Origin of the sequence: Actinomadura pelletieri DSM 43383 (genome assembly GCF_003634705.1) — a bacterium.
Classification (GTDB): domain Bacteria; phylum Actinomycetota; class Actinomycetes; order Streptosporangiales; family Streptosporangiaceae; genus Spirillospora; species Spirillospora pelletieri.
In genome coordinates this window covers 461372-519042 of record NZ_RBWU01000008.1, presented here as the reverse complement: position 1 = coordinate 519042, position 57671 = coordinate 461372, and the positions used below count along the sequence as shown (strand labels likewise).

Here is a 57671-nt window from a genome sequence, read left to right as displayed (position 1 = left end):
GTCGGACGGCAGCCGGGACAGCGCGGGGGCGATCCGGTCCAGGTGCATGGCGCCGGTCGCGCCGTACACGAGGCTGATCCCGAACAGCATGACGGCGGTGGAGACGACGGAGACGAGGAACAGTTTCAGCGCGGCCTCGGACGCCGTCCCGTCGTAGCGGCGCAGCGCGGACAGCGCGAACACCGGGAGGGACAGGGTCTCCAGCGCGACGAGGAGCAGGACGAGGTCGCGGGCGGCGACGAGGGCGAGCGCGCCGATGACGGCGGCGAGCAGCAGGAAGTGGTACTCCCCCACCGGCATCTTCGAGTCGGTGATCTCCTGGAGGGACAGCAGCACGACGACGACGGCGGCGCCGAGCACGATGCCCTGGAACAGGAGCGTGAAGTCGTCGGCGACATAGGAGCAGGAGCGGGGGCCGTCGCCGCGCAGGCCGGCCGGGACGCAGAACGTGGCGCGCCGGTCGCCGGTCGCGAGCGCGATGACGGCGAGCAGCGCGACGGCGAGGGAACCGCCGCTGAGCAGGGACAGGACGCGGCGGGGCGCGTCGAACGCGTCGGCGAGCAGCAAGCCGATCGCGGCGACGGCGAGGATCAGCGGCGGCGCGATCGCCGCGTAGTCGATGCTTTGGATCATCAGCCGCCTCCGAACAGGGCGCGGACGGGTCCGGTGGTCACGTCCAGCAGCGTCTTCGGCCACAGCCCGACCAGCAGCGTCAGCGCGATCAGCGGGACCCAGGCCGCGTACTCCTGCACGGACACGGCCGCCGCGGGGGCGCGTTCGGGGGCGGTGCCGTCGGACGGGCCGTGGGTGAGTTTGGACAGCATCCGCAGGAAGTACGCGGCGGTCAGCACCGCGCCGAGCGCCGCGACGGCCATGAACGTCACGAACGTCTCACGCGGCAGGTCGGCGTGCGGACGGTACGCGCCGAGCAGCGCCAGCATCTCCCCCCAGAACCCGGCGAGGCCGGGGAGACCGAGGGACGCGACGGACGCGAACGTCAGGATCGACGCCAGGCGCGGGGACGTGCCGAGCATCCCGCCGCCGAGGGCGTTCATGTCGGCGGTGCCCCAGCGTTCCTTCACGGCCCCGGCGAGGAAGAACAACAGGCTCGTGATCAGTCCGTGCGCGATGTTGCCGAACAGGGCGGCGTTGACGCCGACGGGGGTGAGGGTCGCGATGCCGAGCAGGACGAAGCCCATATGCCCCACGGACGAGTAGGCGATCATCCGTTTCAGGTCGCGTTGGGCGAGGCAGGCGAGGGCGCCGTAGACGATTCCGATGACGGCGAGGAGGCCGAGCCACGGCGCCCAGAACTCCGCGCCGTCCGGGGCGAGCGGCAGCGCCACCCGGACGAGCCCGTACGTGCCCATCTTCAACAGCACCCCGGCGAGCAGCACGGACCCGACGGTCGGGGCCTCGGTGTGCGCGTCGGGCAGCCAGGTGTGCAGCGGCCACATCGGCGCCTTCACCGCGAACCCGAGGCCCATCAGCGCGAACGCCGTGACCTGAAGGCCGTGCGACAGCCCGGACCCGTGCCGCGCGGCGAGCCGCGTCATGTCGAGCGTGCCCGCGTGCGCGCCGACGAGCAGCATCCCGGCGAGGAGCAGGCCGGAGCCGAGCAGCGTGTAAAGGATGAACTTGTGGGCGGCGGCACGGCGTCCGGCCCCGCCCCACAGCATGATCACCACGTACATGGGGATCAGGACGGTCTCGAAGAAGACGAAGAACAGCACGAGGTCGAGCGCGACGAACGTGCCGATCATCCCGATCTCCAGGACGAGCAGCAGCGCGGTCAGCAGCCGGATCCGGCCGCCCTCCGGCGGGTGGCGCAGCGTGTAGAGGAAGCACAGGAACGTCAGCAGCGCCGTCAGGACGACGAGCGGAAGGGAGATCCCGTCGACGCCGAGGTGGAAGCGCAGCCCGATCGCGGGCGCCCACGCACGGTCGACCTCCATCTGCATACGGGACGTGGCGCCGAAGTCGAACGCCGTCATCGCGGAGATCGCGACGAGCAGCGTCGCGCCGGACACGGCCGTCCCGAACGTCCGGACGGCGATGTCGGTGCGCAGGAACCGGTTCGCGGGCACGAGCATCGCCAGCGCCCCGGCCAGCGGGATCGCCATCATCAGCACGAAGATCACAGGAAGATCACCACCCCGGCGACGATGACGACGACTCCGGCGAGCAGTCCGGTCAGGTAGTTCTGCACGTTGCCGTTCTGCGGGAAGCGGATCCGCCCGGCGAGCCAGGTCGCGCCCTGCCCGGACCCGACCACGGCGCCGTCGACCTGGCGGCGGTCGAATGTCACGACGTACCGTGCCAGGGCCCGGATCGGCCGGACGATCACCAGCGCGTACAGCTCGTCCACGTAGAAGGCCCGCGCGAACACCGGACGGGCCCGTCCGAGCACGCGTGCGGGGTCGGCGGCCGGGTCACCGTTCCAGACGAGGAACGCGGCGCCCGCCCCGACCACGACCAGCAGGAAACTCACCGACGCGGCACCCACATGCGGGCGCAGTTCCGCCGCCCCGAGCCCGAAGAACCCGAGGATCGCGGCGGGGACGGCCAGGACCGCGACCGTCCAGGACATCAGCCTGGACGGGTCACGGATCTCGTACGAGCCGCGCGGCTCACCGAAGAACGTCATCAGCCACGCGCGCATCGCGTACGCCGCCGTCAACGCGACCGTCAGCAACAACCCCAGGTAGACCAGCCACGCGACCCCGCCCGGCAGGTTCACGACCTGCCCGTCCGGATCGACGTCCAGTGCGTACGAACCGGCCGGTGTCACGGCCGCCGACGCGACGGCCGATTCGCCGCCGTGGAGGGCGGCGTGTTGGGCGGCTTCGATGACGGAGTCCTTGCTGAACCAGCCGCTGAACGGTGGGACGCCCGCGAGCGCGGCGAGACCGACCGTCATCGACCAGAACGTGATGGGCATGCCGCGCCGGAGCCCGCCGTAGTGCGCGAGCATGTTCGAGCCCGCCACGACGATCACGCATCCGGCGGAGAGGAACAGCAGCGCCTTGAACGCGCCATGGGTGAGCAGGTGGAAGATCGCGGCGGTGTCGGCCCCGACCGCGAGCCCGGCGGCCATCACGGCGAGCTGGCTGATCGTCGAGTACGCCAGGACGCGTTTGAGGTCGTCCTGCGCCAGCGCCGCGAGCGCCGACCCCACCATGGAGACCACGGCGACGACGCCGAGGACGACCAGCGAGGTCGGGGCCTCGACGAACACCTCGTGCAGCCGCGCGACGACGTACACGCCGGCCGCGACCATCGTGGCCGCGTGGATGAGGGCGCTGATCGGGGTGGGGCCCGCCATCGCGTCCGGAAGCCAGGTGTGCAGCGGGAACTGGGCGCTCTTGCCCGCGACTCCGGTGAGGAGCAGCAGCGCCGTCGCCGTCGCCGTCGCGCCGGACAGCTCGTCGACGTTCCGCAGGATCTCGTCGATCTCGAACGTGCCCGCGCCGACGCCGAGCACCAGGACGCCGAGGAGGAACCCGACGTCACCGAGCCGCGTGACCAGGAACGCCTTGACCGCCGCCCGCGAGTTCGCCCGGTCCTCCCAGTGGTGGCCGATCAGGAAGTACGAGCAGATGCCCATGACCTCCCAGCCCGCGTACAGGACGAGGAGGTCGCCGGAGTAGACGACCAGCAGCATCGCGGCCGTGAACAGCGACACGAACGCCGCGTAGGACGAGTACCGCCGGTCGCCTTTCAGGTAAGCGACCGAGTACACGTGGACGGCGAGCGCGACGCAGCAGACCATGAGGCCGACGAAGGCGGACAGCCAGTCCACCTGCAAACCGACCTCGATCGGCACCGAACCGGTCTCGATCAGCGTGAGCGAACCGGTCCGTTCGTCCACGTCCTGCCACGCGACGAACGCGACGATCGCGGCGAGGACGAGCGACACCGCGATCGGCAGGCACGCGATCAGCGCGGGGCCGTTGCGGAGCGGCGGCGTGCCGGCGCCGGGACGGCCGCCGAGGACGCGGGTCAGGGACGGCCCGAGCAACATCCCCGCGAAAGCGCTGAGGAACGGCAGCAGGATGACCAGCGAGGCGAGCCAGATCACGGTGCCGCCTCCTCGACCGCCCCGGCCTTCTCACCGTCGGGCTCGGGTTGCGGACCGGCCTCCAGGGCCGCCGGACGGGTCGAGTCCTCCGCCAGGGCGCGGAGCCGGTCGACGTCCACCATCCGCCGGTTCCGGTACACCAGCAGGACGATCGCCAGACCGAGCCCGATCTCCGCCGCCGCGATCACGATGGTGAACAGCGTGAGGACCTGCCCGCCGTGCAACCGGTCCCGGTACCAGATGTCGAACGTGACGAGGTTGAGGTTCACCGCGTTCAACATCAGCTCGACCGACATCAGGACGAGGATGGCGTTGCGGCGCGCCAGCACCCCGTACACGCCGACGGAGAACAGCAGCGCGGCGACGATCGTCGGGTAGGCGAGATGCATCAGCCGCCGCCTTCCTCGTCCGGCCTGGCCTCGGCCTCCGACCGGGTCCCGGTTTCACCCCGCGCCTCGGTTTCACCCCGCGCCTCGGCTCTCGGCCGCGCCCCGGCTCCTGGCCGTCCTGGCCGGGCCCCGGGTACGGGACGCGCCCGGATGTCGGAGCGGGACAGCACGATGGCACCGATCAGCGACGCGAGCAGCAGCACCGACAGCACCTCGAACGGCAGCACCCAGGTCCGGAACACGGCGGCGCCGAGTTCCGCCGCGGACCCGCCGCCGTCCCGCAGCGGCATCCGCTCGTCCCTGAAGCCCATGACCATCACGGTGACCAGGACGGCGGCGGTGGCGACGGCGACGGCCGCCGCGGCCCACCGGTTCCCGGAGTCCAGGTCGGCGGACCGGCCGATCGGCGCCCGCGTCAGCATGATCCCGAACAGCAGCAGCACGACCACCGCGCCGACGTAGATCAGCACCTGTACCCAGGCGACGAACTCCGCGGTGAGGACGAGGTAGCCGCCCGCGAGCGCACCGAACGACACCACCAGCCACAGCGCCGCGTGGACGAGGTTGCGCGTGGTCACCACCAGGATCGCGGACCCGACGGCGACGACGCCGAGCAGCGTGAACACGACCTCCGGGCCGCTCATGTCCGCCCTCCGCGCGGGGGCCGGGCGCCGCGGGCGGCCGCCTTCTCCGCCGCGGCCACCTCCTTCGGCGGCTCGGCGGACGGGTCGTGCGCCTGCGGCGGCGGGACCGTCCACATCCACTCCCGCAGCCGTTCCTTCTCGTGCGTCAGCTCAGCGATGTCGTACTCGGCGTACTCGAACTCCGGCGACCAGAACAGCGCGTCGAACGGGCACGCCTCGATGCAGATCCCGCAGTACATGCAGAGCGCGAAGTCGATGGCGAAACGGTCGAGGACGTTGCGGGTGCGGGCCCGTCCACCGCCCTCGGCGGGCAGGGTCTCCTTGTGCGAGTCGATGTAGATGCACCAGTCGGGACACTCACGGGCGCACAGCATGCAGACGGTGCAGTTCTCCTCGAACAGCGCGATGACGCCCCTGCTGCGCGGGGGCAGGTCAGGCTGCACTTCTGGGTATTGACGCGTTATGGAACGCCGCGTCATCGTTCGCAACGTGACCGCCAGCCCCTTGGCCAGCCCGCCTCCTGGTAGCCGTCCCACGCGCCCCATGATTGCGCAGGATCGTCTCCGGGGGAACGCGGCGGGTGCCGCGTTCGTCGAACCATATGTGGAGCCCGTGGTCCGCGCCGGGTTCAGGGGGAGGGATAGCGGGTGAATCCGCACGGAGACCATCTCGGGCGCCGCGCCGCGCCTCATTCCATGGGGAACGTGTGGCGGCCGCCTTTCCCGCGGTCGCCGTTCCCTCCGATGTCCCCCGTTCCACCGCCTCCCGTGCCCGTGCCGGCGGCGGATACGGCACGCGGCATCCTGTGGGCGTCGGTGCCGCTCATCACCCTCGGGTACGGGACGCCGTTCTCGTTCCTCTACGCGGCCATCCGGCAGAAATCACCGGGTCTCGGTGTGGCCGCGGCCGGATACGGCACCGGGACCGCCACGGTCCTGATGCTGATGCAGTTCGACAATCCGGTGTTCTTCGTCCTCGCCGGATTCATCGCGATCATGCTGTGGATCGCGGGCAGCGCCCACGCGTTCGCCGTCCGGACGTCGGTGTTCCCGCGGGGCGTGCCGCGCAGCCGCCTCAACGAGCACGCCATCAAGGTCGCCAAGTACCGGCGGGAGCTGCGTGAGCAGGCCCGCGCGCTGGCCGCCGAGGACCCGGCGCTCGCCCGCGAGCTGCGGATCGGCCGTCCCGACATGCCCCGCACCTACGACGACGGCGGTCTCGTGGACGTCAATTCCGCGCCGCCGCAGGTCCTCGCCGCGCTGCCCGGCATGAAACCCGAGTTCGTGGAGCGCATCGTCGGCCGCCGCGAGGAGCACGGCGGTTTCGTGTCCGCCGAGGAGATGGCGGTGGACGCCGACCTGCCGCCGGACGTCCTCCCCGCGATGGCCGAGTTCACCATCTTCCTGAGGTGACGCCCGCCCAGGGCCCGGGGTCAGAGCCCGGGGTCAGAGGACGACCTTCAGCACGCCGGTGAGGGCGAGCTGCGCCAGCGACAGCGGCACCAGCCACGCCCAGGCGAGTTTCTGCAACTGGTCCTCGCGCATCCGCGGATAGCTGACCCGCAGCCAGATCACGCAGAACGCCAGCGCGCCGACCTTGATCATCGTCCAGAGCCAGCCGAGTTCGGTGTTGAGGAACGGGCCCTTCCAGCCGCCGAGGAACAGCACGGCCGTCAGCCCGCACAGCACGACGATCCCGGCGTACTCGGCCAGCAGGAACAGCGCGAACCGCAGCCCGCCGTACTCCGTGTACGGGCCGAAGATGATCTCGGAGTCGGCGACCGGCATGTCGAACGGCGGACGGCGCAGCTCGGCGAGGCCCGCGACGAAGAACACCACGGCGCCGACCGCCTGCCATGGCAGCCACCACCAGCGCCACTCCACCACGACGCCCTGGAGCGACAGGGTGCCCGCCGCCATCGCCACCGACGACGCCGCGAACACCATCGGCAGCTCGTACGACATCAGCTGCGCCGCGACCCGCATCCCGCCGAGCAGCGAGTACTTGTTCGCGCTCGCCCAGCCCGCCATGATCGCGCCGATGACGCCGACGCCCATCACGGCCAGCGCGAAGAAGATCCCGGGCCCGAGGTCGAGGGCGACCTGCCCGCCGGGCCCGATCGGGATCACTAGCAGGACCAGCAGGTACGGGACGAGCGCAACGCCGGGAGCCAGCTTGAACACCCACCGGTCGGCGTCGCGCGGGACCACGTCCTCCTTCTGCGCGAACTTCACACCGTCGGCGACGAGCTGCGCCCAGCCGTGGAAGCCGCCCGCGTACATGGGGCCGAGACGGCCCTGCATGTGGGCCATGACCTTGTGCTCGGCCTGCCCGACCAGCAGCGGCAGCAGCGCGAACGCGGCGGCGACCAGCGCCAGCTTGACGACGACCTCAAGCATTGGGACCCCAGTCATCCGGCACGCCCGGCGGGCGGACACGGCGGCGGCTCGGCGCGCCGTGCCCCGACTCGCCCGGTTCCTTGGCGCCCGGCCACGGCTTGGCGACGCGGGCGGCGAGCACGAAGTCCTTGCGGAGCGGGTGGCCTTCGAACCCGTCCGGGAGCAGCAGCGGGACGAGGTTCGGATGGCCCTCGAACAGCACGCCGAACATCTCGGACGTCTCCCGTTCGTGCCATTCGGCCCCCCGGTACACGCCGGTGGCCGTGGGCAGCACGGGCGCCCGCTTCGGAACGCGCGTCCGGATCAGCAGATGGTGGCGTCGTTCAAGCGAGTACACGTGGACGACGACGGCGAAGCCCTCGTCGAGTTCGTCCACCCCGGTCAGCCAGTCGAAGTAGCCGCAGGACAGGTCGTCGCGGGCGAAGGTCAGCGCGTCCACCCAGTGCTCGGGCGGCACCCCGACGGCGAGGCCGCCGAACGTCTCCTCCGTGGAGATCTCGTCGCCGAAACGGGCCGTCCACGCCTCGGTCAGGGCCTGCGCGGCCGGTTCGGCGCTCACCGGTCGCGTCCGATCTCGTCGTCGTGCCCGTCTTCGGCCCACCCCGGGATAATCGACGGATCGTGCTCGTCCCTGCCGCCGCGCTTCGGCGTCCGCTCGTCCTCGACAGGCCGCACGGGCAGGGTGACGTCCTCGGCCTCATGGACCACGGGCGTCTCCTGCATGGGCGCCTCGGCCGCCGCGTTCTCCCCGGCCGCCACGTTCTCCTCCGCGGGCGACTCGTCGGCGGGCGACTCGTCGGCGGGCGGTGGCGGCAACGGCCGGGTCTCGCCCGCGTCCGGGGGCGGCGGCTGGACGGGACGGCGCAGCACCGTGGCCGAGAGCGGACGCGGCGCGGGCGGCGGGGCCACCGGTTCGCCTCCCGCCCCGGTGTACCGGTCGCCGAGCGACTCACCGGCGATCTTGTCCTGGAGGCGGACGATGCCCTGCAGGAGCGCCTCGGGACGCGGCGGGCAGCCCGGCACGTACACGTCCACCGGGATGATCTGGTCGACGCCCTTCGTGACGCAGTACGAGTCCCAGTAGGGCCCGCCACAGTTGGAGCACGCGCCGAACGAGATGACGTACTTAGGCTCGGGCATCTGCTCGTACAGGCGACGGACGGCGGGCGCCATCTTGTCGCTGACGGTGCCGGAGACGACCATGAGGTCGGCCTGCCGGGGGCCGGGCGCGAACGGGATGACGCCGAGCCGGATGAAGTCGTGCCGGCTCATCGATGTCGCGATGAACTCGATGGCGCAGCAGGCCAGGCCAAAGTTGAAGACCCACAGCGAGTAGCGGCGGCCCCAGTTGAGCACGAACTTGACGGGCTTCGGCGCCAGCCGCGACAGCGGTCCCACGCTCGGCGGCGGTAGATCGATGGTGCCCACGAGAGCATTGTTACAGCCCCACGCGGTCTGGCCAGAGGCCCAGCCGGATCAATCTCAGCCGGATCAATCCCAACCGGGTCAGACCCAGGACAGCACGCCCTTCTTGCCCGCGTAGGCCAGCCCCGCGGCGAGGAACGCCAGGAAGACGAACATCTCGCCGAGCGTCGTGGCCCCGTAGCCGGGCGCAGAGAACACCGTCGCCCAGGGGAAGAGGAAGACCGCGTCCACGGCGAACACGACATACAGGTACGCGAAGACGTAGTACCGGACGTACGAGTGCGCCCAGTTCTCCCCGACCGGGTCGACGCCGCACTCGTAGGTCGTCAGTTTCTCGGCGGTGGGACGGTCCGGACGGAGCATCCGGTTGGCGGTGAGGCCACCGCCGACGATTCCGGCACCGACTAGGAGTAGTACGACAACAACGACATACGTATCGAAATAGTTATGCACCGAAACCTCCCCGCCTGCGTCAGACCAAGTATCCCCGTTCAACGGCGTCGGGGGGAGTGTGACCACGTTCCTCCACATCGGAGGCGCGCGATGTCACGGTTTTACTGCACACTAGGTTAGGCATTGGGGTCAGTTGACCTGGAAGGACGTGACCAGATGAGCAACCCTCCACCGCCACCGGGGTGGGAGAACCCGGGCGGTGCCTCCTGGCCGCCTCCACCGCCGCCCGCGGGACCGGGCGGGCCGGGCGTCCCCGGTGATCCGGGGGGCGTGGGAGGCCCGGGCGGACCACCTCCGCCCGGAGGTTTCGGTGGGCCCGGAACACCGCCGCCGTTCTTTCCGCCGCCGCCCGGCGCCCCGATGGGCCCGGGAGGACCGCCGCCGCGGCGCGGCGGCGGCGCGCTGATCGCGGCGCTGCTCGGCGGCGGCCTGGTGATCCTGGTCATCATCGGCGTCGTGGTGTTCGTGATCGCCGCGAACGGCGGCAAGACCCCGGAGGAGAAGCTGACCGCCGCGGCGACCAGCATGTCCGCGGCCCGCGCGGTCGAACTGAAGGGCACGCTCGGCGGCACCGGAACGCTGACCGGTGAGCTGAACGTCACCCGTGGCGGCCGCGCGACCGGGCCCGTCACCTGGAACGGCGACCGCGTCACCCTCCTGTCCACGGACGGCAAGCTGTTCGTGAAGGCCGGCCAGGCCTACTGGAAGCGGGAGATCTCCGGCAGCGACGAGGCGTTCTACCTCACCTCGGGTGAGCAGTGGGGCCGCCTGGACGCCGACGAACTCAACATCGACTTCAAGCAGCAGCTGTCCCCCACGGCGCTGGCGAGCGCGATCCGCTCCGCGCGGACGTCGCGGATCAAGCCGCTCGAGACGACCTGGCAGGGCAAGAAGGCGCTGAAGTTCAGCACGTTCTCGTCCACCGTCTACATCAGCGACGAGGACGACGCGGAGCTGCTGCGCTACGAGGCCACCACCCCGCGCGTGCGGGTGGACGTGACCCAGAAGAGCCCCGGCGACGCCTCGTCCCTCATCTCCCAGATGCGCACGAGCATCGGCGAGTTGAAGGACTCCTTCAACGGCTCCGCGCAGCCGAGGGTCGCCGAGTGGAAGCGCGGCGGCTGTAACGGCGACGCCGGCTGCACGGTCGAGGCGAAGATCCGTCCGCCGTACGACGTGGAGACGCCCGTCACGATCGACGTCCGGTTCCGGATCACCGCCGGCACGCTGACCGGCCGCGACCTCGGCGACTGCACGACCCGGATCACGATCAGCAGCTCCCTCCCCCAGTGGGCGAGCTGCCGGGTCACCAGCGCCGCCTGGCGGAGCTGGGCCAAGGGCACGGGCGGAACGTTCTACAAGCACGCCTCCTACAAGGTGATCGGCGCCACGCCCGAAGAGGTGTCGGCGATGCAGAACGGTCTCGACAGCGAGTAACCCGAGACACCGAAAGCCCGGCGATGCCGCCCCACAATGGGGGCGGCACCGCCGGGCCCCCTTATGCTCAAGGAGCGCCCTCCAGGGCCGACGGCGCCCCTTATGCCGCAGAGCATCCGTCGGCCTCCCCCCCGGGGAGGACGCCGTCGACATCCCCTGCCTGGTGCCTGACGGTCGGGTCCGATGCGCGGACCCCGGAAGTGAGCAGAGTGATCCCCAGTGAGCGCTGAACAGGACGGGCCGCCCCCGGCCCCCTCCCCAACACCGCCCGGCCTCCCGTTCCCGCCCTACCTCCAGCCCCCAGGCGCGGAACAAGGACGGAACACCGGCCCGGAACCAGGCGCGACCACAGGCCCATTCCCAACCACAGGCCCGGAGTCAGGTACAGGCCAAAGCTGGTCCACAGGCCCCGAGCCGAACACAGAACCGGGCCCATGGCCCGGCACCGGCCCAAGCCTGAGCACAGGCCCGAATCCGATCGTGGGCCCGGAACCGGAACCGGAACCGGAACCGGAACCGGAACCATGGTGGAGCGCTGGACCAAGCCCGACGCCAGAACCGACACCAGGCCCGATCCCAAGCGGAGGACCAGGCTCAAACGCCGAACCAGGCCTAACTCCGATCATGGGACCCGAACCGAACACAGGACCGGAACCGTGGTGGGGCGCTGGACCAGGCCCGACGCCAGAACCGACACCAGGCCTGAACACAGGCCCAATCCCAAGCGCAGGACCAGGCTCAAACGCCGAACCGAGCCTAAGCCCGAACACGGGACCCGAACCGAACACAGGACCAGGACCATCGTGGGGCGCCGGACCAGGCCCTGGCACAGGCCCGATCCCGAGCGCAGCACCGGAACCGGAAACAGGACTCGTCCCAAGCACAGGCCCACGTCCGAACGCGGAACCTGAACCGGGACCGTGGTGGGACGCTGGACCAAGCCCGACGCCAGAACCGACACCGGGCCTGAGCACAGGCCCGATCCCGAGCGCAGCCCCCGAACCGGGAACAGGACTCGTCCCAAGCACAGGGCCACGTCCGAACGCGGAACCTGAACCGGGAGCATGGTGGGGCGCTGGACCGGGCGCGGACACAGGTCCGGGTCCGAGCGTGGGGTCGGAACCGGGAGCGGGACCGTTTTTCGGCGGTGGACCACGGGCTAACGCAGCGCCCGGACCATACGCGGGGCCCGGACCGAACACGGGCCCGATGCCAGGTTCGAACAGGGGGACCGGGTCGAGTCTGGTTCCGAATGCGGGGTCGGGACTCGGGTCGGGGACGTGGTCCGCTTCGCGGAAGGGGCGGTTGGCGATCGCGGTGGGGGCGGCCGTCGTCACGGTGATCGCGGGGGCGGTGGTGGCCGTCATGGTGTCCGGGGGCGAGGAGCCGTCCGGGAAGCCGGTGTCGCCGACGCGGGTCGCCGCGCCGCCCGCGTGGTCCCTCAAGGCGGGCGAGTGGCTCACGTCCGGGAAGGGCATGCGCTACGACGGGACGATGACCGTGGGCGGCAGGCCCGTCCAGGCGCATCTGCGGGTCACCCCGGCGGGCTCGGCGACGGGCACGCTCACGGCGGGCGCGCTGAGAGCGGACGTCGTCGCCGTCGACGGCGTCACCTACGTCAAGGCGAGTCCGGTGTTCTGGCGCGACTACATCGGAGAGACCCGCCAGCCGGACTACTACGCCGGACGGTGGGCCAAGGCGCCCGCGTCCCTACCCGGGTTCGACATTCCGGGCGTTCTCGGCCCCAAGGCCATCGCCCAGGCCCTCACCAGGGCGTCGAAGAAGACGCCCACGGAGAACGTGAACGGCGTCCCGGCGTACCGGGTCGACACGGCGGGCGCCGATTACCTGCTGTCGAAGGCCGCGCCGCACCGGCTGCTGTCCGTGCGGCCCGCCGGGCGGACCTCGCCGAGGTTCGCGGCGGCGCCGGTGGTCGCGCCGGCGACGCTGTTCGCCGAGCTGCGTCCGCGCGTGGCCGGGCTCGGCGGCGCCGCCGACCCAGGGTTGCGGTTCCAACCCGGAACGTTGACGTTCCACAACTGTGACCGCAACACCAACGGCTGTACCGTGAGCGTCCCGGCCACACTGTCATCGCCTTCCGGCAAGGTGCCGGCCGGTGCGCGGGCGGCGTTGCGGGCCGCCATCACGTCCCGTGGCAGGCCGCTCGGGTCGTGCAGGACGTCGGAACAGGTTCCGTCCGGACGGGCGCTGACGCTGCGCTGCACGGTCACGAGCGGGCTGTGGCGCGGCTGGGTGCGCAGGGCCCTCGACAACCCCGGTTCCTACCCGTACGAGGCGACCGCGCACGTCATCGGGGAGGCGGTGGGCGCGCAGGACGTCCCGAAGCTGCTCTCCCTCGTCGACCGTGAGCGCCGCGCCGTCCTCCGGCCGAAGCCGAACACGCCGGGGCCGTCCGGGTCGTCGCGACCGGACGCCGCGCGGTCCGCGACCCCGTCCGGCCCGTAGAACGGACCGGCCCGGACGTGTGGGGCGGTGCCGTCCACGGAAAAACGGGCTGACTACACTCAAGATGTGAACCTCACGCCCCCGGGGAGCCACGGCTCCTCGACCATCCCTGCGCGTCGGCTGGTCAGACGGCTGCACGTCGACCTGTGCCGACAGCGCAGCTCCCTGTGTTCCGAGTGAACTGAGGACCCGTTCAGGTCGTACCACCGGATAGGACCTGCCCGAATCCACGAGACCCGCGTGAACCCCGCACCGAAGTGATACGTCTTGCTTTTGACGGGGTCACGACCTCCCTGGAAGCGGGACGTCACATGACGGGCGGAACGGCGGCCGCGGTCCATGCCTCCCATGACCGGCGGCCACCGAGCGACGGACGACGCGAGTACCACCCTGCCGTCGTCTCGGTGAGCAGTCCGTTCCCGATAACACCATCCGATCCCGGACATACCATGAAGGTAAGCCTAAGTAGCATCACGATCCTGGGTGCCTCCCCCAGGACGGGTGCTGCGCGTCGAGGAGGTCTTCCTCTGTGACCAAACAGGTCCAGCAGCTCGACCGCGTCATCATCCGTTTCGCCGGAGACTCCGGCGACGGCATGCAGCTGACCGGCGACCGCTTCACCCAGGAGACCGCGGCGTTCGGAAACGACCTGTCGACGTTGCCGAACTTCCCGGCCGAAATCCGCGCCCCCGCCGGGACCCTCCCCGGCGTGTCCAGCTTCCAACTGCACTTCGCCGACCACGACATCCTCACCCCGGGCGACGCGCCCAACGTCCTGGTCGCGATGAATCCCGCCGCCCTCAAGGCCAACCTCGGGGACCTCCCCCGCGGGGCGGACCTCATCGTCAACACCGACGAGTTCACCAAGCGCAACCTGGCGAAGGTCGGCTACGCGACCAACCCCGTCGAGGACGACTCGCTCGCCGAGTACCGCGTGTTCGCGCTGCCGCTCACCTCGATGACGGTCACGGCGCTCGCCGACTTCGACATCTCGAAGAAGGACGCCGAACGCGCGAAGAACATGTTCGCGCTCGGGCTTCTGTCCTGGCTGTACCACCGTCCCACCGAGGGGACGGTCTCCTTCCTGGAGAAGAAGTTCGCCTCGAAGCCCGAGATCATGAAGGCGAACCTCGCGGCGTTCCAGGCGGGCTGGTCCTACGGCGAGACGACCGAGGCGTTCTCGGTGCAGTACGAGATCAAGCCCGCCGAGCACGAGCCGGGCCTGTACCGCAACATCACCGGGAACCTCGCGCTGGCGTACGGGCTGGTCGCGGCCGGTGTACAGAGCGGGCTGCCGATCTTCCTCGGCTCGTACCCGATCACCCCGGCGTCCGACATCCTGCACGAGATCTCCAAGCACAAGAAGTTCGGGGTGCGAACGTTCCAGGCCGAGGACGAGATCGCCGCCGTGGGCGCCGCGCTCGGCGCCTCGTTCGGCGGGTCCCTCGGCGTCACCACGACGTCCGGTCCGGGGATCGCGCTGAAGAGCGAGACGATCGGCCTCGGCGTCGCGACCGAGCTTCCGCTGCTGGTCATCGACGTGCAGCGGGCCGGTCCCTCCACCGGTATGCCGACCAAGACCGAGCAGGCCGACCTGTTGCAGGCCATGTACGGCCGCAACGGCGAGGCGCCCGTCCCGGTCGTCGCGCCGCAGTCCCCGTCGGACTGCTTCGACGCGGCGCTGGAGGCGGCCCGTATCGCGGTGAAGTACCGCACGCCCGTCATCGTGCTGTCGGACGGCTACCTCGCCAACGGCTCCGAGCCGTGGCGGCTGCCGGACGTCGCCTCCCTCCCGAAGATCGAGCCGGGTTTCGCGGCGCCGTCCGACGAGGAGTTCCAGCCGTTCCGGCGCGACCCCGAGACGCTCGCCCGGCCGTGGGCCATCCCCGGCACCGAGGGTCTGGAGCACCGGATCGGCGGTCTGGAGAAGGCCGACGGCACCGGCAACATCTCCTACGATCCCGCCAACCACGACCACATGGTCCGGATCCGGCAGGCCAAGGTGGACGGGATCGCGAACGACATCGCCCCGCTCGCCGTGGACGACCCGTCCGGCACGGCACGTGTGCTCGTGCTCGGCTGGGGCGGCACGTACGGCGCGATCTCCGCGGCCGTCCGTCGCGTCCGCGCGGCCGGTCAGCAGGTCGCCCAGGCCCATCTGCGCCATCTCAACCCGTTCCCCGCGAACCTGCCCGAGGTGCTGCGCGCCTACGACAAGGTCGTCGTCCCGGAGATCAACCTCGGCCAGCTCGCGCTGCTGCTGCGGGGCCGGTTCCTCGTCGACGTGATCGGCTACAACCAGGTCCGCGGTCTGCCCTTCAAGGCCGAAGAGCTGCAGGGCGTCATCCAGGAAGTGATCGACAGTGAGTGACAACGGCTCGACGAACGGGAACGGCGCCGTGAACGGCGGTGCCGACGGGAACGGCAGGTCGCTGCTCTCGCTGGTCCCGAAGACCGACGTGAAGCAGACCCTGAAGGACTTCAAGACCGACCAGGAGGTGCGCTGGTGCCCCGGGTGCGGTGACTACGCGATCCTCGCGGCCGTCCAGTCGTTCCTGCCCGAACTGGGGCTGCGCCGCGAGAACATCACGTTCGTCTCCGGCATCGGCTGCTCGTCCCGGTTCCCGTACTACATGAACACCTACGGGTTCCACTCGATCCACGGCCGCGCGCCCGCGATCGCGACGGGGCTCGCGACGTCCCGTCCGGACCTGTCGGTGTGGGTGGTGACGGGGGACGGCGACGCGCTGTCCATCGGCGGCAACCACCTGATCCACGCGCTGCGCCGCAACGTCAACCTGAAGATCCTGCTGTTCAACAACCGCATCTACGGGCTGACGAAGGGCCAGTACTCCCCGACGTCGGAGTTCGGCAAGATCACCAAGTCGACGCCGATGGGTTCGCTGGACGCCCCGTTCAACCCGCTGTCGCTGGCGATCGGCGCGGAGGGCACGTTCGTCGCCCGGACCATCGACTCCGACCGCAAGCACCTCCAGTCGGTGCTGCGGGCCGCCGCGCAGCACCGCGGCACCGCGCTCGTCGAGATCTACCAGAACTGCAACATCTTCAACGACAACGCGTTCGAGCCGTTGAAGGACGCCGCGGTCCGCGACGACGTGACCGTCCGGCTGGAACACGGCGAGCCGATCGTGTTCGGCGCCGCCCGGGAGAAGGCGCTGCGCAGGTCGGCGTCCGGCTCGTTCGAGGTCGTGAAGGTCGCGGACGTCGACCCGTCCGAGATCGCCGTGCACGACGCCCACAACCCCGACCCGTCGATGGCGTTCGCGCTGTCGCGGCTCGACCAGCCGGCGTTCACGCACACCCCGATCGGCATCTTCCGCGACGTGGACCGTCCGTCCTATGACGAGCTGATGCAGGGCCAGCTCGACGAGGCCGCCGCGACCCAGGGCGCGGGCGACCTCGCCGCCCTCCTCGGCAGCGGCGACACCTGGCGGATCGACTGACTCCACCTCCGTCGCGGCCCGGTCCCGGTTCGTCCGGGGCCGGGCCGGTCCCGTCTCGACCGCATTGAAGCGCCCCGAACAGGGCACGGTTCCTCTCGGACGGGGCCCGATGCGGGACGGCGCCGCGCCCTGCAAGACTGTCGGGACAACGCGACCGGGAGGTGACGATGAGGGCCAATCCGCGGCGCAGCAAGGGCCGTCGGCGCAAAAAGGACCCCGCGCCGCCCCCCGCATCCCAACCGGCCGTGGAGCCGGCACAACCCTCCTACCAGCCACCTGCGGCAACTCAACCGCCGGGCCCCAAACAACCCCCCGCCCCCAAGCAACCGCCGGACTCCAAACAACCCCCCGGCTCCATGCCGCCACCCGGTCCCGTGCAGCCACCCAAGCGCGTGCCACCACCCGGGGCCGTGCCCCCTCCCGGCCCGGCCCGCCGACCGGTGACACCGACGGCCGTCCTCCCCACGGCCCCACCCCCGGGAACCAAGACCACCGACCCGACCTCGACCACACATCCCATGGCGCCTTCCTCCACGGCCGCCGAGGAGGCTGCGCGGCGGCGTGAGCGGTTGGCGGAGCGGCGGCGCGCGGCGGCGGAGGCGAAACGGAACCGGGCGGCGCTCCGGGAGCGGCGGCCCCGCCCCTACGGCGCGGCCGTGCCGCCCGCCAGGGCCGCCGACCAGCACCGTTCGGCCCTGCTGGTCATGGTGTTGACGCTGGGACTGCTGATCGCGACCGTCGCGGTGACCGGCGCGTTGATCGCCTCGTCGATGCGAACACGACCGGTGACGCTGGCGGCGCCGCTCCAGATCTATCCCGTCACCCAGGCGACACCGGGCCAGTGCCCGACCGGGACGCGGGGCATCACCGGCCAGTTCGGCGCGGCACCGATGTGCTACCGGCTGGCGCAGGGCATCGCGATCCACAAGGTCGCGGACATGCGCGTCCAGAAGTCACGGGTGCGTCCGGGCGGCTACGACGTCGCGGTCACCCTCAGAACGGTCGACCGCGCCGCCTTCGCCGACCTGACCCGCGCCACGGTCGGCCGCGACCTCGCCTTCGTCGTCCGGAACCGTCTCATCACCCTCCCCCGCGTCGACATGGCGATCACCGACGGCAAGATCGTCGTAACCGGCCCCCCCGACCGAACATCCGCCAACCGCCTCATCCGCGCCCTCAAAGGCCGCTGACCGCCCCCTGCGAGCCAGACCACCACGCACAGGCCAGCACCCCGAACTCGACCACAGCCACAAAAGAGGGAATCGGTCGATTTCCTGGCTGCTGTCATGATCTCATGGCCCTAATTCACGCGGCGGATCTGCGGCGACGGCTCGGCGGAGACCACCTCGTCTCCCCGATCGACGCCATTCCCGACGTGATCCCCGTCGCCGGGATCGTGGACGACACGGGTCTGGCGCTGTGGATGCTCGCGGTCCTCGTCAAGTCCGCGGGCGACTTCGTCGCCTGGGAGCGTGGTGGACGCCCGACGGTCCTCGTCGGCGAACCGAGTCTGGGTCAGCGGTCGCCCGGTGAGCCGTCCCACGACGTGGTCATCACGGAGTTGCGCGCGACGACAATTGCCGGACTGCTTGAAAAACTGGCCGCTCGGCTCTCTCCGGGGCCGCCGTTCGGTCCCGGTCAGAACGGCGAGGAAATGGCGCGGATCGCCGCGGATCTCGCGAAGGAACTGCGCGACCAGACCTTCCTCGGCCAGTGAGGGAGCCTGACCCGGGACGTCCGCTCGGAGGCAGCCGGTGCTCAAGCCGCCCCCGAGCGCATGGACCTCGACCTCGGCTCAGTCGGCGCCAAGAAAGTCCTCGGCTTGACGGCGCAGGGACGCGGGCGCGGACGACCAGGCTGGGGTTCGCATCACCTCGCGCAGCTTGACCTCTTTGACTTCGCGGGGAGCGTCCCTGCGCAGGCCGACGTGCTGCCACAGCTGGTCCAGGTGGTCGTACGGAAGGTCCCAGGCGACCCCGATGCCGATGCGCTCAGAAGCACCGGAGACCGGCGTCACGACGTGGACTTCGTCGGCGGTCGCGGCGGGGGTGATCTCGATGAGACTGAGGCCGAGCCTTTCGACAGCCTCGCGCAGCAGCACTCGATGGCCGTCGACGGTTTCGGCCGGAGGCGGTTCCCCGTCGAAGAACAGTGCGAGCACCCAGCCGTCTTCCCCCGTACGGGCCAGGTCCAGAACTAGACGGCTGCCGGCGTCGTCGGTGTAGGAGCGATGCGCGATGCTTCTCCGTGCTCCCGGCCCCTCGGTACGGGGAACCTCTTCAAGCCGGAGCATGTCAAGTAACCGCCGGAGCTGTTCCGTCGTCAGTTCTCCTTGAGAGAGGACACGGAGTGCGGGCAAGAGCATGGGAGAACACTTCCTTCGTTGGTTGGGCTTCCGTTCCCTTGTGCCACCACGCTCGCCGCTGGAGCGGGTGCGGGCGGCCTACGATAATTCTCGCGGGTCGACACATCACGTGCGGGCGTTTGTTCAACTTCAGAGACCTGGGCGGTTACCGAGCGGCGGATGCCCGCATCCTGCCACGAGCTGACCATCGCCTCCGGGCGGTTCCGTGTGGGACGGGTCAGAGTGGGCGTTGGTCGCCGTGGTCGACGGGCGTGGGGCGGGTGATGGGGCCGCCGCGTAGGGGGAGTTCCTTCATGGCGAGGACGGCGAGGAAGCCAATGATCGCGATGGGGATTCCGGTCAGGAAGACGGTTTCCAGGGAGCTGGTGAAGGCGTCCCGGACGATGGCCTTGACGGTTTCGGGGAGTTGTTGGATTTCGGCCGGGGAGCCGCGTAGGGCGTCGTCGGAGGAGGCGGAGATTCCGGCGGCGCGGAAGCCGGAGGCGATTTCCGCGGTGACTCGGTTGGTGAGGATCGCTCCAAAGGCGGCGACGCCCATCGTGCCGCCGAGGTTGCGGAAGAACGAGACGCCCGATGTCGTGGACGCCAGGTCGGCGGTGGCGGCGGCGTTCTGGGCGGCGAGGATGAGGATCTGCAGGGTCAGGCCCATGCCGATGCCGAGGACGGCGAGGTCCACGCCGATGAGCGTGTTCGAGGAGTCGGTGTGCAGCCGTGACAGGAGGAACATCGCGATGGCGACGCAGAACGTCCCGACCACCGGGAAGATCTTGTAGCGGCCGGTCCGGGTGACGATCTGGCCGGAGCCGGTGGCGGTGATGAGCATGCCGATGACCAGCGGCAGCGTCATCAGTCCTGAGGCCGTGGGGCTCATGCCCTTGACGATCTGGAGGTACTGCGGGACGTAGATCAGCACGCCGAACATCGCCGTGCCGATGCAGATGGAGCCGAGGGAGGCGAGCACGAACGTTCGGTTGCGGAACAGCCAGGGCGGCAGGATCGGGTCGCGGGCGCCGCGTTCGGCGACGATCGCGAGCAGGAGGAGCGCGACGGTGACGCCGACCAGCGTGTACGTCCAGGCGGAGTGCCACGGGAACTGCTTGCCGCCCATGGACAGCAGCAGCATCAGGACGGCGGCGCCGCCGGTGATCGTGACGGCGCCGAAGACGTCGATGCGGGTGTCGCGGCGCACTCTCGGCAGCGTCAGGACGCGTTGGATGACGAAGAACGCGATGACGGCGAGCGGCACGCAGACGTAGAAGCACCAGCGCCAGCCGAGCGCGTCGGCGTCCACGATGAAGCCGCCGACCAGGGGGCCGGCGACGGTCGCGACGCCGAAGACGGCGCCGATGAAGCCCGCGTAGCGGCCACGCTGGCGGGGCTCGACCACGTCCCCGAGGATCACCTGGGAGAGCGCGGACAGACCGCCCGCGCCGAGGCCCTGGCCCGCGCGGGCCGCGATGAGCTGGCCGATGTTCTGGGACAGTCCCGCGCCGATCGAGGTGACCACGAAGAGCAGCAGGGCGGTCTGGAACATCAGTTTGCGGCCCGCGATGTCCGACAGCTTCCCCCACAGCGGGGTGGACGCGGTCATGGTCAGCAGGGACGCGCTCGCCACCCAGGACAGCCGGTCCTGGCCGCCGAGGTCACCGACGATCGTGGGCAGCGCCGTCGCGATGACCGAGTTGGACAGCATCGCGGTCAGCATCGCCATCATCAGGCCGGCGAGGATCTTCAGGATCTGGCGGTTCGTGTACTGCGGTGTACTCGAGACCGGGTCGTGCGACACCACGCTCGCCTGAGCCACCCTGCCCCCATGGTTACCTGTGCTTTGCATGTATATTATGTAGTCGCTTGTTTACTTTGCAAGCCGGTCGGGCTGGACACCGAGGCTGACCGGTCGTCAGGATGTGACGATGCAGGTCAAGGACGAGACCGAGCGGATCAGGCCGAAGCGCGACCGGGAGGCGACCCGGCGGCGCATTTTGGCCGCGGCGCGTGACCTGTTCGGCGAGCACGGCTATGACGGCGTCACCGTCCGCATGATCGCGGCGCGGGCCGAGGCGAACATGGCGCTGGTCAACCGGTACTTCGGTTCCAAGGCGGCGCTGTTCGGCGAGGTCCTCGCCGGGGAGTCGACGTTGCGCGAGGTCGTCGCCGGCGATCCGGACGGTCTGCCCCGCCGGCTCGCCGAGCACTTCGTCCGGCAGACCGACCAGCGGTGCGGCACCCCCATCTCGCGGATGCTGGACCGGTCGGCCGGGCAACCCGAGGTCACGGAGATCCTGCTCCACCATCTGGAGGACGTCTTCATCGGGCCGCTGGTCGCGCAACTGGACGGCCCGGACGCCCGCGCCCGCGCGCTCCTGGCGGGCACGATCCTCATGGGCGTCGGCTCGGTCCGCCGCGTCCTCGGCCTTGACGATCTGCGCGCCGCCGACCCGGCGGAGCTCACCGACCGGCTCACCGCCATGTTCACCGCCGCGCTCGCCGCGCCCGTCGACCGCTAGACCTTCGGCTCCCCTCCATGACCCGGCACCCGGGTGACCCAGCAAAGGAACGCATCGTGACGGAGGATCTGCACTGGCTGTCGGCGGTCGAGGCCGTCCGGCGGCTGCGCGACGGTGATCTGAAGCTCGCCGAGTACGTCGAGGCGCTCATCGAGCGAACCGAACGGCTGGCCCATCTGAACACCTACATCACCCACGAACCCGACCTCGTCCGGCGACAGCTGACGGACCGGCCCGGCCCCCTGTACGGGTTGCCGTTCGCGCTCAAGGACATCGTCAACACCGCCGACCTGCCCACCACCGCCGCCACCCCCGCCCTCCGCACCTGGCGGCCCCGGCGCGACGCGCCCATCACCCGGGCGTTGCGGGACGCGGGCGGCACGCTCATGGGCAAGCAGGCACTCGGTGAGCTGTCCTTCGGGATGACCGGCAACAATCCCGCCTACGGGATCGTTCGCAACCCCTACGGTGACGACCACATTCCCGGTGGTAGCAGCGGCGGCACCGCGGCCGCCGTCGCCGCCGGGCTCGTTCCCGCCGCCATCGGCGCCGACACCGGCGGGTCCTGCCGCATCCCCGCCGCTCTGTGCGGTTGTGTCGGCTTCCGTCCCACCCATGGACGCTATGACGGGCGCGGCGTCATCCCGATCTCCTCTACTCGCGACACCCTCGGCCCGCTCGCTCGATCGGTGGCGGACGTCCGGCTCATCGACGCCGTCTGCGCACCCGATACCGCTGATCCCGAGGTGACCGTTGGGCTGGACGGTCTGCGGCTCGGGGTGCCGCGCGGGTTCTTCTACGAGGATCTGGACGCCGATGTCGCTGCGGCCACCGAGAACGCCCTGTCGGTGCTCGCCGCACGGGGTGCGGTGCTGGTGGAGCAGGACCTTCCTGACCTGGAGCAACTGAACGAACTGGTCGACCTTCCGGTGGTGCTGTACGAGGTGGGACGTGAGTTGTCGGCCTACCTGTATCAGCACGGCGTGCCGTTGACGTTGCGGGAGTTGGTCGACCAGGTCGCCATCCCCCGGGTCAAGGAGACACTCGAATCGATCCTGGACAAGGACTGGGTGTCGGCCGCCGAGTACCGGGAGGCCCTCACCGTGCACCGTCCGGCACTTCGCGCGGCCTATGCCCGCTACTTCGCCGAGCACGAAGTGAGCGCCCTGGTGGTGCCGACGACTCCGCTGCCCGCGCGCCCGCACCGTCCCGTCGGGGAGGACAGGACGGTCGAACTCAACGGCAGGCCGGTGGACACCTTCCTCACCTACATCCGGAACACGAACGCGGCGAGCAGCGCGGGACTGCCGTGCCTGTCGATCCCGTCGGGGCTGTCGCGCGACGGGCTGCCGATCGGGCTGGAGATCGTGGGTCCGGACTCGTCCGATGCGCGGCTGCTGGCCATCGGTGAGGCGATCGAGGCAGTTCTGCCTCCGCTGCCGCGACCGCGGCTCTGACCGACCGCCGGTGTTCGACGGCGGCGGCATGGCGGACCGGGACCGGGAGGGAGGATCCCGGCCCGCCATCGCTGCCGCCCGCCGGCGACGGGGCCTGCGGCCAACTGCGCCCCCGCGTCAGTCGGGCCCCACGGGAAGTGGCCCACCGTTCGCCATACCGAGAATTCGGGTCATGCCCCCGGTACAGGAACGAAGCTAGCCGGGGGTGCCTTACCGATCGCTAACCGGAAAGAAGGCTTCCTGTTAGCCGATCATGTCTCCGGACGTCAGCCGTTCTTCGACGGAGGAGTGACCCGCGTCGTCGTCGATCCGGGCGAACAGTTCACGTGCCTCCGTCCAGCTGGTCCGGGCCGCCTCGTGGTCGCCCGCGGCGGCCTGCGCGTCGCCGAGGGTGCGCAGGGTCCGGGCGAGGAACGGGATCCACCCGCGGGTGCGCCAGACCTTGACCGCGCGTTCGAGGTACTCGACGGCCGCCGGTACGTCGCCCTCCGCCAGGTTCAGCTCGCCGAGCACGCTCAACGCGTCGGCGAGATGGTGGCGGAAGTTGCCCGCCTGGCTGTAGGTGAGCGCCAGGTCCAGGGTCGACCGGGCCCTGCCGTCCCCGGTCGCGATGAACAGCCTGGCGAGGTAGAGCAGGGAGAACGTCTCCAGGTAGCGGTCGCCGAGGTTGCGCGCCATCATGATCGACTCGTCCAGCAGCTCCTTGCCGCCGACGAGGTCACCGCACAGGGCGCGGGCCGCGCCGAGGAACTGCACGACCGTCGCGGTCTGCCGCGGGTTGCCGAGATCAGCCACGATCCCCCGCGCCTGCTCCAGGCATTTCAGGGCGTCGTGCGGGTTGCCCTCGCCGTAGGCGACGGCCATGACGTGCAGGGCCCGTACCTGTCCCCCGGGGTAGTCCGCCTCGCGCGCGACGCGCAGGGAGCGCTCCGCCATGGCCAGCGCGTCGGCCTGCTCGCCCGCGGCGACCTGCGCCCACACCATCGCCACCATCGCGTCGGCGATCCCGACCGGATCGTTCTGCTCGGTGAACAGGTCGAGGAGCAGGACGGCGAGCCTGCGCATACGGCCCATCGCCGGGGCGGACCCGGTGTTGGACGACCAGGTGGTGACCTCGAGCAGCCCGCGCAGAACCACGGCCGCGCCGCGCTTGTTGTTCGTCTCCCGGCACAGTTTCAGCGCCGCCTTGTGGATATGGCGCCAGTCGTCGTACAGGCCGCGGACATCGCAGTACTTCTCCATGGACGTCGCCAGGTCCCACGCGTACTCCGTCAGCCGCAGCTCGCATGCCTGACCGATTTCGGCGACCAGCGCGGCCCGTTCGGCGTCGAACCACTTCATCGGGTCCGCGAGCAGCCGTGACGTGACGGCGCCCGGCGGGGACCAACGCGGCGCGGGGCCGTGGATCGCGGCGTAGCAGGGCCCGGGGACGTGCTCGGCGGCCTCCTCGGCGAGGGCCAGCCAGCCGCCGAGGGCCCGCCGCAGCGCCGCCGCGCGCTGCGGCGCGGGGTCGTCGCGTTCGGCGAGTTCACGCGCGTACAGGCGGAGCAGATCGTGCAACCGGTACCTGAGCTGCCCGGTCGCGTCCGTACCGGTGACGCCCACCAGGTGCGCGTCGATCAGCGTCTCCAGATGCGCCTGCGCCTCGTGCATGGGACCGTCGAGCAGCGCGGCGACCGTCCAGCACGCGAAGTCGGGGGCGTCGAGCAGCCCCATCAGCCGGAACGCGCGCCGGGTCTCCACGGGCAGCAGCCGGTAGCTCATCTCGAACCCGGCCCGCACCTCCAGGTCACCGGCGACCAGCTCGTCGAGGCGGCCGCGCTCCTCCCGCAGGATCTCCGCGAAGCGCGACAGCGTCCAGTGGCCGCGGCCGAGCAGCCGGGCCGCCGCGATGCGCACCGCCAGCGGCACCTGACCGCACAGCCGGGCGATCTCCACCGCGGCCTCCGGTTCGGCCGCGACGCGCTGCTCGCCGATGATGTTGGTGATCAGCTGGACGGCCTGCGCGGACGGCAGCACATCGAGGGTGAGCGGTTTGGCCCCCTCCAGCCCGATGAGGGCGTTGCGGCTGGTGATGAGCACGGCCGCGTCCGCGGTGCCGGGCAGCAGCGGGCGCACCTGACGTTCGTCGGCGGCGTTGTCGAGGACGACGAGGACCTTGTTCCCGGCGAGTCGGCTGCGGTATAGCGCGACCCGTTCGTCCAGGGACGCCGGAATGCCCACACCGGACATGCCGAGCGTGCGCAGGAACCGGCCGAGCAGCTCCTCCGGGTCGGCGGGGGTCGCCGAGTCGCCGTGCAGGTTCGCGTACAGCTGACCGTCGGGGAAGAAGTTCGCGACCTGGTGGGCGACGTGCACGGCCATCGTGGTCTTGCCGACCCCGCCCATGCCCGCGACGGTGGCGACGGCGACGGTCCGGTGCGGGGGTGTGCCGCCGCCTCCGATGAGGATCTCGGCCAGCTCCACCACCTCGGTGCTCCGGCCGGTGAAGTCGGGAATGTCGGGTGGAAGTTGGGCGGGTGGCGGCACCGGAACCGGGGGCCCGGGATCGGCTTCCGCCTCCTCGACCGTGCGGTTGGCGGACAGGACCCGCAGGTGCGCGCGCTGGACGTCCTCGCTCGGTTCGACGCCGAGTTCGGCGGACAGATGTTCGCTGAGCCTGCGGTAGGTCTGCAGGGCCTCCGCCGGACGTCCACTCGCCGTCAGCAGGTCGATGAGCACGGCGTGCAGCGGCTCGTCGAACGGGAGTTCCGCGCTCAGCGCCCCCACCGCGGGGACCGCGCCCTCCGGGGTGCCCGCCTCCATGGCCGCGGTGGCGAAGTCCATGGCGGTCTGCCGGATCTCCTCCTCGATGCCGCGGACGAGCGCGTCCTCCCGGTCGATCCGCGACAGACCCGCCAGGATCGGCCCCCGACGCTCCTTGAACGCCGACGACAGCGCCCGGTACCGGCGGTCCGGCTCGGTCAGGCCGCGGGCCTCCTCGGCGAGCGAAAGGAACCGGCCGATGTCGGACCTGTCCGCCGCGCAGTGCAGGAGGTAGCCGTCCTGGTAGCGGATCTCGATCCGGCAGGTCCGGCCCGAGTCGAGCCTGGTCAGCCACTTGCGCAGCCGTGACACACCGACATGGACGGACTCGCGGCTCGTCTCGCCCGCGCGGTCCGTCCAGACCAGCTCGGCGAGCCGGCCGGTCGTCAACGGCTCGCCCCGGGCCAGAAGCAGCACCCCGAGCAACCCCTGCAGAACGGGCGAACGCGGCGGCGCGACGGCGACCCCACCGACGCTGACCCCCAGCGGCCCGAGGACCCGGAAGAACACACCTTCCGTTGTCATGTCTTCCACACCCCCGTCGAACACGCTCAGACGTCCCTCATTACAAGCCCTTCATGGAACCGATCTGATCGGCTGTACCAACAGGCCGCCCAGGACGGCCACGACGGCCGCCAAGAGGAACAGCGCGGCGTAACCGCCGATGTCGACGCTGCCCGCGGCGACGACCGGCGCGATCGCGACCGCACTGCTCCCCGCCATGTTCATCAGTCCGAGGTTCCTGCCCCGGTCGTCGTCGCTGCGCAGGAGTTGCGTGGCGAGCGCCTGGTCGACGGCGAGGTAGGCCCCGTATCCGCCGCCGAGCGCGGCGGCCGCGACGACGGCCACCGTCCAGGTCGACACCAGCGCCATCGCCGTCAGGCCCGCGGCCATGAGTAACCCGGCGAAGATCACGAACACCTTGCGCCGGCCGACCCGGTCGGACGCCCGTCCGACCAGAAGGCCGACCACGACGATTCCGGCGGTGAACATCAGACTGAGCACCGCCACCCCCTGTGCCGGATCGCCCACCTTGATCTCGTCACGGAGGAAATACAGCAGATACACCGTGGCCAGCGACGTGGCGAACTGCGCCGCGAACCGGCCCGCGCAGGCCCAGCCGAAGTCGGGGCCGAGGGACGCCAGCCGTGGTGCCCTCGTCCGCGACGTCCTGACCGGCCCCGGGACGTCCCGTCCGATCAGGGCGTACGGCACCGCGAGTACCGCGACCAAGGCGCAGACCAGCAGATAGCCGACCCGGACCGACACACCGGACACCAGCAAGGTCCCGACGACGAGCCCGACCGGCTGCGCGAACCCGACGACGGCGAACACCGTCCCGCGCCGGTCGACCGGGACCCGGTCCGAGACCACGGCGAACAGTGCCGCCGAGATACCGCCCACCCCACCGTGGACGAGCACCCAGCACAGGCCGACGCCGATGATCGACGTCTGCCGGGAAAGGAGAAGAAGAGCGACGGCACATGCCGCGGAACCGCCGATCACCCATGACCGACGTCTTCCGAACCGCCAGGTGGTCCGGTCGGAGAGACCGCCGACGAGGGGCCCGCTCAGCGCCGCCGCCACGGCGCCGACCGTGGTCACCACACCCATCGCCCAGACCTTCCGCCCCGGGGCGATCGCCTCGATCTGGCTGGGCAACAGGACCTGCGCGGACGCGAGAAGCCCGATCCACATTCCCAGGGTGACCGCGAACAGCGCCAGCACCCACCGATAGGGAGGCGGCTCCAAAGTCGGGGGTCTTTTGGGGGGAAACGGCCTTACAGCAAGGGGTTCATCCATTGCGCGTCCACGGATCCCGTACCCTCGGCATGGTGGGCAGGCCTACGTGGCCCACAAGGTAGCACAAATGGGCCCAACCACCCCTTTCCTGACCACCCAAAGTCAAGAGTTGTGGTCATGAGGTCCGAGCGCCCCCATGCCCGGGCTCGTCACCGTTCCCCCAGGCCACCACCCCACCGCCCGGAAACCCGTGCATAAGCACCATTGAGCGCCCTACAGGACATCGGCCACCACCCACATGTCCCATTGACCACGCGCACAGGACCGAAACCGCCGCCTGATGACCGGTTCACTCGACTTCACTCGACTTCACTCGACGCGCGCCGGCCCGCACATCCCGTCCCGGAAGGAAAAAGTCGAGAAGGTATCAATCGGCCCCGCCGCCCCGTTCGTCCAGGGGCGAAGATGCCGGACGCGAACACGCACGCCCCCACCCCACGAGAGCGTGTGATGAAGACCACTCTCACGTACTGCCGGCTGACAGTGTGCCTGGTGCGAGTCCTCGGTGACTTCGTGGCTGCTGGAGGTGGCGCCCTCACTCGTCCACCGGCTCCGCCGCGACATCGTCCGGTTGGAGGGGTGGGTGGAAGCGGGCCAGGTCGCTGGCGAAGGCGACGATCAGGTCTCCCTCGTCGGTCACGTTCAGGGTCTTGGGGCGGCTCGGCAGGAGCAACCGGGGGCAGAGGTCGCGGCCGGTCTCCAGGTCGGTCAGGGTGACGGTGCCGTCAGCGCGTCCTATGAAAGCCGTGGGCCAGGTTCGTACCGCCACCGCCGTGATGTCGGCGGTGCCGCGTAGTTCCGTCCCGAAGCGATCGCCGGACACGGTGAAGACGCGGACGGTTCGCGGGTTGCCGTATTCGTGGTCACGGTGTCCGGTGACGATGTGCGGGCCGACGATGTCGAAGACGACGTCGTCACCGGCCTCCGGGACGATGACCGGGGTCGCCGCCAGATCGTCGAGGGCTTGGACTCTCACGGACCGGCCGCCGCTGGACACCGCCATGACCGGCCTGCCCTCGTCGTCCCCGATGGCGAAGCCAGTGACAAGGGACGACATGCCGGTCATGGTCTCGGCGAGCAGCACGCCATCGGCCGGACGCCATAGCTTGATCATTCTGTCGGGTCCGAGCGTGACCAGGACATCTTCACCTTTCAGGCGCACGCGAGCCATGTGGTGCAGATAGGTGGGATGCGCCTCGGTCTGCGTTCCGTACCGCTTTCCGATGGTCAGGTTCCAGCGGCGTAGGTGACCGTCAGGAACGTAACGGGAGCCCGCTCCCATTCCGGCAAGGACGTCGCGACCATCCGTCCAGGCCGTAACCACGCGCGCGCACTCGACGCCGGTCTCGAGCGGCGGGGAGATCAGTCGTCCGGTCGCCGACCGGCGGGCCAATATCGTGCCGCCCTCGTCGACGCTGACGACGGTATCGGCGGCCAACGAGACGCTGACCACGTGTTGGCCGTGGCCGGGTGGGCGAGTCACCGGCCGCTCCAGGTCCCACAGGACCACCACACCGTCATAGGACGACCCGGTCAGCAGCAGTTCCCGGCCCTGCCAACCGACCGCCTGTGTTATGGAGTGGGCCACCGGCCCGGTCAGCGGCACTTGCCGCTCTTGGGACGTCTCCAGGTCCCACAGGTGCACCCGTTGCGGTGTGGGTACGGCGAGCGTCCCGGAGACAGCGAACAGATCCACCCCGGGCCTCGGCCGGTCCCAAATCTGCATCAACCCGTCCGGCCTGTGGACGGCATGCACAGTGATGGGGCTGCTCAGCTGCGCACCTGTCGCGAAGTCGCAGGCGACAATTCTGTAGGACTCGTCAACGAGCGCGACACGATCGCGGCCGCCCGACGTGAACAGGACGATGTCCTTGACTCGCCTCGACTGCGGCAACTGCGGAGGCAGCGGCAGCCGGATGCCGCGGTCAAGATCCCACAGGGTCATGCCATGGCCCGCCGTCAGCAGGACATGCCGCCCATCGGCAAGGCGGCCACCGCGGATCGTGAACGCGATGGGCACATCCAGTTCGCCGACTCGATCCCCGTCCGGAAGCGACCACAGGTGAACGCGGCCACGCTCGTCTCGTGTCAGCACCTGCACCCGGTCGCCCAACTCCGCGACGTACAGGTCCATCAGACCGTCCTCGCCCGTGTTCACGACCTTTCGCAGCGACGCCTCCGAGACGTCCCAGATTCTCAGGCACCCGTCGGTATGCCCGGAGACGAGCACCGGGCCCTCGGCGGTCATCGCGAAGGCGAGGCACCGGGTGGCCTCGGTGCACGGCAGGTCGCGCGACCGGCCGGAGAGTACGTCCCACAACCGCAGCCGGTACCCCGGGCCGAATCCGCCATCGTCCAGATCACAGGTACCGACCGCCATCAGCGGACGGTTCCCGACCTCGCGCCAGGCGACCGTCTCGACGGGCCCGACGTGCAGCTTGAGGAGAAGCCTCGGATCGAGGTCCGTCCCGCTCGCCCATGCCGCCCGCCAGAGCACGCCACCGGAATTGACGCCTGCCAGGTCATCGGCGGCACCGCGACGAACGGCGTCGAGATAGAGTAGCTGACTCCGATCGACATCGCTCAGCCCGGGTCGCCCTAACGTGCTGTCGCACGCTTCGCTGGAACGCGAAACTGCTGCTCTCACTGACCGTCCAAATTTCTAAGGAGATTCTGGGTAATCATCCCTGGGGTGCCAAGTGCCCGGTCCGGGTTCCGGAAGTCCGTGCCTGGCGAAGGCGGTTCGAGAGATTTCCTCCAGCGATCTGTAGTTTTCCACCTGCTGGGGCCAGTAGTGACCGGACCAATTCTGGAAGAATTCGATCTTCCCCACCTTATTGACATCGAAGACCCCCGCCATGATAACCGACTGATGGTCAGCGAGACTGGCGTGTCCCGCATTCATTCTGCGCAGGTCATCCTCGTGCATCGCGCGAAGCGAGCCGTCTTCTCTGACTATGTAATCGTGCCTGCCGGGGCGCAGCTTTTCTCCTGGCTTGATGCCGGCTCCCGGGGGCAGGTCGGCCTGACGTGTGGGGTCCGGACCCGGGCGGTCGGGGCCGCCGGGCTTGTACACCCAGGAAGGTGGGGTGGGCTGGGCCTTCTCCGCGGTTTCTCGAGGGGTCTTCTTCGCGAGGTTGGCGGCGATGGACTTGATCAGGCGGGGAAGTTTCGCGACGGTTCTGATGCCGCGTAGGCCCACGGCTCCGGGGATGGGGATGCCGATGATGTCGCCGATGATCCTGCCGATTCGGTAGGACTTGGTCTTGGGGTCTCCGCCGATCGGTACGTGGACCTCCGGGGGCGCCGGGGGTTTGCCGGTGGCCGCGCAGGCCGAGCCGTATCCCTTCGAGGCGCAGTGGTTCGTCATCGTGGCGCCGGCCATGGACATGCTGACCTGGCCCGGGAAGGACACGAGGCCGGTGAACTGGTTCACGGCGCCGTCTACGTAGCCGTTGAAGCCGTTGAGCACGGGTCCTACGGGACCCTTCTGGTACCACTTCTTCTTTTTGGTCGGTGGGGGCGCGGGGGATCCGCTGCTGGGTGGAGCGGGGCTGGCGTCGCAGTTCTTGTTGGCGTAGTAGCACTCGGTGTTGCCGGTGAGGGGGCCGTCGGTTCCGGTGGGGTCGGCGCTGGTGGGGACGTTGTTGTCCGCGTACGCATAGCCGTTCCAGCTCTGCGGCCAACTGAAGTCGAATTCGGGGTCGACGGTGGTGAATCGTCCCGTGTTCGGGTCGTATTCTCGGGCGCCTAAATGGGTGAGGGACGTGGTGTCCTTGGTCCCGCCGACGAAGCCCTTGTCCATGCTCGTGGGCCAGGTGCCGGTGGTTCCGCGTTCCTGGCCGAACGGCGTGGTGCGGCGTTGGGCCAGGGTCTGGCCCATGGCGCCGATGGAGAGCAGGCTCGTGCCCTGGTGGTCGGGGGCCAGGAAGGTGACACCGGCGGCGGTTCGGGTGGCGATCGTCTGCCCGGCGTGGGCGTAGTAGCGGGTGGCGGTGGGTCGGGTGGCGCCGGTGGGGAGTTTCACCTCCATGCCGGGCAGGTACAGGGTGACGCCCGTGGCGTCCCGTTTGATCAGGCGCTGCCCGTCCGTGTCGTAGACGAAGCTGTGGTTCTCGTCGGGTTTACCGGTCTGCTGTTGGGTGATGGCGTTGATTTCGCCTTCGGTGTCGTACTCGAAGGTCTGGGTGCGGGTTGTGGTGGTGCCGTTCTCGGTGAAGGTGCGTGTTCGCGCGGTGGTGTTGCCCGTCTTGTCGTAGGCGTAGGTCTCCTTGCCCGCGGCGCCGCTGAAGGGGCTCGCGCCGGTTTGGGCGACCTCGGCGAGTTGGTGGCCGGTGTAGCCGGGGACGTCCCGGGCGTACTTGTAGGAGCGGGTGGTCGTCTGGACGGCTCCGCCGGCGTCCTTGTGGTACTGCTTCTCGTCGGTGCGGCTGCCGTCGGTGGCGTACTTGTACTGGAAGCGGTAGGGGGCCGGGCCGCCGATGGTGGGCTCGGTGTCGCCGGACGGGCACCCGGTTCCGGCCTGCGACCAGGCGTCGGTGAGGCGGCGCATGTGGTCGTAGCGGAAGCACTGGGTGTCCTGGCCTGCGGGCGAGGTGTCGGCGATCTGGCGGATGTTGCCCGCGTCGTCGTAGGAGTAGGTGGAGTCGAGGTCCGGTCGGGCGGTGGCGCCCTCGCGGGTGACCTGCAGCCTGGACGGCCGTTGGGTGACGTCCTGGTACTGGTAGGACAGCCAGGCCTTCTTCTGTCCGGCGGACAGTTCGTACTGGAGCGGCTTGCCGGTCGGTGAGTAGGTGCTGCCCGTGACGTAGCTGGAGAGGTTGCTTCTCAGGGTCGTCGGGCGGGCGAGGTCGTCGTACTCGTGGGTGATGGTCTCGGCGGGCAGGTCGCCGGCGGCGGGGACCGTGCTGGTCTTGAGGGTGCCGTCGGCGTTGAAGGTGCTGGCGTAGGTGAACCGCGTGCCGAGGCCCTCGGCGCCGGGGATGGACACGGTCGTGCTGGTCGGACGGTACAGGTCGTCGTAGCCGCCCACGGTCGTGGTGTAGTCGGAGACGGCTCCGCCGCGGTCCTTGGCCCGACGGGTGTTGGACGTCAACTGGCCCTTGGCGAGGGTGTCGTAGACGTTGCTGGTGAGGACGTTCCCGGCGCCGTCGGTGGTACGGATGACGCGGCCGAGCGGGTCGTAGTGGGTGGAGATCTTCTGACCGCGGGCGTCGATGGTGGCGGTGATCCGGTCCAGTTCGTCGTAGGCGTAGGTGGTGACGCCCTTGTCGGGGTCGTCGGTCTTGATCTTGCGTCCGACCTGGTCGTAGTAGGACGTCCAGGTGGCGGCGGGGTCGCCGGTCGCCTTGCTGTTCACCGGGCCGGTGACCGTCTTGATCTGGCCGCCGGGCGCGTAGGTGTAGCGGGTGACGTCGTAGTCGTCGCCGGTCGGAGAGTCGGCGTGGTAGTGGCGCACCTCGGTCAGCCGGCCGCGCGCGTCGGCGTAGGAGATGCTGGGCGTGCCGCCGGACGGCGGGTCGACGGTGACGCGGCCGCCACCGTAGCCGGTGGTCGTCGCCCACAGTTGCGGGCCGTCGCCGCCGCCGTCGACCAGGGCCTTCTTGGTGACGCGGCCGAGGCCGTCGTAGGTGAACTCGGTCTGGGTCTCGATGTCGGAGGGGGTCGTCGCCGCCCACAGTGAGGGACCGGGGGCGCCGTCGGCGTAGTACGGCTCGTAGACGCGGTGCGGTTTGCCGAGGCTGTTGTACAGCGTCTCGGCGACGAGTTTGTCGCCGCCGGGGCCGTGGACCTGGGTCTGGCGGGGACGCAGCAGCCCGTCGTACAGCGTGTAGGTCGGCGGTCGTTGCTCACCGGCCGCGTTCAGCGTCCTGGTGCCGATCGCGACGATCTTGTTTTCCTGGACCTGGTAGCTGTACTCCACGGTCGGGGTGAAGCGGCTCTTCGGACGGTCGGGAAACCAGACCTTGGTGACGCGTCCCAGGGCGTCGTAGGCGATTTCGGTGCGTTTGCCCGCCGCGTCCGTCTTCGTGAGCGGGCTGCCGTACGCCGGTTCGTAGTCGGTGACCGTGGTGTGCGCGGTGGAGGGGTCGCCCGGGTCGGTGCGCGGGCTGGTCACCCTGGTGCGGCGGGTGAGCCCGTCCTGGTCGGTGTAGGAGGTGGTGATGACCTGGCCCTTGGCGTCGGTCACCGCGGTCGGCCGCCCGAAGTGGTCGTACTCGGTGGAGACGGTCCGCTGGTAGGTGGGCTCGGTGCCGTCGTGCGCGATGAGGCGCTCCACCACGGAGCCGTTGCCGCGCGTCGGCGGGGTGTTCCAGCCGTTGCCGTCGTAGGACGTGCGGACGTCGGAGATCACCTGACCGGGCTGACCGTCCTCCTTGGTCGCGCGGTCCGGGGTGACGGAGCATTTGACGGCGACGGAGTCGACCCGGTTGGGGTAGGTGAGGAGCCAGTCGGACGTGTTGTCCTTGTAGGTCGTGCGGGTGCAGCGGTCGTCGGCGGGGTCGGTGACGTCGCCGAGGTCGTCGCTCATCGTGATCCGGCCCACGGGGACGCTCGTGCCGCCGTCGCCGCCGGTGTCGAAGGTGTTGTCGATGCGGGTCTCGCGCCAGGTGCCGTTGTCCATCGCGGTGAACGAACGGTTGCGCGCGGTTCCGGTGAGGTTGGCGGTGACCGTCCCCCAGTCACGCGTCCGGGACGCGGTCTGGTGCCGCCACGGCGTGTCGACCGCCTTGCTGACCACGGCGCCGCTCGGCCCGTTGTAGTTGACCGTGCGGTACTTGTACCCGGCCCACGCGTTGTGGTCGACGATCGTGCCGCCCTCACCGTCGGGGACGGTGACGTTCTTGGTGCCGCCGTCGGGTCCGGCGCGGTCGCCGTCCATACCGCGCAGGTAGAAGGAGTCGGTGCGCGTGGACGGATTGTCCGGGCTGCCGCTGGTGACCCGCACCTGCCCGTAGCCGCGCCACTGTGACCAGGTCTTGTTCTTCTCCCTGGTGAGGCCGTCGTCATCGTCGAAGTGCCAGGCGGCGCCGCCGAGGTACTCGTAGCGCGTCGCCGTGTCGGGGGCGCGGCCGGTGCGGTCTCTCTGCACCACGCCGGTGACGACGTAGGTGTTGAACCAGTCGGTGAGCGGTTCGGTTCTGTCCGGGAGATGCCACTTCAGCGGATAGCAGCGTCTGGTGTTGCTCTCCGGCTTCGGCAGCGACGTCCGGGCGCAGTCCTGCCCCGAGTAGGTGATGTTCAGTTCCCCGCCGGACTCGTCGAAGATCTTGTCGACGCGGTAGCGGGTGTAGGAGGGCAGCCCGTCCCCGGCCTGGTCCACCCGGTTCGCCCTGGCCACATGGGTGAAGGTGACCTTGGGCAGTGTGATGTCGTCGTCCGCGGTCGGGCCCGCCTTGCCGGTGTGCTGGATCTCCTTGAGGAGAAGGTCGCGTTCGTCGGTGACGGCGCCCCAGCGGTGGTCCAGCGTCCAGGAGTCGATGGGCCGATAGCCCCAGCCCGACCCGCGGTTGTACTCGGTGGTGATCTTCTTGAGGCGGTAGCGGGACCAGAAGGTGGGTGAGGTGGAGCCGTGGCCGTCCTCGCACCGGGTTCCGGCGTCGCAGTTCATGTCCCACGGGACGTCCCGCCACTGCTCCGGATTGGTCTTGATCTTGGCGGGGGCGCAGTCGAAGGAGTCGGTGGGGATGCAGCGCTCGGCCTTGTCGAACATGATGCGGGCGGGGGGTGCGCCGGCGAAGACGTTGTCGCCGCGCAGCCCGTACTCGATGGTCTTGAGGTAGCCGCCGCGGGTGTAGGGGGTGGCGTCGGCCGGTTTGAGGTTGCGGCCGTAGTGGTTGATCTCCTTGTCGTACAGGTAGATCGCCGCGTTGTCGTCGGGGTCGACGACCATGTCGAGGTTCCAGCGCCAGGCCTGCTGGCACCAGGAGTCGGCGAACCCCGACGCCTTGTGACACGGCTCCCCCGCGTCGTCGCCGAAGACGGGGACGGTCCAGGCCGAGTTGCTCTCGGGTCCGCCCGAGCCGAATCCGGGGAGGCGGTTGAGGCCGAAGTAGTAGCGGGTGCCGTCGGTCGTGGTGACCTTCCAGTACTCACCCTCGTGGTCACCATTGCCGGTCTCGGTCGAGGTGAGTTTCTCGAACCGGGTGCCGTCGTCGTTCTTCAACCGCCAGGTGTTGTTGGCGGCCTTGACCAGCTCGCCGCCCTTGCCGTTCCAGGTGATGGTCGCGTTCTCGTAGCCCCAGCACAGGTCACCGGGTGACTTTCCCTGACCGTCCTTGGGCGCGCCATCATCGGCGCACGCTTTGTAGCGCTGCTCGATGAAACCGGGCCAGTAGTCGAATCCCTCACCCGCCCAGGACGGCTGGCTGTTGGTGTTCACGGTGCGGCCGTCAACACTTTGCGATGAGTAGTTGAGACCGATCTCCGGTTCGAGTCCCCCCGGAACCGGAACCACTCTCATGGGATAGGACCAGGTGAAATCACCGGTGTTCCCAGAAGTTCCCCAGGTGGCGGACGGCGTCAGCTTGGTGGCCGAATAGTCGCCCTGTGGGCCTTCCGGTGCCGCGACCGCGGCGAGCATCGCCGGGCCGTTCTGCGCGTTCGTGTTCACGTCCGCGGTGAGAGTCTGCGTCTCGCCGTTGTTGACGGTGGGGATCGGCGTCGCGGCCCGGCATTCGGCCTTCGCGGGGGCCGACAGGACGCAGGCGGGCAACTGGACGAGACGCAGCCGCGTGCCGTAGGAGCCGCCGAACGCCTGCGCGAACGCCGCGTAGTCGACGCGGACGCCGACCCGTCCCGAGGCGCCCTGACCGGCCGGGGCCAGGGTGAACATCAAGCCTTCGACCCCGGAACGCCGGGCCGTCGCGCGGTCCAGTACGGCCACTTTGACCTGGCCCTTCAACGCCGGACCCGCCTGCGCGCCACCGGGACCCGGCGCCGCCAACGCGACCGGCAGACCCTTCGCCCGGACCAGGCCCTGCGACGTCCCGGAACGCTCGGCCTGGCGACCCGACGCCTCAAGCTCGGCCGTTCCCGGCTTCGGCCACGCCGCCCGGGTCGCGGGTTCCGATCGCGTGGCGGGGTCCTGGGCGCGGGGACGGACCTTCAGGTTCTTACCGTCGACCCTGCGCTCGCCGTCGGCGACCTTCGGTCGTCCGGCAAGCGGTAGACCGGCCTGCGCGGCGGGGGCGGTGGCCAGTCCCGCCGTCAGCGTGACCGCCAGCCCCGCGGCCACGATTCGCAGTGGACGTCCCGATCGCAGTAATCGCCGCCTGCCCATCACGTCACCAGACCTTCCGCAACGAAGGGGGACGACGCCCACGGGACGCCGACCATCAACCGCAATCGACGATGCGGTCACGGGCAGAGGGCATCAATATTCGCGTTCCATCACCGTGCGTGTTCGGAGGCAGAACCGCAGGTCGGCGACAAGGTCAAGTCCGAGTTCGGACAGCATGACAACCCGATGTCAGCCAAAAGCGTCCGCGCGCGCCGAAGACAAGCGTATCCCTTGTCAACAAATGAGATGACCGCAAACCACTGAATAGGTCATTCAGATCTTGATCGCGATGCGGCGAAATGTGATGATCACGGCGGATGAAAGGGAGCTGGATCTTGGCTTACGGCAACCGTTCACGACCGACGACGCAATTACGGCGGAGACTGTCCGCGCTGTTCGCCCTGGCGGCGTTGCCGCTGACGATGCTCGCCCCGCACGCGGGCGCCGACACGAAACCGCCGCCCGGCGTACCCGTGACGATCACCGCCGATCCGCTGCCGACCTGGCAGACGGACGGTGTGGTGTGGTCGCTCGCGGTCATCGGCGACGTCATTTACGCCGGTGGCAACTTCGACCACATCCGCCCGCCGGGCACCGACCCCGGCGACCCGCGTGAGCAGGTCCGCCGCAACCTGGCCGCCTTCAACGCGGCCACCGGGGAGCCCCTGCCCTGGGCGCCCGTGGTCGAGGGCACGCCCTTCAGCAGCACCACACCGCAGCCCGACTGCGACGACCTGGGCGGCAACCAGTGGTCGTGCGACGCGGTCTGGGAGATCAGGCCGTCACCGGACGGCACCCGGCTGTACGTCGGCGGCGACTTCACCAAGGTCAACAACCAGCGGCGCGGCAAGATCGCGTCCTTCGAGCTGCCGTCCGGCACGCTCACCTCGTTCCAGCACGAGTTCAACAGCCGCGTCAAGGCGCTCGCGGTCGCCCGCGGCACCGTCTACGCCGGTGGTTTCTTCACCTCCGTCGACGGCACCGCGCGCCAGCGCCTGGCCGCGTTCACCGCCGCGACCGGCGCGCTCACCGGCTGGGCGCCCACCGCCGACCGCAGCGTGCACGCCATGCTTCCCACCCCGGACGGTGGTCGCATCATCCTCGGCGGCGACTTCAACCGCGTCAACGGCAGGGGGCCGCACGGGCTCGCCTCCGTCCGCACCGACGCCACCGGCACCAGCACGCACTGGGAGACCGGCGTCGAGTACTTCGACGACAGACGCCGCTCCTGGGTGACCGATCTGGTCACCGACGGCGAGGCCGTCTACGCCTCCGCCAACGGCGAGAGCACCTTCGACGGCCGCCTGTCCCTCAACATCGACGACGGCACCCGCCGCTGGATCGACAACTGCCAGGGAGCCACGCAGGCCCTCACCATCCTGGACGGGCTGCTCTACAGCGGCTCTCACGCCCACGACTGTTCCACCCAGCCAGGCGGCTTCCCCGACAACGTCCCCAACCGCACCTACCAGCGGCTTCTCGCTGAACCCACCAACCCCGACCCCCAGCACGACACCCCGCCGATCCTGCACTGGTTCCCCACCACCAACGGCGGCGCCACCACCTACAACCAGGGCCCTCGCGCCATGGACAACGACGGCAGGTACGTGTGGGTCGGCGGTGACTTCACCACCGTGAACCAGCAACCCCAGCAGGGACTCACCCGCTTCGGCTCGCTGGCCGTCACCAAGGACGTCAACCCGCCCGAACCCGTCCACAAGCCCACGGTCACCAAGCCGGCCGGAACCACGGGCACCCTCACCGTCAACTGGACCCAGACCTGGGACAGGGACAACGCCCAACTCATCTACCAGGTCATCCGCGACGACAACACCGTCATCCACACCGTGACCGAGTCGTCCACCTACTGGGACCTCAAGACCCGCACCTTCACCGACACCGGCCTCGCGCCGGGCAGCACCCACACCTACTCCGTCCGCGCCATCGACCCCTTCGACAACCGCTTCCGCTCCGCGCGGAGCGACCCCGCCCAGGCCGGGTGACCTGACCTCTCGGGTGGCCTGGACGGCACCGTCCGGTCGACGGACGCCGTCCAGGCTCAGTCACGTTCGGCGAGCCGCCGGAGCAGGTCGACGAGTTGTCGCCGCTCGTCCGGGCGGTAGCCGCCGAACAGCCGGTCGCCCACCTCGACGCCGACGCGCCGGGCCCGCGCCAGGGCCCGTTCGCCGTCGGCGGTCATCGTGATCGAGTAGGCGCGCCGGTCCGTCGGCGCCCGCTCCCGTCTGACCAGCCCGCCCTCCTCCAGCTCGTCGACGACCCGGACCATGGTGGACTTGTCGATGCCCGTCACGTCGATGAGGCGCCGCTGGCTGGACGGCCCGTACAGCTCCAGCGCGAACAGCATGGAGAGCCCGCGCACGTCGATGCCCACGGGTCGCAGCGCGTCGTTCATGGCCTCCCGGCTCCGGTGGTGCGCGACCGCCAGCAGCATGCCGAGCCCCACATGCCGGACGGCGGGGTCGTCGCCCTCGGACAGCATCCGTCCGAGCAGTTCGTCGAGCATGAGTTCATGATAGATCTTTCCTGATATACTCTCATCTGAGACTTTCTCAAGAGAGAAGTGTGGGCGGCGCTTCGATCAGCAAGGGGAGAACCATGCCCGAAACGTCCCGCCGCCGCGCACTCCAGGTGTCCGCCCTGACCATGGCCGCGGCCGCCCTACCCGCCACCGCTCTACCCGCCGGCGCCGACGGCCCGCGGCCCGGCCGCCGCCGCAACCGTCGACCCGACCGGATCGACACCCACCACCACGCCGTTCCGGACGAGATGCGCAGGTGGGCGATCGAGCACAGGCTGATCGAGGAGGACAAGCTTCCCCCCTGGGCCGAGTGGACCCTGAAGGACGCCCTGGACCTCATGAAGGACAACGAGATCGCGGCCGGAGTCGCGTCCGCCCCCATCCCCGCCGAAGCGTTCAAGGAGAAGCGCGAACTCGCCGTCTCTGGAATCAAGCTGTGCAACGAGTCGATGGCGGGGCTCGTCCGTAGCAATCCCACCCGGTTCGGCTTCTTCGCCAACGTGGCGATGCTCTTTCCCGACCTCGCCGTGCAGCAGATCGGCTACGCGCTCGACGTCCTCGGCGCGGACGGCATCCTCCTCAACACCTCGGCCGACGGGAAATACCTCGGCGACCCGATGTTCGAGCCGATCTTCGCCGAACTCGACCGGCGCCGCGCGGTCGTGTTCACCCATCCGCTCAGGCCCAAGGGCATCGTCACTGTGCCGCACATCGACGAGTGGGTCGTCGACTTCCTGGCCGACACCACCCGCACCGCGCTCAGCCTCATCGCCGCCGGAACCCTCGAACGGTACCGTCACGTGTCCGTCATCCTGTCGCACGCGGGCGGGTACCTGCCGTACATGCTGGGCCGCGCCGAGCGCTGGGGCCGGCTGGAGGGCAGCCCCACCACCGATGAGAAGATCCGGCGTACGCTGCGACGTTTCTACTACGACACCGCGCTGCCGATGTCGCCGTACGCCACGCCGACCCTGCTCGGCATCGTCGGAGCCGACCGCGTCCTCTTCGGCACCGACTGGCCCGCCATCTCGGCGGGCGACGTTCTGCGTGGCACCGAGGACTACGAGCTGGACCCGGTACTCGACGAACGCGCTCGCCGCGCCATCGACAACGGCAACGCGCGGCGCCTTTTCCCGCGCCTCGCCGCACGCATCGCCCGGTGAACGCGGTTCATGGCCATTCAGGATGGACTGAAATTTCAGTTAAGGCTTGAAATCTGTCGTCAACAGTTTCCTCGAAGTACCTTGCTCCCACGCGACGCCTTTATTCACGTGGCTCGCACCAGCGTGCTCTCGTGTTTCAGGGCGAGCCCCCCGCCAACCCCCGAGATGCCGCCGGCGCCTACAGGTGAACGGTGGCGAAAGGTGGACACAAGTGAACCGTGCAACGCACCTCAAACGCGTGGTACCCCCACTGTTGAGTGCTGCGGCGCTGATCACGCTCCCCGTGTTCGGGACCGTTCCGGCAACGGCCCGGACGCAGCCCGTCGGGACCGTCCAGCGCGCACACCTCCCGCTCGTCGAGCTGGCCGACCGGGTCACCGGCCAGCTTGGCTCCTACCAGCACGCGGGCTCCTATGTCGACGGTGACGGCGACCTCGTCATCAACGTCACGAACGCGGCCGCCGCCCAGAAGGTCAGGGCCGCCGGGGTCCAGGCCCGCATCGTCAAGCACGGCATGCAGCCGTTGACCGACACCAAGAACAAGCTCGACCGGTTCGCGGGCACCGCCGCGGCCACCGGACTGACCTGGGGCGTCGACATCATGACCAACTCGGTCATCGTCACCGTTCCCAAGAGCGACAACGACGCCGCCACCAAGGCGCTGCTCAAGCGCATCCGCGCCACGAGCGAGACCGTCCGCATCCAGCAGGTGGACGGGACGCCGCAGATCGCGCTCGGCCCCGGCGACGCGATCCACACCAGCGGTTCGCGCTGTTCGGTGTCGGCGATCGGTGTCGGCGGCGGCACCGAGTACGTCATCACCGCCGGGCACTGCACCGCCATCGGCTCCCGGTGGACGAACGCGAGCGGCCAGGTGGTCGGCAACCGGCAGGCCAGCAGCTTCCCGGGCGACGACTACGGAACGCTCCGCAGCTCCGGCCAGGTGCAGCTGGACAACGCCCAGCTCACCGAGGTCGGACGGCCGGCGGTCGGAACCCAGATCCAGAAGAAGGGCTCCACCACCGGCACCACGTCCGGGACCATCCGCGGCTATGGCCGCACCGTCAACTACCAGCAGGGCGCGGTCCGGGAACTGATCGCGACCAGCGCGTGCGCACAGCCCGGTGACAGCGGTGGCTCGCTCCAGGGCGGCAACATCGCCATCGGAGTGACGTCCGGCATCAGCAGCCAGAACTGCAACGCCAGTGGCTTCGAGTCGTTCTACCAGCCTCTGGACGAGGTCATGCAGACCCAGAACCTCACCCTGAAGTAATCTCCGCGCATGTGGGGCTCCCGGTTCACCGGGGGCCCCACATCCGTGTCCGGGCGGTATCGCTTACCGAGCGGAGCCAAAGATGGGACGGTCCGATGACTCCACCTCGTCGTCTGGGACGGCCATGTTCTGGCAGGCGGTCAGGCGCCACCGCCCGTCCTCCTTCGCCAGGATCCACAGCGGGGTGCCGATGTCGGGTCCGTCCGGGGTCTGGTAGAGCTGGCGAAGCTTGACCGCGGCGACGTCGGGACGGATGAACAGCACGTGTTCCATCTCGAACGTGACCGTCATGTCCCGCATCCCGCCGGGCAGCGCCTGGCGGGTGAACGCCGAGATCTCGTCGAGGCCGTAGAGGCGTTTGCCCGCACCGGTCGTCCAGATCGCATCGGCGCGGAACAGGGCGAGGAACTCGTCGGTCAGCTCGTTGTTCTGGGCATGCTCGACCGTGGCGACCAACTGCTCGATCGCCTCGATCTCCGCCTGGTCGGTAACCGTTGGGCTCATGGGACCACCCTCGAACATCAACCTCGCTCGAGGTCAAGGCGTCACATGAGTCACCACACCCTGTCGAAAACCTCCGCGACCGCGTCAGAGGTCAACGGACGAGAATTCGAATACGGCGCGACCGCCACACGCTCGGCGACACCACGCAGATCCCCACGCGGAACACCCAGCTCGGACGGGCGAGTCGGGCTTTCGTGCGCGCCGGCCAGTTCAGCGACCGCGTCGGGCCGGTGGGTCACCAGGCGTTGTTGAGGACCTCCGCGACCGCGTCGGGGGTCAGGGGGCGGGGGTTCGGGTACGGGGCGGCCGCCACACGTTCGGCGACACCACGCAGATCCTCGCGCGGAACGCCCAGGTCGGACAGGCGAGTCGGGCCCTCGTACGCGCCGGCCAATTCAGCGACCGCGTCGGGCCGGTGGGTCACCAGGCGTTGTTGAGGACGTCCGCGACCGCGTTGGGGGTCAGGGGGCGGGGGTTCGGGTACGGGGCGGCCGCCACACGTTCGGCGACGCGGGGCAGATCCTCGCGCGGAACGTCCAGGTCGGACAGGCGGGTCGGGCCCTTGTGTGCGCGGGACAGTTCGGCGACCGCGTCGACCGGGTCGCGGCCGGTGATTCGCGCCAGTCGGGAGGCGGCGGCGGGGGCCGATGGCAGGTTGAAGGCCATCACGTGCGGGAGCAGCATCGTGTGGAGTTCGGCGTGCGGCAGGTCGTATGTGCCGCCGAGGACGTGTGCGAGTTGGTGATGCAGGCCCGTTCGGATCTGTGACAGGCAGAGTCCGGCCAGCCATGCGGCGGACTGGAGGCGTCCGCGGGCGTCCGGGCCGGTCGGGTCGGCGAGCACCTCGGGTAGCGCGGTCAGGATGCCCTCGGCGGCCTCGGTGGCCAGCGCGTCGGTGATCATCGTGGCGTCCGGCGACCACAGGGCCTCCACCGCGTGCGCGAGCGCGTTCACGGCGCTGGTCCTGGTCAGGCCGGACGGCATGGTCAGCGTGAGGTCGGGGTCGTAGACGATCGTGCCGGGTGTCAGCGCCGGATCGCGGTGGGTGGTCTTCACGCCGTTCTCCGTCTCGCCCACGGTCGGGGTCGCCTCCGAACCCGAGTATGTGGTCGGGACGGCGATCTGCGGGATTCCCGTCCGGCGGGAGACGGCCTTGCCGAGACCGATCGCGGACCCACCGCCGATCGCGATCACGCAGTCGGCGTCGGCGTCGCCGACCAGTGCCATGGCCTGCGCGGTCACCTCGACCGGCACGTGTTTCACGGGCCGTCCGAAACGCGCCGCCAGCCGGTCGCCCAGCGCCGCGGCGACACGGTCGGCGGTCGCGGCGGCGGACGGCGTCGACACCAGCAGCACCCGCCGCGCGTCGAGCCGCGCGGCCTCGTCGGCGATCCGGTCGGACGCGCCCCGGCCGAGCAGGACGCGGACGGCGAGGGTCTCATGGACGGCGACGGGCGCGCCCGGCTCGTTGGTGACCACTGTGCTACCTCCCGGTGTCAGCAACGATCAGGGTAGACGCACCCGTACAGCCGGGTCAGAGCGGCAGGGGCTGGTGGCGGGTGAACGCGGCCACGTCGGCCTCCAGGTCACGGGCCGTCGCGCGCAGTTCGGGCAGCAGCCGATCGCGCATGGCCTCGACCGGTTCGGGGGCGGCGGGCGCGGCGATGTTGAGCGCGGCGACGGTACGTCCGGCGGCATGGATCGGCACCGCGATGGATCTGAGCCCCATCTCGAGTTCCTGGTCGACGACCGCGTATCCGTCGTCGCGTGCGATCGATACGGCCCGTTCCAGCTCGGCGGGGGCGGTCAGGGTGCGGGCGGTGAAGGCGCGCCGGTCAGAGCGGGCGATCAGGTCGGACGCCTCGTCCTGCGGCAGTTCGGCGAGCAGGACGCGTCCCATCGCGGTCGCGTACGCGGGGAACCGGGTGCCGACGGTGATCTCCACCCGCATGAGCCGGACCGCCTGCGCGCGGGCGACATAACGGATGTCGGTGCCGTCCAGCACCACGACGGAGGCCGAGTCATGAACCCGCAGGACGAGATCACGCAGATGCGGGCGGGCCAGTTCGTCGAACGACAGCCCGCTCACCTGCCGGTATCCGAGGTCGAGGACGCGTGGCAGCAGCACGAACCGGCCCTCGCTCTCCCGCGCGTAGCCGAGCGAGGTCAGCGACAGCAGGGCGCGGCGGGCGGTGGCACGGGGCTGACCGGTCACGGCGGCGGTCTCGGAGATCGTCAACCCGTCGGCCCGGGTGCCGATGGCGTGCAGGACGGCCAGCCCCCGGTCGAGCGACTGGAGGAACTGCGCCCCCAGCCTGGCTTTCGTGTCGCCGTCCGTGCCCCTGGCGCGGTACTTGTTCGGGGGTGAGGGTCGGGTGGGAATCCGTTCCAGGTCGGCGACGCACGCCGCGACCGCAGGGCGGGCCCGCTCGTGCAGGGACGCCGCCGCGTGGCCGACCACGACCAGGACGAGGGGCCCGGCGGCGGCCCGGACGGACGTCGTGACCGCGACGAGCCCCGGCTCGATGAACTCGTCGTCCGGTGAGGGCCCGAGGGGCAGCAGGTCGCCGACCCGGACCGCGATCGCCAGGGAGCCGCCGGGACGCGACTGGCTCACGACGCGGACACCGTCCCGGTCGGGCACACCGAGCAGGACGGTCTCGCCCAGCTCTTCGGCCAGCCGCGCGACACGGGCCGCGAGCAGCCCTTCGGGGTCGAGGCCGGACAGATAGAGGTTGCCGACGTCCATAGCCTGAGGCGTGGCCACCACATCGCGACCCTGCCAGCGCAGCCGGCCGGTCTCCGTCAACGTGCTGAGCACGCGGTCCACGGTCGAGCGGGCCAGCCCGGACTCCGCGACGAGGTCGGCCGGACGCAGCGGGCCCCCGGCACGGCCGACGACCTCCAAGATCTCCAGGCCGCGTTTGAGCGGGCCGACCTCCTGCATGCGCTCTCCAGCGGTTGACATGGCCGGGGGCGACCACGGACACTGCAAAGACTATTATGAAGCAAAGTTCACTAGGCGAACAGGATTCCGGCATGGACAAGGTGGTGGCGAACCCCGCGGCGGCCGTCGCGGACATACCGGACGGCGCATCGCTGGCGGTGGGCGGGTTCGGGCTGAGCGGCGTCCCGAACGTCCTCATCGAGGCGCTCCACGCGGCCGGGTCCGGCGAGCTGAGCGTGGTGTCGAACAACTGCGGCGTCGACGGCGGCGGGCTCGGAATCCTGTTGGAGGCGGGCCGGATCGTCCGGGTGACCGGCTCCTACATCGGTGACAACAAGACGTTCGCCCGCAAGTACCTGGCCGGTGAGGTCGAGGTCGAGCTGATCCCGCAGGGGACGCTCGCCGAGCGGCTGCGCGCGGGCGGCTGCGGCATCCCCGCCTTCTACACGCCCGCCGGTGTCGGCACCCCCGTCGCCGAGGGCGGCCTCCCCTGGCGGTACGGGCCGGACGGGAGCGTCGCGGTGGCGTCGCAGCCCAAGGAGGTCCGCGAGTTCGACGGCACCCCCTATGTTCTGGAGCGCGGAATTCGCACCGACTTCGCCCTGGTGCGCGCCCGCCGCGGCGACCGGCACGGCAACCTGGTGTTCGGCAAGGCGTCCCGGAACTTCAATCCGCTCGCCGCGATGGCGGGCCGGGTCACGATCGCCGAGGTCGAGGAGCTCGTGGACGCCCTCGAACCCGACGAGGTGCATCTCCCCGGCGTGTTCGTGCAGCGGGTCGTGGAACTGACGCCCGAGCAGGCCGCGGCCAAGGGAATCGAGAAGAGGACGGTGCGCGCCTGATGGCCTGGACCCGCGACGACATGGCGGCCCGCGCCGCCGCCGAGCTGACCGACGGTTCGTACGTGAACCTCGGCATCGGGCTGCCGACCCTCGTCCCCGGCCATGTGCCGCCGGGCGTGCGGGTCGTCCTGCACTCGGAGAACGGCATCCTCGGCGTCGGCCCCTACCCGACCGAGGACGAGGTCGACCCCGACCTGATCAACGCCGGTAAGGAGACCGTCACCGTCCTGCAGGGCGCGTCCTACTTCGACTCCTCGCTCTCCTTCGGGATGATCCGTGGTGGACATATCGACACCGCGATCCTCGGCGCCATGCAGGTGTCGGCCAACGGCGACCTGGCGAACTGGATGGTTCCCGGCGCCCTGGTCAGGGGTATGGGCGGCGCGATGGACCTCGTTCACGGCGCCCGCCGCGTGATCGTCCTGACCACGCACACCACCAAGAAGGGCGACCCGAAGATCGTGGAGAAGTGCGATCTGCCGCTCACCGGTCGGGCCTGTGTCGACCGGATCATCACCGACCTCGCCGTCCTGGACGTCACCCCGTCCGGCCTCGCCCTGGTCGAGACCGCCCCCGGCGTGACCGTCGACGAGGTCGTGTCCCGCACCGCCGCCCCTCTCATATCCTGACCTGAAGTGACGAGCACGCTGCGTTCGGTCCGCCATCGGCCGACCCGTCCATGCCCGCGGCGCCACCGGGCGCACGGCGGCGGGCGGTGCCGGTATGTCCGCGGCGTCACTCGACACCACCCGGTCGAGCGCTGCGAAAGCCGCGTCGTGGCCCCCGTTCTCGCGGGCCCGGACCAACCCGAGGACGAACGACGCCCGAGCCCCGAGGTGGGACGACGTCCGAGGCGCCGACTTCACGGGGTCGCGGACGGTCAGTACGCCGTCCCCGCGCACGCGGAGCGGGATCGCGACGCCCTTCTCACGTCCGAGAACGTCGCGATCTTCCCGGACTCCCCGCTGCTGCCGCGCTCCTGCTTATTACCCCGGCCGCCGCCGGGCGGCCGTGCTCAGGCGGCGCAGAACTCGTTGCCCTCGGGGTCCCGCATGACCCACCAGTGTCCGGCGGGGCCCTTGTCCTGTTCCTGGACGCGGGTCGCGCCGAGCTTCTCCAGGCGGGTGACGAGCGCGTCCAGGCCGCCGGGCTCGCTGTGGACGTCGATGTGCAGGCGGTTCTTGCCGGACTTTCGTTCGGGGACGTCCTGGAACAGCAGCCGGCGGCCATGGCCGACGCCGCTGGTCTCGTCGAACGGGTCGTCGGGATGGCGGATCGCGGCGTAGCCGCGGAAGGTCTTGCGGCCACGGTGTTCGACGACCGCCTCCTCGGGGAGCCGCCCGGCGGCCAGGAGTCCCTCGATCAGCGTGGACGGGTCCTCCACCTCGTATTCGAGGGCCGCGGCCCAGAAGTCCGCGAGCGTGGCCGCGTCCGTGCTGTCGATGACCAGCTTCCAACCCAGTGCCATGTGATCAGTTATACGTCGTCGCGGCTGCGGCGGGCACGGCGACCTGGGCGGATGCGGCCCCAGGGCTTGGCGACCGCAAGGACCGTCGCGAGGGTCAGCGCCGTCAGGGAGACGGCGGGCGGGTAGAACAGGTTCGAGATCGCCGCGGGTTCGGACGCGCCGCCCGGCAGGTCCCGGCCGTAGTCGCCGACCTCCCCCATGCCCGGTCGCAGCGCCACCAGGATGAGCGTGCACAGGACGAGGTTGAGGACGAGCTTGACGGCCACCCACCAGTAACGCAGCAGCCCCCAGCGCGTGCCCGACCCCAGGATGAGGCCGGTGAGCAGGCAGAGCAGCCCGCTGCCCAGCATCGGCCACACGACGAACGTGGCCAGGGCCTCGTAGGCCAGCCCGCGCACCTCGACGTCGGTGCCGTACCTTCCGGTCAGTACCAGCACCGCGACCATCACGTCGATTCCGATCCACGCCCCGGCGGACACGATGTGCGTGACCAGCACCGTCTTGCGCCAGCGCCGTCCGAGATCGAACCAGGCGTCGGTGCGCCGCACGGTCTTCGTTGCCGCCATGTCGTCGTCACGTCCTTTCCGAGGAACCGTCACTCCCGACGATCGCGGCTCGGTGTCCGGATGCCGTCCCCTGGACGACGACATTCGCGGTACCACGACCGGCGCAGGGCACGGGCCGCGGCTACGCCGGGCGGGGTAGCGGAGTGCCAGGATGGGGATCATGGAATTCGCCGATCCTCCGGCGAGCGCGGCCTGGGAGCATCGGGGCGCTCGTGCCGGATTCGAGGTGCTCCGGACGACCCACAGGCCCGATGGCTGGACGCTGCGCGGCACGACCACGGCCGTCGAGGACGGGATGGCCTGGGTCGTGGAGTACGTGATCGAGGTCGATGAAGGGTGGCGTGCGCGGCGGGCCCGTGTCCGTCACCCGCACGGCGACGGCGAGGTCGTCCTGGAGAGGACGGCGGGCGGTCGGTGGCTGGTGGACGGCCGCCATGATCCGGCCCTCGACGGTTGTGTCGACGTCGATCTGGAATCGTCCGCGGTGACGAACGCGCTGCCCGTCCACCGGCTGCGGTTGGGCGTCGGGGAGGCCGCGGAGGCACCGGCGGTGTACGTCCGGGCCGCCGATCTGACCGTCGATCGCCTGGGCCAGTCGTATGCGCGGGTGGCCGACACCGACGGACGCCGGTCCTTCGACTACGCCGCCCCGGCCTTCGATTTCGCCGCACGTCTGGTCTACGACGAGTCAGGGTTCGTCGTGGACTATCCCGGGCTCGCGGTCCGGTATCCGTCAACGCCCTGACCGAGGAGATGATGGTGACTTCCGCCTGGCCGATCCGTGTGCCGGACGCCGTGCTCGTCGATCTCAGGGGGCGGCTGGACACGACCCGCTGGCCCGACGACATCGGCAACGACGACTGGTACTACGGCGTGAACCGCGCCTACCTGCAAGAACTCGTCGGGTACTGGCGGGACGGGTACGACTGGCGCAAGGCCGAGGCCGCGCTCAACGCCTACGAACACCACCGTGTCGGCGTTGACGGGGTGCCGGTGCATTTTCTGCGCAGGGCGGGCGTGGGGCCGGCCCCGGTCCCGCTGATACTCACGCACGGGTGGCCCTGGACGTTCTGGCACTGGTCCAAGGTCATCGATCCGCTGGCCGATCCGGGGGCGTACGGCGGCGACCCGGCCGACGCGTTCGACGTGATCGTCCCGTCGTTCCCCGGGTTCGGGTTCTCCGGGCCGCTGCCGAACCACCCGGACATGAACTACTGGAAGGTCGCCGACCTCTGGCACACGCTCATGACCCGCGTCCTCGGCCACGAGCGGTACGCCGCGGCGGGCTGCGATGTCGGGGCCCTCGTGACCGGGCAGCTCGGCCACAAGTACGCCGACGAGCTGTACGGCATCCATATCGGCTCCGGGTTGCGGCTCGACTTCTTCAACGGTGACCGGGCCTGGGATTTCAGCGGCGGACGGCCCATCCCGGACGGCCTGCCCGCCGAAGTCCGGGCCCAGGTCATCGCGTTCGACAAGCGGTTCGCCGCCCATCTCGCCGCGCATGTGCTGGGCCCGAGCACCCTGGCGTACGGGCTGTCCGACTCCCCCGCCGGGATGCTCGCCTGGATCCTCCAGCGGTGGGTGAGCTGGAGCGACAACGGCGGCGACATCGAGTCCGTCTTCTCCAAGGACGACCTGCTCACCCACGCGATGATTTTCTGGGTGACGAATTCGATCGGCACGTCGATCCGCACCTACGCCAACAACAACCGGTATCCGTGGACGCCGTCGCACAATCGGTGGCCGGTCGTCGAGGCACCCACCGGCATCACTTTCGTCGGCTACGAGAACCCGCCGGGAGTGAGCACCGCAGACCGGATTCAGCATTTCCTCGACAGCGACCGGGCCGCCTGGTACAACCACGTCAATCTCACCGTCCACGATAAGGGCGGCCATTTCATTCCCTGGGAGATTCCCGGTGAATGGGTCGACGATCTGCGGCGAACGTTCCGGGGCCGCCGGTAGCGGTTTCGCCGCGAAGTGCGGGGAACGGTTCGGGGATGCGCGCCGCGTTGGTGACACCGCTTTCGGGGCCGCTCGCCGAATTCGGACGGGCGGGGGCGGCGGCTCTGCGCCTGTGGGCCCGATCGGCGGGACGGGTGGAGTTGAGCGTCCATGACTCGGCACCGGGCGTGTCCCAGGCGTTGGCCGACGCCTTGGACGAGCGCCCCGACCTGCTGTTCGGCCCCTACGGCACCGGGCAGGCCACCGCGCTGGCCCGCAAGACCGACCGGCTGGTCTGGAATCACGGCGGGGCGGGCGACCGGCTCAGCAACCACGCCCATGTGGTGAACGTGCTGTCGCCGTGCTCGTCGTACTTCACGGGCGCGGTCGAACTGCTGCACCGGGAGATCGCTTCGCTGACCGTCCTGCACGGAGAGACGACGTTCGGACGTGAGGTCGCGGCCGGGGCCGAGCGGGCGGCGACCGGCCGGGGCCTGACCGTGCGGCGGGCCGGGTTCGCGCCGGGGTCGGCGGAGGAGGCGGTCCGGAACGCGCCGGAGGCCGGCGCGGTCATGATCGCCGCCGGGTTCGCGGACGAGCGTGCCGCCGCGCGGCTGCTGCCGGAACGGCCGTGGCGAGCGTGCGTCCTGGTCGGCGCGGGCGAGGAGAACGTGCTGGACGAAGCGCGTGAGGGGCTGATCGGCCCGACGCAGTGGCTGGCGGACGAGGCCTGGGAACCGGACGAAGGCCCGGACGCGGGCTGGTTCGTCCGGAACTACGTCGCCGCGACGGGCGCCGACCCGCCTTATCCCGCGGCGCAGGCGTTCGCGGCCGGGGTGATCGCGTCCCGGTGCGCACGGGACGTGGGTGACCTGGACGACGACGCGCTCCGGGCGGCGGCCTCCGCGCTGACGTGCACGACCATGTTCGGCCGGTTCGAACTGGACGCGTCGGGCGCCCAGGTCGGGCATCAGATGCTCACGGTCCAGTGGCAGGACGGCCGCAGGCGCACCGTCTGGCCTCCCGAACGGGCGCGAGGACGCCGGGTGCGGGCACTCCGCGGGCACCTCCACGTCCCGCACACCGCCGACCTGCGCATCGAGGCGTGGGCGCCGACACGCGAAGGATGCGTCACCGAAGCCGTGTCCGGTCTCGTGGGAAGCTTCGCGGACACCACCGATGTCCGACCACAGCGCACCGACGTCCTGAACGTGCCACCGCAGCCGGACCCGGACCTGCTCGTCGCCGTCCTCGACGATGTGATCTACCGGCTCGAAGTTCACGGCGAACTGGTCCTCGACGCGGAGATCACCACAGCGCCGGACGGCGGGCTCACGGCCGGCCTGAAACTCGGCGACGCGACGAAAGTCACCGCCATCGGCGCGATCCCCAAGGCCGTGTCCCTGCACGAACTACGCCTGACCCGCGACCCGATGACGGACGCCTGGTCCTGCGCGGTCACCATCGACGTGTGACGGTCACTCCGTGATGACGCCCACCCATCTAGCGAGGGATCCTCCGGCAGAGTCCCGCACCCTCCCGACCACGACCACGACGGCCGTGTCACCGCACGAATCGCGCTCAAGCCGCGACTCGGCGGCGGGAGGGCTGGTCCCACCGAGTCACGATCGACGTGTGATGGTCAGCCTTTGACGACGCCGAGCGGCTCCAGGCGGGCGATCTTGCGGCAGAGTCCGGCGCCTTCGCCGGCCTCGACCACGGCGGACACGTCCTTGTAAGCCTCCGGCGCCTCCTCCGCCAGGCCACGCCAGGACGAGGCGCGGACGGCGATGCCGTTCGCCTCCAACCGGGCCCGCAGCTCCTTGCCCTTGACGCCGCGGGCGGCCTGGTGGCGGCTCTGCGTCCGTCCGGCCCCGTGGCAGGTCGAATAGAAGGCCCGCCCGTTCGGCACGCCGGCGAGGACGTACGACGCCGTGCCCATCGTCCCCGGGATCAGCACCGGCTGGCCCGCCTCGCGCAGGTCGGGCGGCAGGTCGGGATGGCCCGGCGGCAGCGCACGGGTGGCGCCCTTGCGGTGCACGCACAGGCGGCGCCGCTCGCCGTTCACGGCGTGGTCCTCCATCTTGGCGAGGTTGTGGGACACGTCGTAGACCAGGTCGAGGCGCGCTCCGGCGGCCCGCCGGAACACCCGCCGCGCCGCCTGCGCGAGCAGTTGCCGGTTGGCGCGGGCGTAGTTGGCGGCGGCCGCCATGGCGCCCAGGTAGGCGCGTCCTTCGGGGGAGTCGACCGGCGCGCAGGCGAGCTGCCGGTCCGGGACCTCGATGCCGTACCGGGACATCCGCGCCTCCATCGCGCGGACATGGTCGGTGCAGATCTGGTGCCCGAGCCCCCGCGACCCGCAGTGGATCATGACGCAGATCTGGTCCCGGCGCAGCCCGAACGCCTCCGCGACGGCCGTGTCGTACACCTCGGCGACCCGCTGCACCTCCAGGAAGTGGTTGCCGGAGCCGAGGCTGCCGACCTGCCCGGCGCCGCGCTCCATGGCCCGTTCGCCGACCTGCCCCGGGTCGGCGTCGGCGACGGCGCCGCCGTCCTCGCAGCGCAGCAGGTCGCGCTCGTCGCCGTGGCCGCGCTCGACCGCGTACCGCGAGCCGCCGGTGAGGATGCCGGTCAGCTCCTCCGGACCGGACGGACGCCAGACGGCGCCGCGTCCCATGCCACGCGGGACGGCCGGGTCGAGACCGTCCATCACGTCTTCCAGGACGGGTTCGAGTTCCGCCGCGTCGAGATCGGCCGCCATGAGCCGGACCCCGCAGGAGATGTCGAACCCGACGCCGCCGGGAGAGACCACGCCGCCGTCGCCCGGGTCGGTGGCCGCCACGCCGCCGATCGCGAAGCCGTATCCGAGGTGCACGTCCGGCATGGCGTACGACGCGTCCACGATCCCGGGCAGCGTGGCGACGTTCGCGACCTGCCCGATCGCGTTGTCGGCCGTGCCGAGCAGTTCCGGTGAGGCGAACACGACACCGGGGACGCGCATCGCCCCCGACGGCTCGATCCGGAACCGGTACGGGCCGTCCTGCACCAGGGGCACGGGCACGGTGGTCATGGCACGGTGGCGTGCCGTGCCAGGTACCGGTCGAACCATCGCACGGCCATCGCGGTGACCTGCTCCAACGTGCCGGGCTCCTCGAACAGGTGCGAGGCCCCCGGCACGATCTCCAACTGGTGGACGGCGTCCCGCATCCGTCCGGACGCCTCCTCGTTGAGGCGGAGCACCTGCGGGTCGCGGGCCCCGACGATCAGCAGGACCGGCGCGGCGACCCGTTCCAGCGCACCGCCCGCGAGGTCGGGACGACCGCCGCGCGACACCACGGCCCTGACCTGTTCGGAACGTTCCGCCGCCGTCCGCAACGCGGCGGCGGCGCCCGTGCTCGCGCCGAACAGCCCGATCGGGAGACCGGCCGCCCGCGGCGCGCCGGCGGCCCAGTCGACCGCGCCGGTGAGCCGCCGGGTCAGCAGGTCGATGTCGAAGCGGAACTCGCCGGTGAAGGCGTCCGTCTCGTCCTCGTGCGGGGTGAGCAGGTCGAACAGCAGCGTGCCGATGCCCGCCTCGGTGAGCCCGGCGGCGACGGCCCGGTTGCGCGGGCTGCGCCGGGAACTGCCGCTGCCGTGCGCGAAGAGCACCACGCCGAGCGGCTCGTCCGGCAGGGCGAGATCACCCGGAAGCGCCGCGCCCTGGAGGTCGATCGTCACTTCTGCGGTGTTCATACCGCCGGGCTACCCGTCGGACGGCCCGGCATTCCGTTTCCGGTGGACGGTGAAGAACCCGACCAACGCGGCGATCGCGGCCACGGCCTCCCCCACCAGACTGATCGTCTTATCGGCGTACCAGGACGGGTCGTACATGCGCGGAATTGGACCGAGCCGTCCGAAATCGACGTAGTAGTAGAGCAGCACGGCCCCGGCGGCGCTCGCCGCGACGACGAACGCGAGCGCGTACGTCCAGCGGCGCGCCCAGAACAGGACGAGCAGGCCCGCCACGGCGGCCGCGATCGCCTGAGCGCGGAAGAGGTCGTCTCCGGGGATGGTGCCGCTCGGAGTGTTGGGTCCGGGCGCCATGTCAGGAGCGAACCGCCAGTGAATGATGGCGTCCGCAGCCAGCCCCCCGGCCACGAGTACACGAAGAAGAATGCCCATACCCATGGCACGGGGATACCCATTCCACGGATCAAATCCGCGCGCCGGAACCTTCGGGAAAGTCGGAGACCGCGGAACGATCAGTTCGGTCGGGCGGCGCCGCGGGCGGCGCGGACCCGGCGATGGCTCCAGTAGAGCAGGGCGAAGAGAATGAAACCGGACAGGATCAGGCCGGAACCGGTGCTCCAGCCGGACAGCGGCAGTTCCGGGACCAGGCCCCAGGCCACACCCGCGGCGAACAGCGCCAGCCCGGTCAGGATCGAGCCCGTGAGGCGCCACCACGAGGTCACGCTCTCCTCCGCGGCCTGGACGGCGCGTATCCGGACGGGCTCGACATAGCGGTCGAGGGTGGGGAACTCGCGGGAGAGGATGAGGAGCCCGGCCAGGACGAGCAGCAGCCCCGGCCCCGGCAGCACCAGCAGCGCCACGCCGGTGAGCAGGATCAACCCGCCGACGACCATCATCACGCCGCGCTTGGCATGCCTCCGGTACCCCATCGTTCGCCTCCGTCCCGTGGTGCCCCCAGCCTAGATCCACAACGGTGCACCCGAGCGGTAACCCCCGGTGACCGGCGGTTTCGCGGAGTGTGGAGGGATTGGTCAGGTATGCTCCGGGAGCCCCTCCTCAGGAGCAGAGCCAACCGATGACACAGACACCCGAGGCTTCCGTCGCGGGCGACAACACCGTGGGACACGCACCGGAGCACCCGCCGGAGCGCCCGCCCGAGACGCGCCGGACGGCGGGCGGCGCGGCCCCCCGGGGACGCGATCCGCATCTGGACAACGCCAAGTTCCTGGCCATCCTGCTCGTCGCGACCGGGCACGGCGTGGCGGGCCTGGACGATGTCGCACTGGCCTCGGCGATCTACTACTTCTTCTACCTGTTCCACATGCCGGTGTTCGTCATGATCAGCGGCTATCTGTCGAAGCGGTTCACGCTCACCGACGACCGGGTCGTCCGGCTCCTCGGCGCCACACTGGCCCCCTACGTGATCTTCCAGACGGCCTACAGCCTGTTCGCCTGGGCGTTCGGGGACCGCAAGTTCGAGATCGAACTGCTGAACCCGTACTACATCACCTGGTTCCTGCTGGCCCTGTTCGTCTGGCGGTTGCTCACGCCGATCTGGCGGCGGGCGCGGTTCCCGCTGGCGGGGGCCGTGCTGGTCGCCCTGCTGGCGTTCATGAGCGATCTCGGCGGCACGCTGGACATCTACCGGATCCTCGGGCTGATGCCGTTCTATGTGCTGGGGCTCACGCTGCGGCCGGAGATGCTGGAGATCGTCCGGCGGCCCGCCGTCCGGGTGGCGGGCGCGGTGACGCTCGCGGCGGGGTTCGTCGTCGCGTTCCTCGCGTATCCGCGGATGGACGCGCGATGGATCCGGTGGACGCACTCCAACGCCGACATGGGCGTCGGCGAGCTGACCGGCACGGCGATGCGGATGGGGCTGCTCCTCGCGGGTGTGGTGCTCATCGCCGCGTTCCTGGCGGTCGTCCCGTCCCGGCGGACCTGGTACACCGACCTCGGCACCGGAACCCTGTACACCTACCTGCTGCACGGCTTCCTGACGCGGCTGTTCACGTTCGCCGGGTGGAACGACCCGGGCTGGCTGCACGGCGTTCCGGGCGTGCTGCTGGTCGCGGTGGTGTGCTGCGTCGTCGCGACGCTGCTGAGCACCGGCCCGGTCCGCCGGATGACACGCTGGGCGGTAGAACCGGACATCAGACCACTTTTCGCCAAACAGTGACCATCGGGTCACCAATCGTTCGCGCCGGTCATCCGCCCATCACAGCGAGCCGCAAGATCGCCGAAACCCTCACATAACCCGGCAGACCGGGTACAGTTAGGCGGCAGTTCATCCCCGCGTGCATCCATCGCCCTGCTCTGCGCCGAGGCCCCGACGCTCCCATGGATCACCGGGCACAGTAACAAATTTCACCAGGTGGCCGATTTCGGTCACTGGACGGAAAAGGACGGTCGGATTGGTCATGGCGCCGCAGGGCGGACAACACACCGTTGCCGTCATCCTGGCGGGTGGCAGCGGGCAGCGAATGGGCCTCAGCACCCCCAAGCAGCTCCTCAAGATCGCCGGCAAGACGATTCTGGAGCACACCCTGGGCGTCTTCGAGGAGTCGCCCGACATCGACGAGATCCTCGTCCTGATGAACCCCGGCTTCCTGAACGACGCCGCCGACTGCGTGAAGAAGGCGGGCTGCACCAAGGTCACCGCCGTCCTCCCAGGTGGGACGTCTCGGAACGCTACAACGCAGCTCGCGCTCGACGCGCTCGCCGACCACCCCGCCGAGACCACCAACGTGCTGTTCCACGACGCGGTGCGCCCGCTGCTGTCCCAGCGGATCATCCGCGACTGCGTGACCGCGCTGCGCGAGCACCGCGCCGTCGACGTCGCCATCCCGTCCGCCGACACGATCATCCAGGTCGACGAGGACGTCATCGTGGACGTGCCGCGCCGGGCGAACCTGCGGCGCGGGCAGACCCCGCAGGGCTTCCGGCTCGCCACCATCCGCGCCGCCTACGAGAAGGCCTGGCGCGACGAGAACTTCGAGGCCACCGACGACTGCTCGGTCGTGCTGCGGTACCTGCCCGGCACCCCGATCTACGTCGTCCCCGGTGACGAGCACAACATGAAGGTCACCGAGCCGGTCGACATGTTCGTCGCGGACAAGCTGTTCCAGCTCGCCTCGTCCGACGCCCCCGACCTGGCCGAGGACGAGTACGCCGACGCGCTCGCCGGAAAGACCATGGTCGTGTTCGGCGCGAGCCAGGGCATCGGCGCCGCCCTCGCGGACCTCGCCCAGCGGTTCGGCGCCCGTGTCTTCGGCTACAGCCGCGGCGCCACCCGCACCCACGCCGAACGTCCCGACGACGTCGCCGCCGCGCTGGCGCAGGCGTACTCGGCGACCGGACGCGTCGACTTCGTCGTCAACACGGCGGGCGTGCTGCGGATCGGGCGGCTCGACGCCATCGACCCCGAGGCGATCGAGGAGGCGCTGCGGGTCAACTACCTCGCGCCCATCCACATCGCCCGCGCCGCGTTCCCCTACCTCGCCAAGACCGGCGGGCATCTGCTGCTCTACACGTCCAGCTCCTACACCCGCGGGCGCGCCGAGTACAGCCTGTACTCGTCGGCGAAGGCCGCGACCGTGAACCTCACGCAGGCCCTCGCCGACGAGTGGTCGGCCGACGGCGTGCGCATCAACTGCATCAACCCCGAGCGGACCAGCACCCCCATGCGCACGCAGGCGTTCGGGCAGGAGCCCCCGCA

General features: G+C 70.1%; 46 protein-coding genes (2 of these 46 running past the window's edge). 19 read left to right on the top strand and 27 right to left on the bottom strand.

Translation table 11 applies throughout. From position 1 onward, the window contains the following. The 6 genes in view from BZB76_RS33000 to BZB76_RS32975 are tightly spaced (each overlapping or abutting the next) and all read right to left on the bottom strand, a layout consistent with a single transcriptional unit that may run on beyond the window. Nucleotides 1–633 carry the 5' end (the start) of an NADH-quinone oxidoreductase subunit N gene (locus BZB76_RS33000; RefSeq protein ID WP_121438334.1) on the bottom strand. It extends 855 nt beyond the left edge of the window, so the window shows 633 of its 1488 coding nt (coding positions 1–633); the start codon lies at nt 631–633; the stop codon falls past the left edge of the window. Then, nucleotides 633–2141: a complex I subunit 4 family protein gene (locus BZB76_RS32995; protein WP_337959803.1), complete on the bottom strand. Its 1509-nt coding sequence runs from the start codon at nt 2139–2141 to the stop codon at nt 633–635. The genes BZB76_RS33000 and BZB76_RS32995 overlap by 1 nt, the downstream gene beginning before the upstream one ends. Further along, nucleotides 2138–4081, bottom strand: a complete 1944-nt coding sequence (locus BZB76_RS32990; protein WP_121438333.1) for an NADH-quinone oxidoreductase subunit 5 family protein — start codon at nt 4079–4081, stop codon at nt 2138–2140. The genes BZB76_RS32995 and BZB76_RS32990 overlap by 4 nt, the downstream gene beginning before the upstream one ends. Continuing rightward, entirely contained in the window at nt 4078–4470 is a 393-nt protein-coding gene (gene nuoK / locus BZB76_RS32985) for an NADH-quinone oxidoreductase subunit NuoK (protein WP_121438332.1), read from the bottom strand. Before nuoK ends, BZB76_RS32990 begins: the two co-directional genes overlap by 4 nt. Next, nucleotides 4470–5114: an NADH-quinone oxidoreductase subunit J family protein gene (locus BZB76_RS32980; protein ID WP_121438331.1), complete on the bottom strand. Its 645-nt coding sequence runs from the start codon at nt 5112–5114 to the stop codon at nt 4470–4472. The genes nuoK and BZB76_RS32980 overlap by 1 nt, the downstream gene beginning before the upstream one ends. After that, the gene (locus tag BZB76_RS32975; RefSeq protein WP_233525862.1) at nt 5111–5557 is read right to left on the bottom strand and encodes a 4Fe-4S binding protein; all 447 of its coding nucleotides are present in this window, start codon (nt 5555–5557) and stop codon (nt 5111–5113) included. Before BZB76_RS32975 ends, BZB76_RS32980 begins: the two co-directional genes overlap by 4 nt. Before the next feature lie 330 nt (nt 5558–5887). Between BZB76_RS32975 and BZB76_RS32970 the strand changes: the two genes are divergently transcribed. Then, nucleotides 5888–6526 carry a ComEA family DNA-binding protein gene (locus BZB76_RS32970; RefSeq protein ID WP_147449647.1) on the top strand — a complete coding sequence of 213 codons (639 nt, stop codon included), beginning with the start codon at nt 5888–5890 and terminating at the stop codon, nt 6524–6526. A gap of 33 nt (nt 6527–6559) precedes the next feature. Here the strand turns inward: BZB76_RS32970 and BZB76_RS32965 are convergent, their stop codons facing one another. The 4 genes from BZB76_RS32965 to BZB76_RS32950 all read right to left on the bottom strand — a co-directional run bounded on the left by BZB76_RS32965 (nt 6560) and on the right by BZB76_RS32950 (nt 9391). After that, nucleotides 6560–7513 carry a complex I subunit 1/NuoH family protein gene (locus BZB76_RS32965; RefSeq protein ID WP_121438329.1) on the bottom strand — a complete coding sequence of 318 codons (954 nt, stop codon included), beginning with the start codon at nt 7511–7513 and terminating at the stop codon, nt 6560–6562. Beyond that, the gene (locus tag BZB76_RS32960) at nt 7506–8072 is read right to left on the bottom strand and encodes an NADH-quinone oxidoreductase subunit C (RefSeq protein ID WP_246007355.1); all 567 of its coding nucleotides are present in this window, start codon (nt 8070–8072) and stop codon (nt 7506–7508) included. The genes BZB76_RS32965 and BZB76_RS32960 overlap by 8 nt, the downstream gene beginning before the upstream one ends. Continuing rightward, nucleotides 8069–8941 carry an NADH-quinone oxidoreductase subunit B gene (locus BZB76_RS36865; protein ID WP_121438328.1) on the bottom strand — a complete coding sequence of 291 codons (873 nt, stop codon included), beginning with the start codon at nt 8939–8941 and terminating at the stop codon, nt 8069–8071. Before BZB76_RS36865 ends, BZB76_RS32960 begins: the two co-directional genes overlap by 4 nt. Nucleotides 8942–9019: 78 nt before the next feature. Further along, a complete protein-coding gene (locus BZB76_RS32950; RefSeq protein WP_211343313.1) occupies nt 9020–9391 on the bottom strand; it encodes an NADH-quinone oxidoreductase subunit A in 372 nt (123 codons plus the stop codon). A 156-nt stretch (nt 9392–9547) separates the two neighbouring features. Here BZB76_RS32950 and BZB76_RS35600 point away from each other — a divergent pair, with 156 nt between their 5' ends. The 6 genes from BZB76_RS35600 to BZB76_RS36230 all read left to right on the top strand — a co-directional run bounded on the left by BZB76_RS35600 (nt 9548) and on the right by BZB76_RS36230 (nt 18475). Next, nucleotides 9548–10828 (top strand): hypothetical protein, encoded by a 1281-nt coding sequence (locus tag BZB76_RS35600; protein WP_211343312.1) that lies wholly within the window; start codon nt 9548–9550, stop codon nt 10826–10828. Between the two features lie 1305 nt (nt 10829–12133). Next, nucleotides 12134–13294: a LolA-like protein gene (locus BZB76_RS32940; RefSeq protein WP_121438326.1), complete on the top strand. Its 1161-nt coding sequence runs from the start codon at nt 12134–12136 to the stop codon at nt 13292–13294. Between the two features lie 529 nt (nt 13295–13823). Beyond that, complete coding sequence (locus BZB76_RS32935; RefSeq protein ID WP_121438325.1) at nt 13824–15665, top strand: 2-oxoacid:acceptor oxidoreductase subunit alpha; 1842 nt, start codon at nt 13824–13826, stop codon at nt 15663–15665. Next, on the top strand, nt 15658–16758 hold the full coding sequence (locus tag BZB76_RS32930; protein ID WP_211343311.1) for a 2-oxoacid:ferredoxin oxidoreductase subunit beta: 1101 nt from the start codon (nt 15658–15660) through the stop codon (nt 16756–16758). Before BZB76_RS32935 ends, BZB76_RS32930 begins: the two co-directional genes overlap by 8 nt. Nucleotides 16759–17276: 518 nt before the next feature. Beyond that, nucleotides 17277–17948, top strand: a complete 672-nt coding sequence (locus BZB76_RS32925) for a SecDF P1 head subdomain-containing protein (protein ID WP_147449646.1) — start codon at nt 17277–17279, stop codon at nt 17946–17948. A 104-nt stretch (nt 17949–18052) separates the two neighbouring features. Continuing rightward, nucleotides 18053–18475, top strand: a complete 423-nt coding sequence (locus BZB76_RS36230; protein WP_246007354.1) for a YkvA family protein — start codon at nt 18053–18055, stop codon at nt 18473–18475. Between the two features lie 78 nt (nt 18476–18553). On the opposite strand, the gene BZB76_RS35595 is transcribed toward BZB76_RS36230, so the two are convergent. Together BZB76_RS35595 and BZB76_RS32905 are read right to left on the bottom strand one after the other, a co-directional pair. Beyond that, nucleotides 18554–19051 carry a hypothetical protein gene (locus tag BZB76_RS35595; protein WP_246007353.1) on the bottom strand — a complete coding sequence of 166 codons (498 nt, stop codon included), beginning with the start codon at nt 19049–19051 and terminating at the stop codon, nt 18554–18556. Between the two features lie 289 nt (nt 19052–19340). Then, a complete protein-coding gene (locus BZB76_RS32905; RefSeq protein WP_246007352.1) occupies nt 19341–20927 on the bottom strand; it encodes an MDR family MFS transporter in 1587 nt (528 codons plus the stop codon). Nucleotides 20928–21036: 109 nt separating this feature from the next. Between BZB76_RS32905 and BZB76_RS32900 the strand changes: the two genes are divergently transcribed. Further along, nucleotides 21037–21630 carry a TetR/AcrR family transcriptional regulator gene (locus tag BZB76_RS32900; protein ID WP_121438322.1) on the top strand — a complete coding sequence of 198 codons (594 nt, stop codon included), beginning with the start codon at nt 21037–21039 and terminating at the stop codon, nt 21628–21630. Nucleotides 21631–21686: 56 nt separating this feature from the next. Then, nucleotides 21687–23087, top strand: a complete 1401-nt coding sequence (gene iaaH / locus BZB76_RS32895; protein ID WP_170180879.1) for an indoleacetamide hydrolase — start codon at nt 21687–21689, stop codon at nt 23085–23087. Nucleotides 23088–23330: 243 nt separating this feature from the next. Here the strand turns inward: iaaH and BZB76_RS32890 are convergent, their stop codons facing one another. From BZB76_RS32890 to BZB76_RS32875, 4 genes are all read right to left on the bottom strand, one after another. Continuing rightward, complete coding sequence (locus tag BZB76_RS32890; RefSeq protein WP_147449645.1) at nt 23331–26417, bottom strand: AfsR/SARP family transcriptional regulator; 3087 nt, start codon at nt 26415–26417, stop codon at nt 23331–23333. Between the two features lie 51 nt (nt 26418–26468). Continuing rightward, nucleotides 26469–27644: an MFS transporter gene (locus BZB76_RS32885; protein WP_170180878.1), complete on the bottom strand. Its 1176-nt coding sequence runs from the start codon at nt 27642–27644 to the stop codon at nt 26469–26471. Nucleotides 27645–28230: 586 nt separating this feature from the next. Continuing rightward, on the bottom strand, nt 28231–30192 hold the full coding sequence (locus tag BZB76_RS32880) for a WD40 repeat domain-containing protein (RefSeq protein ID WP_121438318.1): 1962 nt from the start codon (nt 30190–30192) through the stop codon (nt 28231–28233). A gap of 165 nt (nt 30193–30357) precedes the next feature. Next, entirely contained in the window at nt 30358–36933 is a 6576-nt protein-coding gene (locus BZB76_RS32875; protein ID WP_121438317.1) for an RHS repeat-associated core domain-containing protein, read from the bottom strand. Nucleotides 36934–37313: 380 nt separating this feature from the next. Here BZB76_RS32875 and BZB76_RS32870 point away from each other — a divergent pair, with 380 nt between their 5' ends. Continuing rightward, a complete protein-coding gene (locus BZB76_RS32870) occupies nt 37314–38981 on the top strand; it encodes a hypothetical protein (RefSeq protein WP_147449644.1) in 1668 nt (555 codons plus the stop codon). Nucleotides 38982–39037: 56 nt separating this feature from the next. On the opposite strand, the gene BZB76_RS32865 is transcribed toward BZB76_RS32870, so the two are convergent. Further along, the gene (locus BZB76_RS32865; protein ID WP_121438315.1) at nt 39038–39502 is read right to left on the bottom strand and encodes a MarR family winged helix-turn-helix transcriptional regulator; all 465 of its coding nucleotides are present in this window, start codon (nt 39500–39502) and stop codon (nt 39038–39040) included. A 92-nt stretch (nt 39503–39594) separates the two neighbouring features. Here BZB76_RS32865 and BZB76_RS32860 point away from each other — a divergent pair, with 92 nt between their 5' ends. Together BZB76_RS32860 and BZB76_RS32855 are read left to right on the top strand one after the other, a co-directional pair. Continuing rightward, nucleotides 39595–40680: an amidohydrolase family protein gene (locus tag BZB76_RS32860; RefSeq protein ID WP_121438314.1), complete on the top strand. Its 1086-nt coding sequence runs from the start codon at nt 39595–39597 to the stop codon at nt 40678–40680. A gap of 211 nt (nt 40681–40891) precedes the next feature. After that, nucleotides 40892–41953: a S1 family peptidase gene (locus BZB76_RS32855; RefSeq protein ID WP_147449643.1), complete on the top strand. Its 1062-nt coding sequence runs from the start codon at nt 40892–40894 to the stop codon at nt 41951–41953. A gap of 63 nt (nt 41954–42016) precedes the next feature. Here the strand turns inward: BZB76_RS32855 and BZB76_RS32850 are convergent, their stop codons facing one another. The 4 genes from BZB76_RS32850 to BZB76_RS32835 all read right to left on the bottom strand — a co-directional run bounded on the left by BZB76_RS32850 (nt 42017) and on the right by BZB76_RS32835 (nt 45404). Next, complete coding sequence (locus BZB76_RS32850; protein ID WP_246007351.1) at nt 42017–42457, bottom strand: SgcJ/EcaC family oxidoreductase; 441 nt, start codon at nt 42455–42457, stop codon at nt 42017–42019. Nucleotides 42458–42692: 235 nt separating this feature from the next. Continuing rightward, on the bottom strand, nt 42693–42881 hold the full coding sequence (locus BZB76_RS32845) for a hypothetical protein (RefSeq protein WP_121438311.1): 189 nt from the start codon (nt 42879–42881) through the stop codon (nt 42693–42695). Further along, nucleotides 42878–43936, bottom strand: coding sequence for a maleylacetate reductase (locus tag BZB76_RS32840; RefSeq protein ID WP_211343309.1), 1059 nt, complete (start codon nt 43934–43936; stop codon nt 42878–42880). The genes BZB76_RS32845 and BZB76_RS32840 overlap by 4 nt, the downstream gene beginning before the upstream one ends. Before the next feature lie 55 nt (nt 43937–43991). After that, the gene (locus BZB76_RS32835; RefSeq protein WP_211343308.1) at nt 43992–45404 is read right to left on the bottom strand and encodes an IclR family transcriptional regulator domain-containing protein; all 1413 of its coding nucleotides are present in this window, start codon (nt 45402–45404) and stop codon (nt 43992–43994) included. Nucleotides 45405–45496: 92 nt separating this feature from the next. Between BZB76_RS32835 and BZB76_RS32830 the strand changes: the two genes are divergently transcribed. Further along, nucleotides 45497–46246, top strand: coding sequence for a CoA transferase subunit A (locus tag BZB76_RS32830; RefSeq protein WP_121438309.1), 750 nt, complete (start codon nt 45497–45499; stop codon nt 46244–46246). Further along, on the top strand, nt 46246–46875 hold the full coding sequence (locus BZB76_RS32825; RefSeq protein ID WP_121438308.1) for a 3-oxoacid CoA-transferase subunit B: 630 nt from the start codon (nt 46246–46248) through the stop codon (nt 46873–46875). Before BZB76_RS32830 ends, BZB76_RS32825 begins: the two co-directional genes overlap by 1 nt. A 386-nt stretch (nt 46876–47261) precedes the next feature. Here the strand turns inward: BZB76_RS32825 and BZB76_RS32820 are convergent, their stop codons facing one another. Continuing rightward, nucleotides 47262–47714, bottom strand: coding sequence for a VOC family protein (locus tag BZB76_RS32820; protein ID WP_121438307.1), 453 nt, complete (start codon nt 47712–47714; stop codon nt 47262–47264). Between the two features lie 8 nt (nt 47715–47722). After that, nucleotides 47723–48280 (bottom strand): hypothetical protein, encoded by a 558-nt coding sequence (locus BZB76_RS32815; RefSeq protein WP_121438306.1) that lies wholly within the window; start codon nt 48278–48280, stop codon nt 47723–47725. A 160-nt stretch (nt 48281–48440) separates the two neighbouring features. Between BZB76_RS32815 and BZB76_RS32810 the strand changes: the two genes are divergently transcribed. Genes BZB76_RS32810 through BZB76_RS32800 form a run of 3 tightly spaced genes read left to right on the top strand, consistent with a single transcriptional unit; the run spans nt 48441 to nt 51702 of the window. Further along, nucleotides 48441–49025: a putative glycolipid-binding domain-containing protein gene (locus BZB76_RS32810; protein ID WP_121438375.1), complete on the top strand. Its 585-nt coding sequence runs from the start codon at nt 48441–48443 to the stop codon at nt 49023–49025. Between the two features lie 8 nt (nt 49026–49033). Continuing rightward, nucleotides 49034–50248 (top strand): epoxide hydrolase family protein, encoded by a 1215-nt coding sequence (locus BZB76_RS32805; RefSeq protein WP_211343307.1) that lies wholly within the window; start codon nt 49034–49036, stop codon nt 50246–50248. A 35-nt stretch (nt 50249–50283) separates the two neighbouring features. Next, complete coding sequence (locus BZB76_RS32800; protein WP_121438305.1) at nt 50284–51702, top strand: archease; 1419 nt, start codon at nt 50284–50286, stop codon at nt 51700–51702. Between the two features lie 167 nt (nt 51703–51869). On the opposite strand, the gene BZB76_RS32795 is transcribed toward BZB76_RS32800, so the two are convergent. The 4 genes from BZB76_RS32795 to BZB76_RS32780 all read right to left on the bottom strand — a co-directional run bounded on the left by BZB76_RS32795 (nt 51870) and on the right by BZB76_RS32780 (nt 54885). Next, complete coding sequence (locus tag BZB76_RS32795) at nt 51870–53297, bottom strand: RtcB family protein (RefSeq protein WP_281273935.1); 1428 nt, start codon at nt 53295–53297, stop codon at nt 51870–51872. Further along, a complete protein-coding gene (locus BZB76_RS32790) occupies nt 53294–53959 on the bottom strand; it encodes a dienelactone hydrolase family protein (protein ID WP_121438304.1) in 666 nt (221 codons plus the stop codon). The genes BZB76_RS32795 and BZB76_RS32790 overlap by 4 nt, the downstream gene beginning before the upstream one ends. A gap of 9 nt (nt 53960–53968) precedes the next feature. Then, the gene (locus tag BZB76_RS32785; RefSeq protein WP_121438303.1) at nt 53969–54310 is read right to left on the bottom strand and encodes a hypothetical protein; all 342 of its coding nucleotides are present in this window, start codon (nt 54308–54310) and stop codon (nt 53969–53971) included. Nucleotides 54311–54468: 158 nt separating this feature from the next. Further along, nucleotides 54469–54885, bottom strand: coding sequence for a PGPGW domain-containing protein (locus BZB76_RS32780; RefSeq protein WP_121438302.1), 417 nt, complete (start codon nt 54883–54885; stop codon nt 54469–54471). 146 nt (nt 54886–55031) lie between these two features. Here BZB76_RS32780 and BZB76_RS32775 point away from each other — a divergent pair, with 146 nt between their 5' ends. Then, the gene (locus BZB76_RS32775) at nt 55032–56132 is read left to right on the top strand and encodes an acyltransferase family protein (RefSeq protein WP_121438301.1); all 1101 of its coding nucleotides are present in this window, start codon (nt 55032–55034) and stop codon (nt 56130–56132) included. A 241-nt stretch (nt 56133–56373) separates the two neighbouring features. After that, nucleotides 56374–57671 carry the 5' portion of a bifunctional cytidylyltransferase/SDR family oxidoreductase gene (locus tag BZB76_RS32770; RefSeq protein WP_121438300.1) on the top strand. Its footprint extends 121 nt past the window's final position, so only the first 1298 of its 1419 coding nucleotides appear in the window; the start codon lies at nt 56374–56376; its stop codon lies beyond the right edge, outside the window.

What these genes read in the sequence shown, in the direction of transcription:
- nuoK (WP_121438332.1), bottom strand. Translation starts at nt 4,470, where the DNA reads ATGCATCTCGCCTACCCGACGATCGTCGCCGCGCTGCTGTTCTCCGTC.
- BZB76_RS32980 (WP_121438331.1), bottom strand. Translation starts at nt 5,114, where the DNA reads ATGAGCGGCCCGGAGGTCGTGTTCACGCTGCTCGGCGTCGTCGCCGTC.
- BZB76_RS32965 (WP_121438329.1), bottom strand. Translation starts at nt 7,513, where the DNA reads ATGCTTGAGGTCGTCGTCAAGCTGGCGCTGGTCGCCGCCGCGTTCGCG.
- BZB76_RS35600 (WP_211343312.1), top strand. Translation starts at nt 9,548, where the DNA reads ATGAGCAACCCTCCACCGCCACCGGGGTGGGAGAACCCGGGCGGTGCC.
- BZB76_RS32925 (WP_147449646.1), top strand. Translation starts at nt 17,277, where the DNA reads ATGGCGCCTTCCTCCACGGCCGCCGAGGAGGCTGCGCGGCGGCGTGAG.
- BZB76_RS36230 (WP_246007354.1), top strand. Translation starts at nt 18,053, where the DNA reads ATGGCCCTAATTCACGCGGCGGATCTGCGGCGACGGCTCGGCGGAGAC.
- BZB76_RS35595 (WP_246007353.1), bottom strand. Translation starts at nt 19,051, where the DNA reads ATGCTCCGGCTTGAAGAGGTTCCCCGTACCGAGGGGCCGGGAGCACGG.
- BZB76_RS32900 (WP_121438322.1), top strand. Translation starts at nt 21,037, where the DNA reads ATGCAGGTCAAGGACGAGACCGAGCGGATCAGGCCGAAGCGCGACCGG.
- BZB76_RS32890 (WP_147449645.1), bottom strand. Translation starts at nt 26,417, where the DNA reads ATGACAACGGAAGGTGTGTTCTTCCGGGTCCTCGGGCCGCTGGGGGTC.
- BZB76_RS32865 (WP_121438315.1), bottom strand. Translation starts at nt 39,502, where the DNA reads ATGCTCGACGAACTGCTCGGACGGATGCTGTCCGAGGGCGACGACCCC.
- BZB76_RS32860 (WP_121438314.1), top strand. Translation starts at nt 39,595, where the DNA reads ATGCCCGAAACGTCCCGCCGCCGCGCACTCCAGGTGTCCGCCCTGACC.
- BZB76_RS32850 (WP_246007351.1), bottom strand. Translation starts at nt 42,457, where the DNA reads ATGAGCCCAACGGTTACCGACCAGGCGGAGATCGAGGCGATCGAGCAG.
- BZB76_RS32835 (WP_211343308.1), bottom strand. Translation starts at nt 45,404, where the DNA reads ATGCAGGAGGTCGGCCCGCTCAAACGCGGCCTGGAGATCTTGGAGGTC.
- BZB76_RS32830 (WP_121438309.1), top strand. Translation starts at nt 45,497, where the DNA reads ATGGACAAGGTGGTGGCGAACCCCGCGGCGGCCGTCGCGGACATACCG.
- BZB76_RS32825 (WP_121438308.1), top strand. Translation starts at nt 46,246, where the DNA reads ATGGCCTGGACCCGCGACGACATGGCGGCCCGCGCCGCCGCCGAGCTG.
- BZB76_RS32820 (WP_121438307.1), bottom strand. Translation starts at nt 47,714, where the DNA reads ATGGCACTGGGTTGGAAGCTGGTCATCGACAGCACGGACGCGGCCACG.
- BZB76_RS32815 (WP_121438306.1), bottom strand. Translation starts at nt 48,280, where the DNA reads ATGGCGGCAACGAAGACCGTGCGGCGCACCGACGCCTGGTTCGATCTC.
- BZB76_RS32810 (WP_121438375.1), top strand. Translation starts at nt 48,441, where the DNA reads ATGGAATTCGCCGATCCTCCGGCGAGCGCGGCCTGGGAGCATCGGGGC.
- BZB76_RS32805 (WP_211343307.1), top strand. Translation starts at nt 49,034, where the DNA reads ATGATGGTGACTTCCGCCTGGCCGATCCGTGTGCCGGACGCCGTGCTC.
- BZB76_RS32800 (WP_121438305.1), top strand. Translation starts at nt 50,284, where the DNA reads ATGCGCGCCGCGTTGGTGACACCGCTTTCGGGGCCGCTCGCCGAATTC.
- BZB76_RS32795 (WP_281273935.1), bottom strand. Translation starts at nt 53,297, where the DNA reads ATGACCACCGTGCCCGTGCCCCTGGTGCAGGACGGCCCGTACCGGTTC.
- BZB76_RS32790 (WP_121438304.1), bottom strand. Translation starts at nt 53,959, where the DNA reads ATGAACACCGCAGAAGTGACGATCGACCTCCAGGGCGCGGCGCTTCCG.
- BZB76_RS32785 (WP_121438303.1), bottom strand. Translation starts at nt 54,310, where the DNA reads ATGGCGCCCGGACCCAACACTCCGAGCGGCACCATCCCCGGAGACGAC.
- BZB76_RS32780 (WP_121438302.1), bottom strand. Translation starts at nt 54,885, where the DNA reads ATGGGGTACCGGAGGCATGCCAAGCGCGGCGTGATGATGGTCGTCGGC.
- BZB76_RS32775 (WP_121438301.1), top strand. Translation starts at nt 55,032, where the DNA reads ATGACACAGACACCCGAGGCTTCCGTCGCGGGCGACAACACCGTGGGA.